Source organism: Embleya hyalina, from assembly GCF_003967355.1.
Lineage (GTDB): Bacteria > Actinomycetota > Actinomycetes > Streptomycetales > Streptomycetaceae > Embleya > Embleya hyalina.
In genome coordinates this window covers 1-57,671 of the sequence record NZ_BIFH01000056.1, presented here as the reverse complement: position 1 = coordinate 57,671, position 57,671 = coordinate 1, and the positions used below count along the sequence as shown (strand labels likewise).

The following is a 57,671-nucleotide window of genomic DNA, read 5'->3' as shown; positions in this document are numbered from 1 at the left end:
ACCCGACCGACCCCACCGACCCGACCCCACCGACCGACCCGACCGACCGACCCGACCGGCACCACCCACCCAGCCCACCCGCAACGCAAGAGGCGCCGACCGAATCGGCCGACGCCCCCAGCACACCTCAGCGACTGCTGCTACTGCTACTGCTTGCCGCCGCTCTTGCCACCGCTCTTGTCCTTGTCACCCGACCCGCCCGCAGGCATGGTCTCGTAGATCTCCTTGCACATCGGGCAGACCGGGTACTTCTTCGGGTCGCGACCCGGTACCCAGACCTTCCCGCAAAGGGCGATGACCGGGCTCCCGGACATCGCGCTTTCCATGATCTTGTCGCGCTGGACGTAGTGCGCGAAGCGTTCGTGGTCACCGTCGCCGTGGGAGAGCTTCGGCGTCTCCTCGATCAGCGTGCCGGTGCCCGTCCCGTGCTCCGGCTCCGGGAAGCTCTGGGGAGTGGTCATACCCACCAGGATAGCCAGACGCCGGCCGCATCGATCGGCGCGTGCGCACGAGCGCCGGGCGCACCCGCGACCCGCCGTCGGCCGCACCCGCGACCACCCCGCCGAGCGCCCCCGCGACGACCCCCGGCGACCGCGCTAATTCAGCGTCGGGTCCTCCGGGTACGTGGCGACCATGGCCAACTCGCCCACCTGCCGCCGCAGTACCGCCCGCCACAACCGATCCGGCGTCGGCGTGAAGGCGTCGCCCGGCTCGGAGTCGACCACGTACCACGCGCCCGACCGCAGCTCGGTCTCCAACTGCCCGGGACCCCAGCCCGCGTAGCCCGCGAAGACCCGCATCGACCCGAAGTCGGCCGCCACCAGTTCGGGCGGCACGTCCAGGTCCACCAGCCCGAGACCGCCGTGCACCCGACGCCACCCCAGCGGCTCCGCGCCGCCCGGTACCGAGGCGATGGCCAGCGCCGAGTCCATCGCGACCGGCCCGCCCTGGAACACCACGGACGGCTCGCTGACGATCTTGGACCAGGGCACGAGCACGTCGTCGACGTCCACCGGACTGGGCCGGTTGATCACCACGCCGAGGGTGCCGTCCTCGTCGTGCTCCAGGAGGAAGACCACACACCGGTCGAAGTTCGGATCGGCCAGCGCGGGCGTGGCCACGAGCAGGCGTCCGGTGAGCGATACCTCGGTCATAGGGCTCATGATCCCGCAACCGCCGCGTCAGGGTGTGCCGCCCGGCGAGGAAGTCGGCCGGCGAGGGCGAGCCCGGCGCCGATCCCGCACACGTCCGCGAGCACGTCCCACGGATCACCGCTGCGGTGCGGCAGCAGGAAGTGCTGGACCAGCTCGCTCTCCACCGCGTGCCCCACGAGGAGCGCGCCGAGCGGCAGCGGACCGAATCCGACACGCCGACCCGTCCAGGCAATGGCGGCGAACGAGAGAAAATGCACGATCTTGTCACGATGTGGAACGAACGGCGCCGGGTCACCCGGACTGCCGGGATTGAACAGGAGGTAGAGATTCACCAGCACCGCCACCGCGAACGCGCAGTACGCGAGCCTGCCGCCCCTCGTTCCCCCGGCCATCCCCACTCCTCGTCCGCGGGCCGAACCCCGCTTTTCCCCGGGTTCCCCGGGCCTCATCGGCACCACGACCCGACACGGGAGCGGTACGGATCCGACTACCGTGTAGCGCTGTCGGCCCATCTTCCCTGTCGGTTCCGGCACCAACAGAAGTGCGAGGATTCATGCAAGACGACGTGCTCTTGGTTCACGGCGGTTCCCCGCTGGAAGGCGAGGTTCGGGTCAAGGGCGCCAAGAACCTGGTGCCCAAGGCGATGGTGGCCGCGCTCCTGGGCGAGGCGCCGAGCCGACTGCGCAACGTCCCGGAGATCAGCGACGTGCGCATCGTCAAGGGCCTGCTGCAACTGCACGGCGTGGCGGTGCGCGACGGCGACGAGCCCGGCGAACTGCTGATGGACCCCACCCAGGTGGAACAGGCCAACGTCGCGGACATCGACGCGCACGCCGGCTCCAGCCGGATCCCGATCCTGCTCTGCGGCCCGCTGCTGCACCGCCTCGGCCGCGCGTTCATCCCGGACCTGGGCGGCTGCATGATCGGCGACCGGCCGATCGACTTCCACCTGAGCGTGCTGCGCGAGTTCGGCGCGGTGATCACCAAGCGCCCCGAGGGGCTCTACATCGAGGCGCCCAACGGCCTCGAGGGCGCGAAGGTGCGGCTGCCGTTCCCCAGCGTGGGCGCCACCGAGCAGGTACTGCTCGCGGCGGTGCGCGCCGAGGGCACCACCGAGCTGTCCAACGCGGCGGTGGAGCCGGAGATCATAGATCTGATCTGCGTGCTCCAAAAAATGGGCGCGATCATCTCGGTCACCACCGACCGGGTGATCCGGATCACGGGCGTCGCCAAGCTCGGCGGCTACGACCACCGCGCGCTGCCGGACCGGCTGGAGGCCGCGTCCTGGGCCTGTGCGGCACTGGCCACGCACGGTGACATCTACGTCCGCGGCGCGCGCCAGCTGGACATGATGACGTTCCTGAACGTCTTCCGGCAGGTCGGCGGCGCGTTCTCGATCGACGACGAGGGCATCCGCTTCTGGCATCCGGGCGGGCCGCTGAACGCGATCGCCCTGGAGACCGACGTGCACCCCGGCTTCCAGACCGACTGGCAGCAGCCGCTGGTGGTCGCGCTGACCCAGGCCACGGGGCTGTCCATCGTGCACGAGACGGTGTACGAGCGGCGGCTCGGCTTCACCTCGGCGCTGAACCAGATGGGCGCCACGATCCAGCTGTACAGCGAGTGCCTGGGCGGTACGCCCTGCCGGTTCGGCCAGCGCAACTTCCAGCACTCCGCGGTCATCTCCGGTCCGGCCAAGCTGCACGCCACCGACCTGGACATCCCGGACCTGCGGGCCGGCTTCTCGTACCTGATCGCCGCGCTCGCCGCGGAGGGCACCTCGCGGGTCACCGGCATCGATCTGATCGAGCGCGGCTACGAGGACTTCCAGGCCAAGCTGGAGGCCCTGGGCGCCCGCGTGGAGCTGCCGATGCGGGTCGCCGAGAGCGTCGCCTAGCCGTTCGTCGGCCGTTTACCGCGACCCCTCGGGTCACGATGGCCCCTTCCCGGGGCCTCAGGGGCCCGAGGAGGGCCGCGCAGGGCCGGTCGGGCCCCACACGCCGGAAGGGCGGCTTCCCTCACTGGGGAAGCCGCCCTTCCGGTTTCCACCGGGGCTGCTACGGACTTACTTGCCCGAGGCCGCGGCCTTGAGCTTCGAGCCCGCCGAAACCTTGACGCCGTAGCCGGCGGGGATGTCGATCGGGTCGCCGGTCTGCGGGTTCCGCGCGGTGCGGGCGGCACGGTGGGTGCGCTCGAAGGTGAGGAAGCCCGGGATCGAGACCTTCTCGTCGCCCTTGGCGACGATCTCGCCGACCACGTCGGCGAGCGCGCTCAGTACGGCGTCCGCGTCCTTGCGGGTCACGTCGGCGCGCTCCGCGAGGGCGGCCACCAGCTCACTGCGGTTCATGTGTCACTCCCGTGTCTTGCTGACCTCCGCCGACGACCACGGAACGTGGTCGCAAACGTGGTTCAGTCCAACTCGCTGTTCTTGCCCCGGGGACGAATCCTGCACTCATCCATGCCCGGAAGCTAATCAAGGACACGCCAAATCACTGGGAAAGCCCCGTGATTTCGCGGTTCCGGCAGATTACGGGGCCGTTCGGGGGGCCCCGCAACCGGGATACGGACCGACAGTACGACGATCATCCCGCAGGGTTCTGACGCTCCGCCAACACCGCGTCCCGCACCGCCGCGGCGACCACCGAGGAGACCTCCGGGTGGAAAACGCTCGGGATGATGTAGTTCGGGTTCACTTCGTCGTCGGAGACCACCGACGCCAGCGCCCGCGCGGCCGCGAGCAGCATGTCGTCGCTGATGTGCCGGCTCTGCGCGTCCACCAGACCGCGGAAGACGCCCGGGAAGACCAACACGTTGTTGATCTGGTTCGGGAAGTCGCTGCGCCCGGTGGCGACCACCGCGGCGTGCTCCAGGGCCGCCGCCGGGTCCACCTCGGGATCCGGGTTGGCCAGCGCGAACACGATCGAGTCGGTGGCCATCGCGGCGATGTCGGAGCCGTCGAGTACGTTCGGCGCCGACACGCCCACGAAGACGTCCGCGCCGACCACGGCCTCCTTGAGCGTGCCGGTCAGGCCCTGCTCGTTGGTGTGCTCGGCGATCCAGCGCAGGTCCGTACCCAGGTCGTCGCGCCCGGTGTGCACCACGCCGCGCACGTCCGCGACCACCACGTGGCCCGCGCCCGCGGAGAGGAGCAGCTTGAGGATGGCGGTGCCGGCCGCGCCCGCGCCCGACATGACGATGCGCACGTCCCGGATCTTCTTGCCGACCACCCGCAGCGCGTTGGTGAGCGCCGCGAGCACCACGATCGCGGTGCCGTGCTGGTCGTCGTGGAAGACCGGGATGTCCAGCGTCTCGCGCAGCCGACGCTCGATCTCGAAGCAGCGCGGCGCGGAGATGTCCTCCAGGTTGATCCCGGCGAAGCCCGGCGCCATCACCTGCACGGCCCGGACGATCTCGTCCGGGTCCTGGGTGTCCAGGCAGATCGGCCACGCGTCGATTCCCGCGAAGCGCTTGAACAGGGCCGCCTTGCCCTCCATGACCGGCAGCGCGGCCTTGGGGCCGATGTTGCCCAGGCCGAGCACCGCGGAGCCGTCGGTGACCACCGCGACGGTGTTGCGCTTGATGGTCAGTCGGCGCGCGTCGTCCGGGTTCTCCGCGATGGCCAGGCACACCCGCGCCACGCCCGGGGTGTAGACCATCGAGAGGTCGTCGCGGTTGCGGATCGGGTGCTTGGACTGCATCTCGATCTTGCCGCCGAGGTGCATCAGGAAGGTGCGGTCCGAGACCTTGCCGAGGGTGACGCCCTCGATCTCGCGGATCGCCTCCACGAGCCGGTCGGCGTGATCGGTCGAGGTCGCGGCGATCGTGACGTCGATCCGCAGGCGCTCGTGGCCGGACGCGGTGACGTCGAGCGCGGTGATCGACCCCCCGGCGGATTCCACCGTGTTGGTGAGCCGACTGACCGAGGGACCCCCTGCGGGGACCTCCAGTCGAGCCGTGATCGAGTACGAGGCGCTGGGCGCTGCGGGCATGAACTCTTTCTCCTCCGATCGCTGCGACGCCCGTCTCCCACGACGTCGCATCGCTCCCGATGGTCTCACTTCGTGGACATCGGCGTGGCGGCCGGGGCCCGCCCTTACCCGGACCCCCCGACCACGCAAACTGTGATCCTCGTCCTTCGCCGATCCCCCGGGCTCGGCGGGACGGTCGGTTACGCTGGTCGACGACACCGGCTCGATCCAAGCCCCCGGGCCCAACCATTAGTCCCTACGAGGGACCACTTGCCGAGAGGCGAGCATTGGCGGGTCGGTGTCCTCGACGAAACGAGACGGCGGTCCTTCGGGGCCGCCGTTTCGGCGTGCGGAGCCCCGTGCGGGCGGACCCGGCCCGCGCCCGCGCGGGTCACGGGCACCCGCCCGGGCACGCGAAAAGCCCGGTGTGCGGGCACACCGGGCTTTCGTTTCAGCGGTTTCAACAGGGGTGGAGGTGGCGGGAATTGAACCCGCGTCCTACGGTGCGGAACCAGAGCTTCTCCGAGCGCAGTCCACAACGATTTTCTCGGCCCCGGTGTTCACGTGGACAAGACACCGACGGGCCCAGTTACTGTTTTTTGTCCCGAACGACCCCGTAACCGGGTCGGGCGGTGGAGTCCCCTAGATTATGCCAGGATCCGGGGCGGGGACGCACCCGGTCTGACACCTTCGGATACTCGCTTAGGCAGCGAGGGCGAAGGAATCGCGCTTGGTATCGGCGATTATTTGTTTGCGACATATGGTTAACGAGATCATTGTCGCTTCCTCGGCTCGCTTCCTCTGCTTCGACAGCCGCAGTCGAAACCGATCACCCCCTATTGAATTTTCAAGCAACCACCCGAGGGTGTCCTGCTCGACGGCCCGACTCGCCACACGTGCTCGAGCCGAACCAGGCACATCGTACGGTCCAACGTCGGACCGGTCCACTTCATTCCCCGCCGGTCACCCTCGCCGCCGGTTCACTGCCGACGGCCGCGCACGTACTTCGACATCACGCGCTCCGTCTCCCTCTTGTCCTGCTGTTCGCGCAGGGTCTGTCGTTTGTCGTAGTTCTTCTTGCCCTTGGCCAGCGCCAGTTCGAGCTTCGCCCGGCCGTCCTTGAAGTACAGGCTCAGCGGCACCAGCGTGTGGCCGGTCTCCTGGGTCGACTGGACCAGCTTGTCGATCTCGTGCCGGTGCAGCAGCAACTTTCGCTTGCGTCGCGCCGTGTGGTTGGTCCACGTGCCCTGGGAGTATTCCGAGATGTGCACGTTGTGCAGCCACACCTCGCCACCGTCGATGCTCGCGAAGCCGTCCACCAGGGACGCCTTGCCGGCCCGCAACGACTTGACCTCGGTGCCGGTCAGCACGAGCCCGACCTCGAGGGTGTCCTCGATGAGGTAGTCGTGCCGCGCCTTCTTGTTCTGGGCGATGAGTTTGCGCCCGATCTCTTTCGCCATGATCCCTGCATTCTCGCGCATGGCCGCAAGCCCATTACCCCGGAGCCGGCCCGGCCGTCACAACCACAGTGCCGGGTCGACGAAGTCGCCGTCCACCAGCACCTCGAAGTGCAGGTGCGCGCCGGTGGACCAGCCGGTGTTGCCGGAGCGGCCGACCTGGTCGCCCCGGGCCACCCGCTGCCCCTCGCGCACGGTGATCCGGGACAGGTGGTTGTACGTCGTGGTCAGCGCGACACCGCCGACCCGCCCGTGCGAGAGCACCACGCGGTAGCCGTACGCGGCGTTGTAGCCGGTCTGCACCACCGTGCCCTCGCGGGCGGCGGCCACCGCCGTGCCCTCGGGGATCGCGAAGTCGGTGCCGGTGTGCAGCTTCGTGTACTCCAGGATCGGGTGGTAGCGCATCCCGAAGCCCGAACTGACCGAGCCGCGGACCGGGTAGGACAGCGCGCCGCCCTTGGCCGAGGAGGACGTCCGCGGCCCGGCCCCGCGGGCAGGCGCGTTGCTGCGGTCGACCAGCTCGGTCAGCCGCTTCTGCTCGGTGCGGATCGCTTCGTAGCGCTGCTGGTCGGCCGCCTTCTCCTCGCGCGCGACGGCCAGCGCGCCCTCGCGCCGCGCGCCGAGCGCGGTCACCCTGGCCGCCGCCTCGGTCGCGGTCTTCTCCAGCGCGACCACCTCGGCCAGGTTCCGCCCGGCCTCGGCGTGCCTGCGCCGGGCCTCCTCGCGGCGGCGCTCCAGCTCGGCCCGGCGGGCGTCCACCGCGTCCCGGGTGCGCTCCAGACGCGCGATCGTCTCGTGGTCCGTCTGCACCATGCGCCGATAGCCCTGGAGGCTGCTCAGCAGCTCCGCGGGGGTCTGCGCGCGCAGGATCATCGACAACTGCGCCATCTGCCCGCTGCGGTACGCCCGCCCCACCAGCTGCGCCACGTCGTCGCGCACCGCCTGGGTCGAGGCGGCCACGTCGCGCAACTCGGCCTCCGCGGTGGTCACCGCGGCCTCCGCCAGCTCCACGCCGTGGCTCAGATCGGCGGTACGGGCCCGCGCCTCGGCCACCTTCGCCCGGGCCGCGTCGGCCGCGGCCCGGGCCCCCGGCGCGGCCGCCTCGGCCTCTTCGTACGCCTTCTCCGCCGCGGTCAGCCGGACCAGCGACGCGTCCAGGTCGGCCCGCATGTCCCGGGCCGCCGCGTCGGCGCGCTGCTTCCGGGCCCGCACGTCATCGTCGTCGCCGTCGGCGTACGCGGGCACGAAACCCACCGCGGCGGCCGTGATCACCACGAGCACCGACAATCCGAGTCGCCTGGTCCGAATTCTGCGCATGATCACAAGAAACGCGGAATGCACATGAATCGCCACTGAACACACCGGTATGGAAGTAATACGAACCCACACGGAACCCATCCGGCCGCATACACACGTTCGAGAGCCCCGCCGCGCCGTGGCGCCGCGGGGCTCTCGGGCCGCTCCGGGTACCCGGTATGCGGCCGGTGCTCAGACCTTGAGGTATTTCAGCAGGGTGAAGAACGACGCGATCGCCGACATCACCGCACCGAACACGATCAGCCACGGCAGGGTCATCAACACCGGACCCCAGCCGATCAGGTCGAACGCGCTGAACTGCTGACCGAGCCCCTGTTTCACCCCGAAGTAGAACCCGGCGCTCAACAACCCGGTCGCCATCAGGCCGCCCAGCAACCCGGCGATCGCGGATTCCATGATGAACGGCAATTGGATGTACAGGTTCGACGCGCCGACCAGGCGCATGATCCCGGTTTCCCGACGGCGGCTGAACGCGGACACCCGGGCGGTATTGACGATCAGCAGGATCGCCACCAGGAGCATGAAGACCATCACCCCGAGCGCCGCCCATTGCGCGTTCTTCAGCAGTTTGAAGAACGGCTCCAGGATCTTGCGCTGGTCCTGGACGGACTGCACGCCCGGACGCCCCTGGAACGCGCTGGCCACCACCTGGTACTTGGTCGGGTCCTTCAATTTGACCCGGAAGGATTCCGGCAGCTGATCGGCGGTCACGCTGCCGGAGATCGGCGATTCCTTGTTCTGCTCCTTGAAGTGCTGGAACGCTTCCTGCTTGGTCTCGTAGTAGGTCTTCTCCACGAGGGGCATCCGGCTGAGTTCCGCGCGGAACCCCTCACGCTGTTCGTTCGAGACCTCGCCGCCCTCACAACCGGGCCCGTGGTCGCTCTTGCCGCACAGGAAGATCGAGACCTCGACCCGGTCGTACCAGAAGTCCTTCATCTCGTTCACCTGAACCCGCAGCAGCAGACCCGCTCCGGCCAGCGTGAGGGACAGCGCGACACTGACGATCACCGCGATCGTCATGGTCAGGTTCCGGCGGAGACCGACTCCGATCTCCGAGAGGACGAACTGGGCGCGCATGATGTCCTAGTCGCTAGGGGCGCGGCCGGACTGCCGCGCCGGGTGGTCCGGTGGATCAGTGCTGGTAGCCGTACACGCCGCGAGACTGGTCGCGGACGAGTCGGCCCTGCTCCAGCTCGATGACGCGCTTGCGCATCTGGTCCACGATCGCCTGGTCGTGCGTGGCCATCAGGATCGTGGTGCCCGTCCGGTTGATCCGGTCGAGCAGCTTCATGATGCCGACGCTGTTCTGCGGGTCGAGGTTGCCGGTGGGTTCGTCGGCGATCAGGATCATCGGCCGGTTCACGAAGGCCCGGGCGATCGCCACCCGCTGCTGCTCACCACCGGACAGCTCGCCGGGCATGCGCTCCTCCTTGCCGCCCAGCCCCACCAGGTCCAGAACCTCCGGTACCACCTTGCGGATCGTGCCCCGAGGCTTGCCGATCACCTCGAGCGCGAACGCGACGTTCTGGTACACCGTCTTGTTGGGCAGCAGGCGGAAGTCCTGGAAGACCGTGCCCACCTGGCGGCGCAGCGCGGGCACCTTCCAGTTGGACAGTCGGCCGAGGTCCTTGCCCGCCACGAAGATGTTGCCCAGGGACGGCCGCTCCTCCTTGAGGACCAACCGCAGGAAGGTGGACTTACCCGAGCCCGAGGACCCGACGAGGAAGACGAACTCACCCTTCTCCACTTCGAGGGAGACGTCGTGCAACGCGGGGCGCGGCTGCTTCGGGTAGGTCTTGCTGACGTTGTCGAATCGGATCACGGTTGCATCACGGTGCGCCAGTGTAGGGGGCAGGACATGCAGCTGGGGGCACAGAGGAGACCAAGGGACCACGCTGTCGGGAGCCGGGCGCCCAGGCTCGAACAGAGTGGTCGTCGGGCATGGCCATTCCGTGAGTGTAAGCGGCACAGTGGAGGGGGACGGGAACTTCCCGCCGCGTCGTGAGCGTTATGTGTATCGATGCGTGATAACGGAGCAATCGAGGCGGAGGAGTCGAGATGACCTTGGACCGCCTGGTGTGTGCGAACTGCGCCGGACTGGTCGCGGAGGGTCGCTGCCCGACGTGCCGAGCCAGTCGCGAACGCCTCAGGGGCTCCGGCGGGATCAACCCCGCGATGGTGGCGGCACTCGCCCTGCTCGTTCTGGCGTGTGCGCTCCTGCTGGCCCGCGTGGGCGGCTGAGCCGCCCGGAGCGCGCCGAAGGCCGGGAGACCCCGGCAAAAGCCGAGACCGGACACGACGAAGGCCCTGGGTGCCCCCAGGGCCTTCGCGCTGTGCAGCGGCGTCCCGCGGCTTCCGGAACCCGGACCCGCCCTCGCCGGCAGCTGTCCGGCGCGGACCGATCCGAGCGGGCGCCCCGTTCTCGGGTCGGGCACAGGGCCCGACCGCGTACCGCGGGTACCGCCCACCGCCCCCGGTTCCGGGCCGACCGTTTCACAGACGCACTCGCGATGACCGCGGTGCGCCCGGCTCGGAACGCCGGGACGGCGGATTCAGTGCCCCGGCACCGCCGCGCCGGGGCACAAGTCTTCGACTAGGCCGCGGGGGCCTGCTGCCGGCGCCGAAGCCGCGCGGGGAGCACGGTGAAGGTGAAGCCACCGGCCGCCATCGCGGCACCGCCGACGATCAGGAACGCCATGTTGGCGCCGGAACCGGTCTCGGCCAGTTCCTTCTTCGCGGCCTGCTGCGCCGGCGCGGTGTCGCCGCCGCCGAAGTCGCGGACGGGCGCGTTCTGCTGGTCGTTGCCGCTGCTCGTCCGGGTGTTCCCATCGCCGCCGCAGTTCAGGTCCAGCCCGCCGGAGGCGTGCGTGGCGTCACAGGTGTTGCCGCCGGTGCTGCCGCCCGAGTTGCCCTTGGTGGTGTCGCCCGAACCGCCCGAGTTGCCCTTGGTGGTGTCACCCGAGCCGCCCGAGTTGCCCTTGGTGCTCCCGGCCGAGGTGCCCGACGACGTGCCCGTCGAGGTCCCGGTCGAGGTGCCGGTCGAGGTGCCGGTGGACGTACCGGTCGAAGTACCGGTCGAGGTACCCGTGGACGTACCGGTCGACGTGCCCGTCGAAGTACCCGTCGAGGTACCGGTGGACGTTCCCGTCGAGGTACCGGTCGAGGTGCCCGTCGACGTACCGGTCGAAGTACCCGTCGACGTACCGGTGGAGGTCCCCGTCGAGGTCCCGGTCGAGGTGCCCGTGGACGTACCGGTCGAGGTACCCGTCGAGGTGCCCGTGGACGTTCCCGTCGAGGTACCGGTCGAGGTACCCGTCGACGTACCGGTGGAGGTCCCCGTCGAGGTTCCGGTCGAGGTGCCGGTGGACGTGCCCGTCGAAGTACCGGTGGAGGTACCCGTGGACGTACCGGTCGAGGTGCCGGTGGAGGTGCCCGTGGACGTACCGGTCGACGTACCCGTCGAGGTACCGCCCGGACCACCGGGGCATGTGTGCGTCTGCTCGCACCCGTCGTCCGGACCGCCGTCCGTCGCGCTCGCCACACCGGCGACCGCGAAGGACGCGCCCGCCGCGAACAGCGCAGCGGCGGCCATCCTGGCCGTCCGGACGCGCATTTTGGTTGACATCAATTAACCCCCAGTTGGATGAGATCCCCGTATCCGCGCCGGCGCGGGTGGGGTCCCAAACGCCGTTGGGCATCACCCGACGCGCGTCCGTGCCATCTGTCGATGCGCTTCGGACTCCCCTGATCGGATGCGTCACGGCAATGCCGCTGTTCAGACTGGTAACCGGGCGGATGCCGCGTCAAGGGCGTTCGGAGAGGGTTGCGGGGGTTAATTCCGATTCGCCGCGAAAATCGGCACGAAAGCGCAACGCCACACGGCCCGGGCCCCCACCGAATCGTGGGGGTCCCGGGCCGTGAAATCGACTTGTTCACCGGAATTCCCGGCGGCCGGCCTCGGCTACGCGGCGGCGGTCTGCTGGGTTTTGCGCCAGCGGATACCGGCCTCGATGAAGCCGTCGATCTCGCCGTCGAGCACCGACTGCGGATTGCCGACCTCGAATTCGGTGCGCAGGTCCTTGACCATCTGGTACGGGTGCAGGACGTAGGAACGCATCTGGTTGCCCCAGGACGAGCCCTCGCCCTTGAGCGCGTTCATCCGGGCCTGCTCCTCCTGGCGCTGGCGCTCCAGCAGCTTCGCGGAGAGCACCGCCATCGCGGAGGCGCGGTTCTGGATCTGCGAGCGCTCGTTCTGGCAGGACACCACGATGCCGGTCGGGATGTGCGTGATCCGCACCGCCGAGTCGGTGGTGTTGACGCCCTGGCCGCCCGGACCGGACGAACGGTAGACGTCGACGCGCAGTTCGGACTCGTCGATGTCGACCCGGTCGCTCTGCTCGACCACCGGCAACACCTCGACGCCCGCGAACGAGGTCTGTCGCCGGCCCTGGTTGTCGAACGGGGAGATGCGCACCAGGCGGTGCGTGCCCTGCTCGACGGACAGCGTGCCGTAGGCGTAGGGCACCTTGACCGCGAAGGTGGCCGACTTGATGCCGGCCTCCTCGGCGTAGGAGGTGTCGTAGACCTCGGTCGGGTAGCCGTGCCGCTCGGCCCAGCGGGTGTACATCCGCAGCAACATCTCGGCGAAGTCGGCGGCGTCCACGCCACCGGCCTCGGAGCGGATGGTGACCAGCGCCTCGCGCGCGTCGTATTCGCCGGACAGCAGGGTGCGGACCTCGAGTTCGCCGACCGCCTTGTGCACCGCCGCCAACTCGCTCTCGGCCTCGGCGCGGGTGTCCGCGTCGTCCTCGGCCTCGGCCAGCTCGAACAGGACGTTCACGTCGTCGATCCGCCGGCGCAGGTCCTCGACCCGGCGCAGTTCGCCCTGGAGGAACGACAGCCGGCTGGTCACCTTCTGTGCGGCCTCGGGGTCGTCCCACAGATCCGGCGCCGCCGCCTTCTCGTTGAGAGCGGCCACGTCGGCCCGCATCTTGTCGAGGTCGAGGACGGCCTCGATCGACCCCATGGTCGACTCGACGGACTTGAGCTCTTCGGAAGGATCAACGGCAGCCACGCACCCATCCTAAGTGGACGGCGGCCCGACTCGGGACTCAGCCCGCGTCGGGGGTCGACGCGGCGGCCTGCAGGCGACCGTTGTCGGCGCGGACGTACACGTCGACCCGGTCGGCGCCGACGGCCGCCGCGGCGGGGGCGTCGGCGCTGGCGGTGTTCGGGTCGACCGGCCGCCAGCCGCCTTCGCCGGGCACCGCGCCGAGCAGTCGCCCGTTGCCGTCCCGGGCCAGCACGACCAGGCCCCGGGCCTGGCTCCAGGCGGCGGCCGGGCGCGCCGACGCGGCGAGGTTGACCCGCTCCGGCTCGCGCCAGGTGCCGTCGACGCTGGTGATGTGCAGCACCGCGTGGTCGCCCGCGCGCACCACGAAGGCGTCCAGCGTGCCGCCGCCGCTCGCGGTCAGCGCGGGCGCCGCCTCGATCCGGCCCGCGCTGGGCACCGTGGTGAAGCCGCTCCAGCCGCCGCCGGTGAGCGCCCCGGCGGCCAGGCCGTCGCTCGCGGTGCGGGCCACGATGTCGATCCGGTCGCCGGTGGCCACCGCCGCGGGCGCGCCGGTGAGCTTGGTCTTGCCGTCCGTCCTGGTCCACTCGCCGAAGCGGCCGTCGGCGAACGTGGCGCGATACAGCAGCTTGTCGCTCGCGCCGACGGCGAACACGTCCATCCGCCCGGGGCCGGTGGCCACCGCCGCCGGGTCGTCGGTGGTGCGGAAGGTGGGCAGCCTGCGCCATTCGCCCCAGCGCGTGCCGTCGCCGGAGACGTACCAGAGCCCGCCGTCGCCGTCGCGCTGCACGAGGTAGCTGCGGTCCGCGTCGACCCGGGCCGCGGCGGGGCCGCCCTGGAGCAGCACGGGCGCGGCCGGCAGCGGTGCGAACGCGGCCCACGCGTAGCTGCCGGGGGCCCGCTGCGGGGCCGGCCCGTCGGAGCCGCGGGCCGGTCCGGGCGCGATGTTGGTGGGCGAGCCGGCGCTTTGTCCGGCGGGGCGGGCCGGGTTGTCGTCGTCCCTGCCCAACCACATCGCGCCCGCGCCGACCACGACCACGGCCAGCACGCCGCCGAGCACCGCGACCCACCGGCGCCGGCCGCCGCGCGCCGGTTTGCCGCGCCGGTGCGACTGCACCGGGACCGCCTCCTCGAACACCGGGCGGGTCAGGTTGGTGTGCGTGTCCCGGCTGCCGTCGGCGGCCTCGGAGATGCCGGAGACCAGCGGGACCACGCCGGACGGGCGCGGCACGGGGGTGTCCTGGCGGCCCGCGGTGCCGTTGGGGTCGGGGACGTCGAACGCGGGCAGGCCGATCAGCGCGGGCAGGGCCGAGCGCAGCCGCTCGCCGAACTCGCGGGCGGTCAGCCGCGCGGCGGGCGCCTTGGACAGGCAGGACGCGAGCACCGCGGCGAGCGGGTCGGGCAGGCCGGGGATGCCGGGCACCGGTTCGGTGACGTGGCGGCGCAGCACCGCGCCGGGGTGTCCGCCGCCGAACGGGGTCCAGCCGGTGAGCAGTTCGTACAGGACGGTGGCCAGCGCGTACACGTCCACCGCGGCCGTCGGTTGCAGGCCCTCGATGATCTCGGGGGCCAGGTAGTCGGGCGTGCCGATGATCCGGGTGGCCCGGGTGCGGCGCGGCGCGTCGACCAGGCGGGCGATGCCGAAGTCGGTGAGTCGGGCCCGGGAGACCCCGCCCGAGGTGTCGATCAGGATGTTCTCGGGTTTGACGTCGCGGTGGATCACCCCTTCCGCGTGTGCGGCGGAGAGGCCGTCGGCGACGTCGGCGACGATCGCGGCGGCCAGGCGCGGGGTGAGCACCCGTTCGCGCTCCAGCCGGGCCCGCAGGTCGGGGCCGATCACCAGGTCCATCACCAGGGCGAGGTCGGCACCGTCGACGACCAGGTCGTGCACGCCCACGATGTTGGGGTGGTCGAGGCTGGTCAGCGCGGTGCGCTCCTGCACGAAGCGGGCGACCAACACCTGGTCGGACGCGAGGTCTTCGCGCAGCAGCTTGATCGCGACGGGTCCCTCGGGGCCCTCGCCCTGCCAGACGGTCCCGCTGGCGCCGCGCCCGAGCACCTTCAGGGCGACGTATCGGCTACCGATCTTGCGTGCCAAAGCAGCTCCGTGGACCCAGCGAGCGTGGTGCTCACAGCGGACTTCCCCGACCGCACCCTACGCGGCCGACCCCCGAATGCGGGGACCGTCGGGCAGGACGGCGTGTACGAGGTCGACCTCGACGCGGGCGACCGGGGGATGACTTCGCGTCAGTTCTCGCCGCCACCGCCGCTGCCGTCGCCCTTGTCGCCGCCGTCGTTGCCGGTGACGAAGTCCTTGACGTCGTCGTACCAGCCTCGAACGGTATCGAAGGTGTCGATGGCGGAGTTCACCCAGTCGTGCAGCGGGCTGAACCAGTAGACGGCGAACAGGACCGCGGCGATGATCACCAGCCGCAGCAGGCAGCCGATGGTGCAGCCCACGCCGGGAATGCTGCCGAGCCGGAACCCTCGCCGGCGCGGCTCGCGTTCGCGGCGTTCGCGCGGCTCGCGCTCCCTGGGCTCCGCCGGCTCGCGCACGGCGCGCGGTCGGCGCCGGGGCTCGCGTTCGGCCGCCTCGTCGCGGCGGTAGCGCGACGGGGGCGGTGGGGGCGGTGGGCCCGGGTCGGCCTGCGCGGGCGGGCCGGGCGGGCCCTGTCGCATCGGCTCGGCGTAGGCGGGCGGCGGGTGGTGCGGGGCCTGTCGCACCGGTGGTTGTTGCGGCTGCGGGTAGCCGGGCGGCTGTGTGCTCATCACCCGGGTCGCGTTCGGCGACGCGGGCGGTGCGGGCGGCGTCGGCGGGGTGGTCGGCGCGCTCGGGTAGCCGGCCCGGGTCTGCGGGAGCGCGCGGGTGGCGTCGGCGGCCCCGGCGGCGCCCGCCCCGGCGCCGAACGCGCTCGCGGCCAGCACCTGCGCGATCGAGCCGTCGTCGGGTCGCGCGCCGGAGACCACGTCGGCGGCCATCCGCAACGCGCGGCCCAGACCCGCCGCGTCGGGCCGTGCCTCGGGTTGCTTGGCCAGACAGCGTTCGGTGATCAGCCAGTAGGCGTCGGGCATGCCCGCCGGCCGCGTCGGCAGCTCGGTCAGGTGGTGGTGCAGCAGCGCGATCGGGTTGGTGTCGCGGAACGGCGGGTGTCCGGCGACCAGTTCGTAGAGCACCACGCCCGCCGCGTAGACGTCCACGGCGGGGGTGAGCGGGCGGCCCTCGGCGGTCTCCGGGGCCACGTAGCTGGGGGTGCCGACGAGTTCGTGGGTGCGGGTGAGCGCGGGCGAGTCGGCGAGCCGGGCGATGCCGAAGTCGGTCAGCATCGGGTAGAGCGAGTCGCCGTTGCGGGCCAGCATGATGTTGGCCGGTTTCAGGTCGCGGTGTATCACGCCGTCGGCGTGTGTCACGCTCAACGCGTCGCAGATCTGAGCCATCGTCAGCGCCGCGGCGGCGGGCGGGAGCGGGCCGTTGTCGCGCAGGTAGGTGCGCAGGTCGGGACCGTCGATCAGGTCCATCACCAGGGCGAGCGTCTCGCCCTCGACGACGAGGTCGCGCACGTGTACGAGGTTGGGGTGGCGCAGGTTGAGCAGCAGTGAGCGCTCGCGCAGGAAGCGGGTGACCACGTCCGGGTCGGTACCCAACTCCTCGCGCAGCACCTTGACCGCGACCACCTCGCCGGAGTCGCGCACGCTCGCGCGCCAGACGGTGCCACTGGCTCCGCGCCCCAGGGTCTCCTGGAGCAGATATTTGCTGCCGACCGGCCGGTCCACGCCGCTCCCCACTGTCCTGTCCGCCACCTGGGCGGTGGTGCCGGGTGCCTCCCACCCTAGGTGGTACTCAGGTACGGACGCATCGACCGCAGGTACGGTTCGGCCGCCCGGGTCGAACCTTGTCCGATCGGGTTCTCGGCGGATACTCGACACGGGGTCGACGTCGTGGGGTCGGCGCGGTGGGGGTCGGAGTAGCTCCCGTGTTCGGGCGATTCGCCGGCGACCCGGTCGTTTGCGGTCGAAATTCGGACAAGAACCTTCGTCCGTCCGGCCGTGGGCGACATGACGGTCGTGGGTGCGAGGATGCCTCTTGTTTTCTGCTCGGAGGAGGGAGGGCGCGCATGCAGATCCGGCTCACCGTGCACGGACCGCAGCGGACCGGACCGGGCGCCGACGTGCTCGTCACCGCGCCGTCCGGGACGACCTTCGCGGGGATCGCGGGCGCGCTGCGGACCGCCTCCGGCACCGACGGCCAACGTTTTTGGGTGGGCGACGTGCGACTGCGCGACGACACCCCCGTGGGCCGGCCGCCGCTGGTGGACGGCGCGCTGATCACCGTCGACGCGCTCGGCTCCCCCTCCCCCTCCGCCGGGTCCGCGCAGCTGCGGGTGGTCGGCGGGCCGGACGCGGGCGGCGTACACCTGCTGCACCAGGGCGGGGTACGGATCGGCCGCGCGCCCGAGGCCGAGGTGCGTCTGGGCGATCCCGACCTGTCCCGGCTGCACGCCGAACTGTGGATAGAGCCCGGTCGCATCCGGGTCGCCGACCTCGACTCGACCAACGGCACCACCGTGGACGGCATGCCGGTCGGGCGCGAGCCGGTCGACCTGCCGCCGGGGTCGCTGCTCCGGGTCGGCGAGTCCACCCTGCAGACGTTCCCGCCCCAGCCCTACGGCTCGCCCGACGACGCCGCCGGCACCCCGGCGCGGGCCGACGGCACCGGCCACATCGAGGTCCGCCGGGTTGCCCGCGCGCAGTTGCCGGTGCCCGCCCCGGCCCGCTTCGAACTGCCCGAGGAGGCACCGGGCCGGCGCCGCCCGTTCGCGCTGCGCCGCCGGGCCGGCGGGACCGAGCGGGAGACGATCGAGGCGGCGGCCCGCTCGGCGCTGCTCGACGAGGTGCGCTGGCGCCGCGACCGGTCGCCCGACCCGGCCACGCTGCTGCTCGACGCGCTGGCCACCGGCGAGCCGGGTCCGTCCGGCCGGCTCTGGGAGCGCGCGGCCGGCCATCCGGAGGCGCTGAGCGTGCGCCTGGGGGTCGGCGACCTGCCGTCGCGGGTGACCCTGGTGGAACCGCCGACCTCGGCCGGCGACGGCGCGGAGCGCAGGCTGACCGCGTTCTCCGTACCGGTCACCGTCTCGCTCAAGGACACCGTCCTCGGCCTGGCCGGACCACGTCTTCGGCTGCTCGGCCTGGCCCGCTCGGTGGTCGCCCAACTCGCCGGGCTGCACGGACCGCAGGACGTCGAACTGGTCGTGCTCTGCGCCGACGCCGCCACCGCCGGCGACTGGGCCTGGGCCCGCTGGTTGCCGCATCTGCGGCCGGGCGAGGGCCAGGACTGCCGGCTCCTGGTCGGTCTGGGCCCGGATCAGGTGCTGGCCCGCGCCGGCGAACTGCTCGACCGCATCGACACCGCCGAGCGGGTGCCGGTCCGGCGCACCGTGGTCGTGCTCGACGGCGCCGGCCGACTGGCCGCCCGGCCGGAGATCGTCCGGCTCCTGGTCGAGGGCCCCGCGGCGGGCGTACACGCGCTGTGCCTGGACGAGCGGGCCGAGGACCTGCCCGCGCAGTGCTCGGCGGTGGCCCACGTCACCGGCGAGGTGGGCACCCGGATCGACCTGCTCGGACCGGGCACCCGCCGATCGACCGACGTGGTCGCCGACGCGGTGTCCTCCGCGTGGGCGGACCGCTTCGCCCGCGCGCTGGCCCCGTTGCGCGAGGCCACCCGCCGGGTCACCTCGCCACTGCCCGAGTCGGTCCGCCTGCTCGACCTGCTCAACCTGGACCTGCTCACCCCCGCCAAGCTGCTCGCGGGCTGGCGCGAGGCGGGCCACTCGCCGCGCGCGGTGCTCGGCTCGGACGCGCGCGGGGCGATCACCGTCGACCTGTCCGCCGAGGGCCCGCACGTGGTGATCGGCGGGGCCGCCCGCTCGGGCCGCTCCGAGTTGCTGGCCTCCGTGTTGTGCTCGCTCGCGGTGGCGAACCGGCCCGACGAGTTGGCCATCGCGCTGGTCCGGGGCCCCGAGGGGCTGTCCGACCTGCCGCACGTGGTGGGCTCGCCGGCCGACGCCGACGTCTCGGCGACGGGTGACGCGATCGCCGCCGTGCGCGACGAGTTGGACCGCCGCGAGGGGCTGCTGCGCGGCACCTCGTTCGAGACGTACCGGGCGGGTCCGGACGGGGCGCTGCCCCGGCTGGTGGTGGCGGTGGACGACATAGACCTGCTGGCCGAGACCTACCCGGGGTGCGTCAAGGGCCTCGCCGACGTGGCCCATCGCGGCGGCGCGCACGGCGTACACCTGCTGGTGACCACGGGTCGGCCCGCCCGGAGCCTGGAGATCGAGGCCGCGGCGGGCGCCGAACTGCGGATCGCCCTGCGTGTGGACGATCCGCAGTCCTCCCGTGTGCTGATCGACGTCGAGGACGCGGCGGGCGTGGACGAGGACTACCCGGGCCGGGGTTTCGTGCGCGGTCGCGACGGCGCGGTGATCCCCTTCCAGGGCGGCCGGGTGACCGGCCGGATGCCGCGCACGGCCACCCTGCGCCCCACCGTCGTCCGCCAGGAGTGGCAGGAGATGGGCAACCGCCTGGCCCGCCGCCCCACCCCGGTCGGCGGCGGCAACGGCCCCACCGACCTGGCCCTGCTCACCGGCGCGGTCCGCCGCGCCGCCGAACAACTGGGCACCCCCCTGCAATCCCGCCTATGGCCCAGAGCCCCCCTGCACCTGACCCAAAAAGCCCGGTAGCCACAAAGCCCAACAGGCCGGATCGGCGCCCCGAACGCCGTAAACCCGCAGCCCGACGACCAAACGCAACGGATGGAGCGGGCGGGCGAACCAACCCGAGCCGACCGACTACACGGCCAACCCGGGCGCCGGAAACCGCGCCAAAAACTCCCGCACCTCGACGCGCACGCGAGCCTCCTCGGCCTCCGACCCCCCGACCACCCGATCGATCCAGCCCGCGACCGACGCCATGTCCTCCACCCCCACGCCGCGCGACGTGAGCGCCGGCGTCCCCAACCGAATCCCCGAAGGATCGAACGGCGACCGGGTGTCGAACGGCACCGTGTTGTAGTTGACCACGATCCCCGCCCGGTCGAGCGCCCGCGCCGCGACCTTGCCCGGCACCCCGCGCCGGGTCAGGTCCACCAAAAGCAGGTGCGTGTCCGTCCCGCCGGAAACCAACTCGAAGCCGCGCGCGGCCAGTTCCTCGCCCAGCCGTTTCGCGTTCGCCACCACCTGCCGCGCGTAGGCCCGGAAGTCCTCCGTCGCCGCCTCGCGCAGCGCGACCGCGATCGCCGCCGTGGTGTGGTTGTGCGGCCCCCCTTGCAGGCCCGGGAAGACCGCCTTGTCGATCGCCTTGGCGTGCTCGGCACGGCACATCAGCATCGCGCCGCGCGGGCCGCGCAGCGTCTTGTGCGTGGTGGTGGACACCACGTCCACGTGCGGGACCGGCGAGGGGTGCACCTCGGCCGCGATCAGCCCGGCGATGTGCGCGACGTCCGCGACCAGGATCGCGTCCACCTCGCGGGCGATCTCCGCGAACGCGGCGAAGTCCACCGTGCGCGGCACGGCCGTGCCGCCGCAGAAGATCAGCCTCGGCCGCTCCCGCAGGGCCACGTCGCGCACCTCGTCGAGGTCGGTGCGCCCGGTGTCCGCGCGCACCCCGTAGCGCACGCCCCGGAACCACGTCCCGGTCGCGGACACGCCCCAGCCGTGGGTGAGGTGTCCGCCGCTCGGCAGCGCCATGCCCAGCACCGTGTCACCGGGCCGGGCGAAGGCGAGGTAGACCGCGAGGTTGGCCGGCGAGCCCGAGTAGGGCTGCACGTTGGCGTGGTCCACACCGAACAGCGACTTCGCCCGCTCGCGCGCGATGTTCTCGATCGGGTCGACGTTCTGCTGGCCCTCGTAGTAGCGCCGGCCGGGATACCCCTCGGAATACTTGTTGGTGAGCACCGTCCCGGTCGCCTCCAATACGGCGGCGGAGACGTAGTTCTCACTCGGGATCAGCCGCAGCGTGTCCTGCTGCAACTCCTCCTCGGCCCGCACGAGCGACGCGATCTCCGGGTCGGTACGGCCGAGTTCGACATGACGGTCCATCATTCCTCCGGCTCGGTTCACAACGGATGTGAGCCGGGTGCCCAGGCGGACGACACCTCGTCGGCGGAACCGCCGCTCCCCCGTGGTCATTCCACGTGTACGCCAGTCGCGGCACGGCCAGCATACGGAGCGCGACCGGCATCCGTCCCCCCATTACGCACTGATGATCGAAAGTCACGAATAAGGCTCGTTGCGCGGGGCAGGGCTTGTGGCGAACGCCACACCAGGCGTACGACAGGACATCGGAAGGCGACATCTGTCCACCCTCGGGGGAAATTCGTGGCGGAAGTGGTTCTGGATGGGGTCGGAAAGGTTTACACCGATGGCACGAGAGCGGTCACCTCGCTCGATCTGACTGTTGCGGACGGGGAGTTCCTGGTATTGGTCGGTCCGTCCGGATGTGGCAAGACCACCGCGTTACGCATGGTGGCCGGCCTGGAGGAGATCAGCGAGGGCACGGTCAGCATCGGGGATCGGGTGGTCAACCGGGTCCCCTCGCGGGATCGGGACGTGGCGATGGTGTTCCAGAGCTACGCCCTGTATCCGCATCTGAACGTGCGGGACAACATCGGATTCGGGCTCCGATTGCGGAAATTGCCCAAGACGGAGATTCGCGAGCGGGTCGATCGGGCGGCGCGGACACTGGGACTGGCCGAGCACCTCGGCCGCAAACCGCGCCAACTCTCCGGCGGACAGCGACAACGGGTGGCGATGGGCCGGGCGATCGTCCGTGAGCCCCAGGCGTTCCTGATGGACGAACCGCTGTCCAATCTCGACGCGAAGCTACGCGTGCAGATGCGTGCCCAGATCGCCCGGCTGACCCGCGAACTCGGCGTCACCACGCTGTATGTGACGCACGATCAGACCGAGGCGATGACGCTCGGCGATCGGGTCGCGGTGATGAAGAAGGGGGTGCTCCAGCAGGTCGCGCCACCCCAGGAGTTGTACGACCACCCGGTCAACCTGTTCGTGGCGGGCTTCATCGGCTCGCCCGCGATGAACCTGCTCACCGGCGCGCTGACCCGCGACGAGGCGGGCGACTTCGCGGTGGACGTGGGCAGTCAGCGGTTGTCCGTGCCCGCCGAGGTGCTCGCCGCCCGGCCGGCCCTGGCCGGATACGCCGGGCGGTCGCTGATCGTCGGCATCCGGCCGGAGGACCTGCACGACGCCGCCCTGGAGGGCGCCGAGCCCGCGCCGGGCGCGGTGTTGCGGGCCGAGGCCGATCTGGTCGAGGCGATGGGTTCCGAGGTGCTGGTCCACGTGAGCGTGGACGCGCCGCCGGCGGTGACCGAGGACGTCCAGGAACTGGCGCGCGACGTCGGCGCGGAGGAACAGGTGCCCGACCCGGACGCGGCGCACTCCGAACTCGTGGCCCGCTTCGGCCCGCGCACCCGCGCCCGCGAGGGCGCCGGCGTGGTGATGCGGGTGGCGACCGACCGGCTGCACTTCTTCGACCCGGAGACGGGTCTGTCCATTACGGAGGATGCGTGAAGCGGCTTGTGGGCGCCTTGGCGGTCGCCTCGATGCTCGCCATGGGTCTCGCGGCCTGCAGCGACGACGGCGACGGCAAGGACAAGAAGAGCGACTCGACGCCGAGCGGCGGCGGTGCGCCGGTACCCAGGCTCGACGGCACCACGGTGAGCGTCGCGGCGGTGTGGACCGGTGACGAACAGGCCGCGTTCAAGAAGGTGCTCGCCGACTTCGAGAAGCGTACGGGGGCCAAGACCGAGTTCATCCCCACCGGCGACAGCGCCTCCACGTTCCTGGGCCAGCGGGTCGAGGGCAACGCGCCGCCGGACGTGGCGTTCCTGGCCCAGCCGGGCGTACTCCAGCAGTTCGCGCAGAAGGGCTGGATCAAGCCGCTCGCGCCGGACGTCCAGCAGGCCGTGCAGGCCAACTTCTCCGGCCAGTGGCAAAAGCTCGGCTCCTACCAGGACAAGCTCTACGGCGTGTACTACAAGGGCGCCAACAAGTCGCTGATCTGGTACAACGCCAAGGTCTACGAGAACGCCGGCGCGACCGAGGCGAAGACCTGGGACGACCTGCTCAAGAACGCCGGCCTGATCTCCGACTCGGGCACACCGCCGTTCGCGATCGGCGGCGCCGACGGCTGGGTGCTCACCGACTGGTTCGAGAACATCTACCTGAGCCAGGCGGGCCCGGAGAAGTACGACCAACTGGCCAAGCACAAGATCCCGTGGACCGACCCCTCGGTGAAGGCCGCGCTGGAGACGCTGGCCCAGGTCTTCGGCAAGGGCGACTGGTTCCCCGGCGGATCCGGCGGCGTGCTCCAGACCGAGTTCCCCGCGTCCGTACCGCAGGCGTTCGGCGATCCGCCGAAGGCGGGCATGATCGCGGGCGGCGACTTCATCGGCACCAACATCATCAAGGACACCAAGGCCAAGATCGGCACCGACGCGAAGTTCTTCGGCTTCCCCGCGGTCGGCACCGGCAAGGCGCCGGTGGTCACCGGCGGCGACGTGGCGGTGGCGATGAAGGACTCCCCCGGCGCCCAGGCGCTGCTGAAGTATCTGGCCTCGCCGGACGCGGCCAAGGTATGGGCGCAGCAGGGCGGTTACCTCTCGCCGAACAAGAACCTGGACTTCGCGGCCTACCGCGACGACACCACGCGCGGGATCGCGAAGAACCTGATCGCGGCGGGCGACGACTTCCGCTTCGACCTCTCCGACCAGACGCCGGCGGCGTTCGGCGGCACCAAGGGCGAGGGCGAGTGGCGCGACCTCCAGGACTTCCTGCGCAATCCCTCCGATGTCGCGGGGGCGCAGGCCAAGCTGGAGGCGGACGCCGCCAAGGCGTTCTCGGCCGGGTGATCGACGGCCATGAGTGACAAGGCACCCGCACAGGTCGCGGTGCCCGAGAAGACAAAGCCGACGCCCGCGCGCGAGACGCGCGGGCTCGGTTCGGGCACCCTGCTCGGCTGGCTGTTCCTGCTGCCGGCCATCGTCATGCTCGCCGTCCTGGTCGCCTATCCGATCGTGTGGTCGCTGATTCGCAGCCTGTTCGGCGCGGACGGCTGGTCGGACTTCGTGGGGATCGACAACTACAAGGAACTGTTCACCGACGACAACACGTTCACCGCGCTGAAGAACAACCTGATCTGGGTCCTGGTGGTGCCCGCCGCGGTCACCGCGCTCGGCCTGGTCTTCGCGGTGCTCACCGAACGCGTGCGGTTCGCCACCGCGTTCAAGCTGATCGTGTTCATGCCGATGGCGGTGTCCATGCTGGCCGCCGGCATCACCTTCCGGCTGGTGTACGACCGCGACCCGGACCAGGGCGTGGCCAACGCGGTGATGACCAGCGTGCACGACGTGTTCAGCGAGGGCGCGCCGTATCCCGGCGCCCGCCCGCGCAACGACGCCGTACTCACCCCCCAGGGCGGCGGCTTCCTCACCAGGGCCGGCACCGCGGCCGACGGCACCGCGTTGCTGCCGCTGGTCGCGCTGCCCGCGAACAAGATCCCCGGCGACGCGCGGAACGCCCGGCCCGGCGTGCCGGCCGCCGGCGGCCTGGGCGGCGTGGTCTGGATCGACTTCAGCAAGGGCAACGCCGGCAAACCCGGCGTGGTCGACCCCGGCGAGAAGGGGTTGCCGGGCGTGAAGGTGGAGGCGGTCCGGGGCGGACACACCGTCGCGAGCACGACCACCGGCAAGGACGGCTCGTTCACCCTGCCCGCGTCCGCCGCCGAGGGCGGCCCGGTGCAACTGCGCCTGGCCGCGTCCAACTTCGCCAAGTCCTTCGCCGGCTACGACTGGCTCGGGCCGAACCTGATCACCGCCGCGATCATCGGCGCCTACATCTGGATGTGGGCCGGCTTCGCGATGGTGCTGATCGCCGCGGGCCTGGCCGCGATCCCCCGGGACGCGCTGGAGGCGGCCCGGGTGGACGGCGCGACCGAGTGGCAGGTCTTCCGCCGGGTCACCATCCCGCTGCTCGCTCCCGTGCTCGTGGTGGTGATGGTCACCCTGGTGATCAACGTGCTGAAGATCTTCGACCTGGTGTACATCATCTCGCTGGGCTCGTCGCAGAAGGAGGCCAACGTCCTGGCCCTGCAGATGTACATCGCCTCCTTCGGCGGCGGCAACAACCAGGGCCTGGGCAGTGCCATCGGCATCCTGCTGTTCCTGCTGGTGCTGCCGGCGATGTTGTTCAACATCCGTCGCTTCCGAAGGGAGAACCGGTGAGCGCGCCCGCGGCCTCCGACCCGACGAAGCCCTCCCCGCCGCCACGACCGGAGATGGGGATCAGGCGCGGCCTCGCCTCGCGGATCGTCGGCCGCACCGGCGGCGGCCTGGCGGCGGTCCTGCTGGCGCTGATCGCGCTGTTCTGGCTGATGCCCACGTTCGGCCTGCTGGTGTCCTCGCTGCGCGATCCGCAGGAGATGAGCAAGTCCGGCTGGTGGAAGGTGCTCGGCAAGCCGAGCGACCTGACCTTCTCGAACTACGACAAGCTGCTCGACAACAAGGACATGACCCGGGCGTTCTTCAACACGATCTGGATCACCGTGCCCAGCACGCTCCTGGTGATCCTGATCGGCTCGCTGGCCGCCTACGCCTTCGCCTGGCTGGAATTCCCCGGTCGGGACTGGCTGTTCCTGGTCGTGGTCGGGCTGCTCGTGGTGCCGGTGCAGGTGGCGCTGATCCCGATCTCGAAGTTGTACGGGGACACCGGGCTGTTCGGCACGATCACGGGCGTGGTGCTCTTCCACGTCGCGTTCGGCCTGCCGTTCGCGGTGTTCCTGCTCCGCAACTACTTCGCGGGCATCCCGCGCGATCTGCTCGAGGCCGCGCGGATGGACGGCGGCACGGATCTGACCATCTTCTTCCGGGTCATCCTGCCGCTGGGGCTGCCCGCGATCGCCTCGCTCGGCATCTTCCAGTTCCTGTGGGTGTGGAACGACATGCTGATCGCGCTGATCTACGCGGACACCGAATCGGCGCCGCTGACGGTGGCCCTGCAGTCGCAGTCCCGGGCGTTCGGCGCCAACATCGACGTGCTGGCCCCCGGCGCGTTCCTGTCGCTGATCGTCCCGGTGCTCGTGTTCTTCGGCTTCCAGCGCTACTTCGTGCAGGGCGTGATGGCGGGCGCCGTGAAGTAGTCGACAGGTGGACGACGGCCGCGGGGCGGTCCGGTGACTTCCGGGCAACCGCCTCGCGGCCTCGACGTTTCGTGCCGGACTCGTTACGGATACCGCCGTCGGGAACACGATTCCGTGTGGCATCGTCCGAAGGCGTAGGGTGCCACCCCTGTTGCGGAACCGGTTCGGGGGCGCATCAAACGGGGGGCAAAACGTCATTTCGGGGGAACAATGAGGGGAAGTCGTCGGATCGGTTTTCTCCGCACGCTGCTGATCGCGTTGGCCGTGGAGACACTGCTGATGAGCGTGGGCGCGGGCACCCTGGCGGTGATGTCGTTCGCGGTGCGCGACGACCGCAAGAGCCTGGAGGGGCTCGGCGATCTGCTGCTGATCGCGTCGGTGTTGTGCGCGGGCATCGCCGTGATGTGCGGTTTCGGTGTGGTCGGGGTGCGCGACGCGCTGCGGCGCGGCACCGGCGCGCTGGGGCGTGCGGCCGCGGTGGGCCTGATCCACGTGTTCGTCGCGCTGGTGGCGATACTGATGGCCTGCCCGACGTGGTCGATCCTGGTGGCCGGTGTGCCGGCGGTGGTCTACCTGCCGTGCTGGTGGGCCGTGCGCGAGCGCAGCCGGCACGAACTGCTCATGCTCGAACCGTAGAAGGCTCGCGGAACACACGAACCACCGGCCGCCGGCCCGGAACCCCGAGCGGGGTTCCGGGCCGGCGGTCGTTCGTGTCGGTCAGCTCTTGGCGCCCGTCCGCAGCAGCGTACGGATCACCCGCATGGCGACCGACAGCGTCGCCAGGTCGTAGTTCTCCGCCTCCTGCAACTCCTCCAGCGTGGACCGCGCCCGCACCAGCACCGGCGCGTTCTTGTGCTCCCACGCCTTGAACCGCAGCTCCGGGGTGTCCTCCGGCTCGCCGGAGGCGAGCACGTCGGCGGTGAGCCCGGCCTGCGCCGCGTACAGGTCCTCGCGCAGCGAGGCCCGCGCCATCGACTTCCACCGGTCGCTGCGCGGCAGTTCGATGATCCGGTCGAGCAGGTGCGCGATCGGCAGCCGGTCGGCGATGTCGAAGTACACCTGGGCGACGTCGACCACGCCGCGATCGGATTCGGTCGCCACCTCGACGATGTCCAGGGCCGCGTACGCCGAGGACATCCCGGCCACCGCGGTGGCCAGTTCGGTGGGCACGCCCGCCGCGGTGAACTGCTCGTACAGCCCGTCCATCCAGGCCAGGTCCGAGCCGCGCAGCACCTTGGGCAGGTGTGCGATCACCTCGGCCACGCCGTCGCGGAACAACTCCACCTGCGCGGCGATGTCGATCTCGCGCCGACTGCCCAGGAACCAGCGGGTGGCCCGCTCGATCAGCCGCCGGCTGTGCAGCCGCAGGGTGGTCTGCATCTCGGCCGGGACCTTGTTGTCCAGGGCCGCGATGGCGCCCATGATCCGGTCCGCGCCGAAGATCTCCCGTGCGGTGATGTGCGCCCGGGCGACCTCCTCCGCCGACGCGCCGGTCTCCTCGCGCATGCGGAACATGAACGTGATGCCCGCGAGGTTGACCACCTCGTTCACCACGACGGTGGTGATGATGTCCCGGCGCAGCGGGTGCCGGTCCATCTGCTCGACGAACCTCGCCCGCAGCGCGCTCGGGAAGTAGCGGTACGACTCCCGGGCCAGGAACGGATCGTCGGGCAGGTCGGAGGCGATCAGGTCCTGGGCCATCACGATCTTCGTGTAGGCCAGGAGCACGGCCAGTTCGGGCTGGGTCATCGCCTGCCCGTTCTGCTGCCGCTCGCGGAGCTGACGGTCCGTCGGCAGGAACTCGATCTCCCGGTCGAGGTGCCCGTCGCGGACCATCCGGCGCATGTACCGCATGTGCACGTGCAGCAGGCTGGCCGCCTGCGCCACGGCGTTGGCCAGCGCCCAGTTCTGGCCGTAGTTGGCGGCCAGGACCAGGTGGCCGACCTCGTCGGTCATCTGCGCGAGCAGCTCGTTGCGCTGCTTGCCGGTCATGTCGCCGGAGGCGGTGACCTGGTTGAGCAGGATCTTGATGTTCACCTCGTGGTCCGAGGTGTCCACGCCCGCCGAGTTGTCGATCGCGTCGGTGTTGATCCGGCCGCCCGCGAGCGCGAACTCGACCCGGCCCAGCTGGGTGCAGCCCAGGTTGCCGCCCTCGCCGACGACCTTGACCCGCAGGTCGGCGCCGTTGACCCGGATGGCGTCGTTGGCCTTGTCGCCGACGTCGGCGTGCGACTCGCCGCTCGACTTGATGTAGGTGCCGATGCCGCCGTTCCAGAACAGGTCCGCGGGGGCCTGCAGGATCGCCTTCATCAGCTCCGCCGGGGTGAGCCGGACGAGCCCGGCGCGCAGCCCGAGGGCCTCGCGCACCTGCGCGCTGATCGGCACCGACTTCGCGGTGCGCGGGTACACACCGCCGCCGGCCGAGATCAGGCTCGTGTCGTAGTCCGCCCACGAGCTGCGCGGCAGGTCGAACAACCGGCGGCGCTCGGCGAAGGAGACCGCCGCCTCCGGGTTCGGGTCCAGGAAGATGTGCCGGTGGTCGAACGCGGCGATCAGCCGGATGTGCTCGGAGAGCAGCATGCCGTTGCCGAACACGTCGCCGGACATGTCGCCGATGCCGACGACGGTGAAGTCCTCGGTCTGGGTGTCGTGGCCCAGCTCGCGGAAGTGCCGCTTGACCGACTCCCACGCGCCGCGGGCGGTGATGCCCATGCCCTTGTGGTCGTAGCCGGCCGAGCCGCCGGAGGCGAACGCGTCGCCGAGCCAGAACCCGTACGACTCGGCCACCGCGTTGGCGATGTCGGAGAACGTCGCGGTGCCCTTGTCGGCGGCCACCACCAGGTAGGTGTCGTCCGCGTCGTGGCGCACCACGTCGGCCGGCGGCACGACCTCGCCGTCGACGAGGTTGTCGGTGATGTCGAGCAGGGCGCCGATGAAGGTGCGGTAGCAGGCGACGCCCTCGGCCAGCCAGGCCTCGCGGTCGCTCGGGTCGGGCAGTTGTTTGCAGACGAATCCGCCCTTGGCGCCGACCGGCACGATCACCGTGTTCTTGACCATCTGCGCCTTGACCAGGCCCAGGATCTCGGTGCGGAAGTCCTCGCGCCGGTCGGACCAGCGCAGCCCGCCGCGCGCGACCGCGCCGAAGCGCAGGTGTACGCCCTCGACCCGGGGCGAGTAGACGAAGATCTCGAACCGGGGCCGCGGCGCCGGCAGGTCCGGGATCTCGTGCGGGTCGAACTTCAGCGAGAGGTAGTCGTGCGCCTCGCCGTCCTCGCGGTGCTGGAAGAAGTTGGTCCGCAGGGTGGCCTTGATCATCGCCAGGAAGGAGCGCAGGATGCGGTCCTCGTCCAGGCTGGCGACCTGGTCGAGCGCGCCCTCGATGGCCTCCACGATGCCGTCCACCAACTCGGTGCCGGCCTGCTGGTGGCCGGGCGAGAAGCGGGCCTCGAACAGGTTCACCAGGAGTCGGGTGGTGTGCGGGTTGGAGACGAGGACGCCCTCGATGTAGTCCTGCCCGAACGTGACCCCGGCCTGGCGCTGGTACTTGGCGTAGGCGCGCAGCACCATCGCCTGGCGCCAGGTCAGCCCGGCCCGGAAGACCAGCGCGTTGAATCCGTCGTTCTCCGCGCGCCCGGTCCAGGTCGCCGAGAACGCGTCCTGGAACAACTCCTTGACGTCCTCGGGCTGCCCGTACATCGCCGAGGCGTCGTAGCGCAGACCGAAGTCGTACACCCATGCCACGGTGCCGTCGGCGCGGTGCAGCTCGTAGGGCCGCTCGTCGACGACCTCCAGACCCATCCGCTGCAGGATCGGCAACACCTCGGACAGCGAGACGTAGTCGCCGATGCGGTAGATCTTGAAGCGCCGCTCGCCCGGCAGTGCTCCTATCGGCTCGTACAGGTGGAGCGTGAAGTCCGCCTCGGGGGTCAGTTCCTCGACCCGCTTGAGGTCGGCGACCGCGGTCCGGGGCGGGAAGTCCGACTTGTACCCCTCGCTGAACGCGTGCGCGTAGCGGCGGGACAGTTCGGACGCGCTCTCCTCGCCGCATTCGGCGACGAGGGCCTCGCCGAAGTCGTCGATCCAGGAGCGGGTGGCCTCGGAGAGCAGGCGCTCGATGTAGTCCACGTCCGGGTCGCCGAGTTCGGCGCCGGTGGGCACGCGCACGGTGAAGTGCAGGCGGGCGAGCACGGACTCGGTGTTGCGCGCGGTGTAGTCGACGACGGAACCGGCCAGCTCGGCGAGCAGGATGTCCTGCATCTTGAGCCGGATCTCGGTGGTGTAGCGATCACGCGGCAGGTAGACCAGGGCCGAGTAGAACCGGCCGTACTCGTCCTTGCGCAGGAACAGCCGCAACCGGCGCCGCTCCTGGAGGTAGAGCACGCTGATCACGATGTCGTGCAGTTCGTCGACGGCGATCTGGAAGAGGTCGTCGCGCGGGTACGTCTCCAGGATCTGCAGCAGGTCCCGGCCGTCGTGGCTGACCGGCGGGAAGCCGGCCTTGTCCAGCACCGCGTGCACCTTGCGGCGCACCACGGGGATGCGCTGCACGCTGTCGGTGTAGGCGGCGGAGCTGAACAGCCCCAGGAAGCGCCGCTCACCGATCACGTTGCCGGCCGCGTCGAACTTCTTCACGCCGATGTAGTCGAGGTAGGCCGAGCGGTGCACGGTGGCCCGCGAGTTGGCCTTGGTGAGGATCAGCAACTGTTTCTCCCGGGCCTTGGCCCGGGCCTGGGTGGACAGTCGGCTGAAGGCCGCCGACAGGTCCTGGTCGGCGCGCAGGATGCCGAGCCCGGTGCCGGGCACCGCGCGCAGCACGTCCTCGTCGTTCTCGCAGACCAGGTCGTATTCGCGGTATCCCAGGAAGGTGAAGTGGTCCTCGGAGAGCCAGCGCAGCAGCTCCCACGCCTCGCCGATCTCCTCCTCCGGCAGCGTCGCCGGCGGGTCGTTGGCGAGTTCGTCGGCCAGGCGCAGCGATGTGTCGCGCATCTTGGCCCAGTCCTCGACCACCTCGCGCACGTCGCTGATGATCCGCTGCAACCCGCTCTCCACCGCGCGCAGGTCCTCGCGGTCGGTTTCCCGGTCGATCTCGATGTGCATCCAGGACTCGACGATCGCGTCCTCGGGCACCCCGTGTGCGTCGGTGGTGTCCACGATCTCCAGCAGTTCGCCGGCGATGGTGCGCCTGACGATCAGCTGCGGGTGGATCACCACGTGGATACTGCGTTCCTGGCGGGAGAGTTCGTTGGTGACCGAGTCCACCAGGAAGGGCATGTCGTCGGTGACCACCTCGACCACGGTGTGCCCCGACGCCCAGCCGTTCTCCTCCACCGTGGGCGTGTACGCCCGGACCCGCGCGGTGCCCTGGGGGCGCCCCGCCGCGAGTCGACAGTGCGAGATCGCCGCACCGTATACGTCGACCGGATCGCGGTCGATCAGGTCGTCGGGTGCGGTGTGCCGGTAATAGCGGGACAGGAGGACATCGAGGTCCACCCGGTTCGGGCCCTCGGGCCCGCCGCCTCCGTGCTGTGACGATGCCGCCCGTGCCGCGTCCGCCGCTCGGGCGAGAAGCTCCGCCTTCGCCTCGTCCAGCTTGCTCTGCATGATGCTGCCGCTCCTGTCGCGCGCCGTTGCGTGACCATTGCCGTCCCCGGGCGTGCCCGGCCGTGTACTGCCGGTACCCGCTTTGTCGCGAGTACCTGTTTCAGGCGACGTCGGCGCGTCGGTGATGGTTCCGGGACTCCGTCGTCCCGGCACGCGACCCGCACGGCGTCGCCGCATCGTCAGGCTACTCGCGTGGTCCTCGGCCGCCGAGAGGGGATCTCGGATCACCCTGTAAGTAATTTTCGGTTATGCCCGGACACCCCGTACCACTGTCGCCCTGAGCCCGCGGGTTCCGAGGCGCCGGCGATTGCCCATTGCCCCCGGACGCACGCTCGGGGCACCTTTGGTGCGGGAGCAACGACGCGACGCGGGCGGACGAACTCGGTGGGGAGACGATCGTCATGGCCAAGAAGGTGCTGTTGATCACGGGCGACGCGGCGGAATCGCTCGAGGTGCTCTACCCGTACCAGCGGCTGCGCGAGGAGGGCTACGACGTGCACGTGGCCGGGCCCTCGCGCAAGAAGCTCAACTTCGTCGTGCACGACTTCGTCGACGGATACGACACGTTCACCGAAAAGCCCGGCTACACGTGGCCGGCCGACTTCGCCTTCGTGGAGGTGCGGCCGGAGAACTACGTGGCCCTGGTGCTGCCGGGCGGCCGGGCGCCGGAGTACCTGCGCAACAACCCGGTGGTGCAGCGCATCGTGCGGCACTTCTTCGCGGCCGAGAAGCCGGTCGCGCAGATCTGCCACGGGCCGCTGGTCAGCGCCGCCGCGGGGGTGCTCAACGGGCGCCGTACCGCCGCCTACCCGGCGATCGCGCCGGACGTACGGGCGGCGGGCGCCACCTGGGTGGACGGCGAGGCGGTGGTCGACGGCACCCTGGTCTCCGCCCGCGGCTGGGTCGACCACCCGGCCTGGATGCGCGAGTTCGTCCAGGTCCTGCGCGCCAAGGCACCGGCCTGAGCCCGCCCGCCCGGCCGCTCAGCCCATGTGCGGATAGCGGTAGTCGGTCGGCGGGTCGAACGTCTCCTTGATCGTGCGGGTGCTGGTCCAGCGCATCAGGTTCTGCATCGCGCCGGCCTTGTCGTTGGTGCCGGACGCCCGCGCGCCGCCGAACGGCTGCTGCCCCACCACCGCGCCGGTGGGCTTGTCGTTGAGGTAGAAGTTGCCCGCCGCGAAGCGCAGGAAGTCGGTGCCGTGCGCCAGCGCGCGCCGATCGCGGGCGATCACCGAACCGGTGAGCGCGTACGGCGCGGCCGACTCCATCTGCCGGAGCATCGTGTCCCAGTCGCGGTCCTCGTACACGTGCACGCCCAGGAACGGCCCGAAGTACTCGGTGGTGAACACCTCGTCCCACGGATCCTCGGCGAGCACCACGGTGGGCCGCACGAACCAGCCCACCGCGTCGTCGTAGGTCCCGCCCGCGAGTACCCGCAGGCCGTCGGCGGCGTGCGCCCGGTCGATCGCCGCCTTCAGCTTGGCGAACGCGCGCTCGTCGATCACCGCGCCCATGAAGTGGCTCAGGTCGGTCACGTCGCCCATCGACAACCCGTCCACCTCGGCCAGGAAGGCGTCCCGGAACTCGCTCTCCCAGATCGAGCGCGGGATGTAGGCGCGCGAGGCGGCCGAACACTTCTGGCCCTGGTACTCGAACGCGCCGCGCACCAGCGCGGTGCGCAACACGTCGTGGTCGGCGCTGGGATGCGCGACCACGAAGTCCTTGCCGCCGGTCTCGCCGACGATCCTGGGGTAGCCGTGGTAGGCGTCGAGGTTGTCGGCGATGCCCCGCCACAGGTGCTTGAAGGTCGCGGTGGACCCGGTGAAGTGCAGCCCCGCGAAGTCCGGGTCGGCCAGCGCCACGTCGGAGACCGCCACGCCGTCGCCGTGCAGCAGGTTGATCACCCCCGGCGGCAGACCGGCCGCCTCCAACAGCCGCATCAGGTGGTGCGCGGCGAGCGCCTGGGTGGGCGAGGGCTTCCACAACACCACGTTGCCCATCAGCGCGGGCGCGGTCGGCAGGTTGCCGGCGATGGCGGTGAAGTTGAACGGGGTGACCGCGTACACGAAGCCTTCCAGCGGCCGGTGGTCCAGCCGGTTCCACACCCCGGGGGAACTGATCGGCTGCTCGGCCAGGATCCGCCGGGCGAAGTCGACGTTGAACCGCCAGAAGTCGATCAGCTCGCACGGCGCGTCGATCTCCGCCTGCTGCACCGTCTTGCCCTGACCGAGCATGGTCGCGGCGGCGACGGTCTCGCGCCACGGCCCGGCGAGCAGGTCGGCCGCCTTGAGGATGATCGCCGCCCGATCGTCGAAGTCGAGCGCGCGCCACTCGGGCGCGGCCTCCTTCGCCGCGGTCAGCGCGGCCCGCGCGTCGTCGTGGGTCGCGTTGGCGAGGGTGCCCAGCTCGCCCGCGCGCCGATGCGGCTGGACGAGTTGCACCCGCTTGCCCGCGCCCATCCGTCGTTCGCCGCCGATGGTGTGCGGCAGGTCCACGGGTACGGCGGACAACTCGGCGAGCCGCTCCTGCAGGCGGGCCCGCTCGGGGCTGCCCGGCGCGTAGCCGTGGACGGGTTCGTTGCTCGGCCGGGGTACCCGGGTCACAGCATCCATGGATGCGCAGTGCCCACGAACCGGACAATCGATGCGCGAGGGGCCTCAGCGCACGTAGGTACGCGCGAGCTCGACCGCCTCGGCGAGCGAATCCACCACGGGCACACCGACCCCCTCCAGGCCGGCCCGCGCGTGCGAGCCGCCCGCGTACAGCACCACCCGCGCGCCCACGTGCAGCGCCGCCGCCGCGTCGTCGGCGGCGTCGCCGATCAGCACCACGTCGGCCGGGTCCCGCTCAAGCGCGGCCAGGTGCCGCACCAGGTGCTCGGCCTTGCCGCCGCCCGGCGGACCCACCCGCCCGTCCACCCGGACGAACCGCTCCTCGATCCCGAACCGGCGCACGAACGGCATCAGCGCCTCGTGCGCGGTCAGCGACAACAACGACTGGGTACCGCCCTCGCGCTGCCAGGCGTGCAGCAGCTCGTCCGCGCCGACGGCGAGTTCGCAGCGCGCGCTGTGCACGGTGTAGACCTCCTGGAAGGCCGCGTCGAGTCGGATCCACTCGGCCGCGTCCGGGACCCGGCCGACGACCTTCTCGTAGAACTTCGGCACCGGCACGCAGTAGAGCTCCCGATAACGCTCCAGCGTCATCGGCGGTTGTCCGATCAGCGCGAACGAGGCGTTGGTGGCCTCGATGATCGCGTCCAGGTCGTGGAACAGGGTGCTGTTCCAGTCCCATACCAGGTGCGGATTCCGATTCGTCATGGACCTTGATTGTGCCCTGCCGGTCGTCACAGCAGGTCGGCCAGCTCCTGTGTCGCGAACCACAGCAGCTCGTGCTCCTCGGTGGCCTCGATCAGCTCGTCGGTGAGCCCGCCCGCCAGCGCCGCGGCGACCGCCTCCTCCGCGTCGGCGGTGTCCATGTGCACCGCCGCGATCCGCTTGCGCGGCACGCGCGCGTCGACCAGGACCGCGCCCGGCCCCTCCTGGGACCGCTCGGTCACCAGCGTGTCCGGCACGTCCGCCGCGAGTACGGCCCGACGCACCGCGCCCGGTTCGCCCGCGAGCAGCCGGAGCGAGCCCTCGGCGGCGCGAGTCAGCGCGCCGTACTCCAACTCCTCCTCGTCGTCGCTCCCGTACCACGCGCGAAACGCCTCGGTGACCGTGTACGCCGGCAGCGGCGCCGACTCGATCCCGCCGGCGGCGTGCACCGCGGCCAGGCCGGCGGGCGTCGTAGGGATGAACACGCGCATCGGGCGACTCCAATCGAGTGAAATCCGGACACTCCTTCGGGGACGAAGGGCGCCGAAACGACGGCCGACCCGGCGCCACCACGCGTGAGTCGACGCGCGTCAGCGTAATCGCAGCGGTGACCAGACGAATGGTTGACCGGGCGGCGCCGGCCGGCTAGGAAGTGCCTGCACACGTCCCGGTCGGGGGAACGAGCGGGACGACGTGCGCCAAGACCGTCACGTCCGTTTCACGGGGAGGACCCATGGTCCACACGAACACCGGTTCGCCACCACGCCTGTACGTGGTCCGAGCCCCCGCCGGCGAAACCCCCTTCGACACCGCGGCGGTCGCCGAGGTGATCCCCCTGCGCCCGTCGGGAAGCCGCACCGCCCTCGTCCACGGCAACCTGGCCCACGCCCCGCACCCGCTGCCTCATCCGCTGCCCCATCCCGAGCAGGGATCCGACTCCCGGCCGGGTTCCCGCCTCGCGCCGCGACGCGACCCGCGACCCGCCCTGCGCCTGGTCCCCGCCCTGGCCGAACCGGACCCGGCCGAGGCCCGGCTGCGCTCGCGACGGCTGGCCCACGCGCTGGCCGAGATCGCCTCGGGCCGGCGTGCGATCGCCCAGCTGCGCCCGTACGCCTCCGCCCCCGTCTACGGCACCACACAACACCTGATCCGCCGCCTCGCCGCCCGCCACGTGGGACACCTGCGGGTGGAGTCCTGCGGCGGCCACGCCCCGGCCGACGGCATCGCCGAGGGCTACGCCCGCCTACGCGCCCCGTCCTGGGTCCTCACCCTGGCCTTCCGCCTGGAACGCGACGCCCCCACCCGCCACCCCACCAACACCTGGCTCTGCACAGCCCTGGAACACGACGAACTCACCTGAAAACCCAGAGGGCCCGAACCCCCCGGGTCCGGGCCCTCGCCCCCACCATCACCAACCCGAACCAAACATCAGCCCGTCAACCCATCCAGCACCAAACCCGACCCTGTCAGCCGGTCCGACACCAAACCCGAGCCCGTCAGCCCATCCAGCACCAAACCCGACCCTGTCAGCCGGTCCGACACCAAACCCGAGCCCGTCAACCCATCCGGCACCAAACCCGAGCCCGTCAGCCCATCCGGCACCAAACCTCAGCCCGTCAGCCCATCCGGCACCAAAACCCAGCCCGTCCGGCGCTTGAGGACAGCGGGCCGCAGGCCGGCAAACCCCGACCGGGGCCACCACCCACGACCCCCACCAACCGACATCCCCTCAGCCCGTCCGACGCCTGAGGACCCGCGCGAAGGATCCCTACTTCTTCTTCCGCTTCGCCCGCTGCGCCCGCCGCCGCTCCGCACGCGTGGCGCCCTCCTCGACCTCGTCCTCGTCCTCGTCGAAGTTCTCCTCGGAGGTGACCACACCACCCTCGCCGTCGATCGTGGGCGCGCTGTACTGCAGGTGCGCCGGCCGCTGGGGCGCGTCCAGGCCCTTCGCGTGGATCTCCGGCAGCGGCGCGGCCTTGTCGATCGAGATGCTCGGCGCCTCCGGCACCTGCTCGATCTCGACCTCGACGTTGAAGAGGTAGCCGACCGACTCCTCCTTGATGCCCTCCATCATGGCGTTGAACATGTCGAAGCCCTCGCGCTGGTACTCCACCAGCGGGTCGCGCTGCGCCATCGCCCGCAGGCCGATGCCCTCCTGGAGGTAGTCCATCTCGTACAGGTGCTCGCGCCACCGGCGGTCCAGCACCGAGAGGATGACCCGGCGCTCCAGTTCGCGCATGACCTCCTCGCCCAGCTTCTCCTCACGCAGCGCGTAGGCGGCCTGGGCGTCGGCCCGGAGCAGTTCGATCAGTTGGTCGGTGTCCAGCTCCGAGCGGTCGCCGAACTCCTCCTCGACCTCCTCGATCGTGATGCTGACCGGGTACAGCCGCTTGAGGTTGGCCCACAACTTCTCGAGGTCCCACTCCTCCGCGAAGCCCTCGGTCGCACCGTGCACGTACGCCTCGACGGTGTCGTCGATGAAGTGCCCGATCTGCTCCTGCAGGTTCTCCCCCGCGAGCACCCGACGGCGCTCGCCGTAGATCACCTCGCGCTGCCGGTTCAGCACCTCGTCGTACTTGAGCACGTTCTTGCGGATCTCGAAGTTCTGCTGCTCGACCTGGGTCTGCGCCGACTTGATCGCGTTCGAGACCATCTTCGACTCGATCGGCTGGTCCTCGGGCACGTTCGCCAGGGTCAGCACCCGCTCGACGATGTTGGCCTTGAACAGGCGCATCAGGTCGTCGCCCAGGGACAGATAGAACCGCGACTCGCCCGGGTCGCCCTGCCGGCCGGAACGACCGCGCAGCTGGTTGTCGATCCGGCGGGACTCGTGCCGCTCGGTGCCGAGCACGTACAGCCCGCCGAGGTCGGAGACCTCCTCGTGCTCCGCCTTGACCGCCTTCTTGGCCTTCTCCAGCGCCTCCGGCCAGGCCGCCTCGTACTCCTCCGGCGTCTCGCCCGGGGTCAGCCCGCGCTGCGCGAGTTCGGCCGCGGCGAGGTGGTCCGGGTTGCCGCCGAGCATGATGTCGGTGCCTCGGCCGGCCATGTTGGTGGCCACCGTGACCGCGCCCTTGCGGCCGGCCTGCGCGACGATCTGCGCCTCGCGCTCGTGGTGCTTGGCGTTCAACACCTCGTGCGGCACACCGCGCTTGCGCAGTTGGGCGGACAGGTACTCGGACTTCTCCACGCTGGTGGTGCCGACCAGGACCGGCTGGCCCTTCTCGTGCTTTTGCGTGATGTCCTCGACCACCGCGTTGAACTTGGCCTCCTCGGTCTTGTACACGAGGTCGGACTGGTCCACGCGCTGCACCGAACGGTGGGTGGGGATGGGCACCACGCCGAGCTTGTAGATCTGGTGGAACTCGGCGGCCTCGGTCATCGCGGTACCGGTCATGCCGCCGAGCTTCTTGTACAGGCGGAAGAAGTTCTGGAGGGTGACGGTGGCCAGGGTCTGGTTCTCGTCCTTGATGTCCACCCCCTCCTTGGCCTCGATCGCCTGGTGCATGCCCTCGTTGTAGCGGCGACCGGCGAGGATGCGGCCGGTGTGCTCGTCGACGATCAGCACCTCGCCGTCCACGACGACGTACTCCTTGTCCCGCTTGTACAGCTCCTTCGCCTTGATGGCGTTGTTCAGGTAGCCGACCAGCGGGGTGTTGACCGCCTCGTAGAGGTTGTCGATGCCCAGGTAGTCCTCGACCCGGCCGACGCCGGACTCGTGGATGGCGACGGTGCGCTTCTTCTCGTCGACGTCGTAGTCGCCGGTCTCCTCGATGCCCTTGAGCGGGTTCGCGGCCTCGCCGCGCTTGAGCCGCTTGACCATGGTCGCGAAGTCGGCGTACCACTTCGTGGCCTGGTCGGCCGGGCCGGAGATGATCAGCGGGGTGCGGGCCTCGTCGACGAGGATCGAGTCGACCTCGTCGACCACGGCGAAGAAGTGGCCGCGCTGCACCAGCTCGTCGGCCGACCACGCCATGTTGTCGCGCAGATAGTCGAAGCCGAACTCGTTGTTGGTGCCGTACGTGATGTCGTAGCCGTACGCCTTGCGGCGCTCGTGCGGCGGCATGTTGGCCAGGATGCAGCCCACGGTCAGACCGAGGAAGCGGTGCACGCGGCCCATCCACTCCGAGTCGCGCTCGGCGAGGTAGTCGTTGACCGTGACCACGTGCACACCCTCGCCGGCGATGGCGTTGAGGTAGGCGGGCAGGGTGGAGACGAGGGTCTTGCCCTCGCCGGTGCGCATCTCGGCGATGTTGCCCAGGTGCAGCGCGGCACCGCCCATCAGCTGCACCTTGTAGTGCCGCTGACCGAGCGTGCGGCGCGCGGCCTCGCGCACCGTGGCGAAGGCTTCCGGAAGCAGGTCGTCGAGGGATTCCCCGTCGGCGTAGCGCTGCTTGTACTCGTCCGTGAGCGCACGCAGCTCGGCGTCGGAGAGGTCCTTGAAGTCGTCTTCGATCGACTCGATCTGATCTGCGATGCGGTTGAGCTTGCGCAGGATTTTGCCCTCGCCGGCGCGCAGGACCTTGTCGAAGATAGACACGCTGGATGAGCTCCTTGCCCGACGGCGCCCGCCCGCCTTTCGGACGTGACGGCACGGCGGGGCCCGTCCCGCCGATACGGCCATCGTATGCGAGGAGGCAAGCCGGGATCGAGCCTCGCGGGCCGGCACAGTGACCGGCATGGAACCTGTGGAGATCGCGGCGGGACGCTTTCAGCTCCGGCCCTGGAACGAACACGACGTCGACGTGGTGGCCGGCGCGCTCGCCGACGGCGAGATCGTGCACCGGCCCCCCGAGCCCGAGGACGAGGATCCGCGCGCGTGGTTGGCCGAGCGCGAGCGGCGGTGGGCGACCGGCGAGGGGCCCTCGTTCGCGGTGATGGACGCGGTGACCGGCGAGGTCCACGGCCATGTGGCGCTGTGGAAGGTGGTGCCGAAGTGGCGCTCGGCCGAGGTCGGCTACTGGACGCTGAAGTCGGCGCGCGGTCGAGGGGTGGCCCGGCACGGGGTCGGCGCGCTCACCCGCTGGGCGTTCGGCGCGCTGGATCTGCATCGCCTCGAACTGCGCCACACGGTGGCCAACACCGCCTCGTGCGCGGTCGCGAACGCGTCGGGATATGCACTCGAAGGAGTACTCCGGGGCTGCCTCACCGGCTTCGGCGAGGAGTTCGCCGACGTACATCTGCACGCCCGGCTCGCCACGGACGTCTGATGCGAACATACGTTCTAAGGTGGCGGCCATGACCTCACAGCCGACCTTCACGCCGGACGCCGAGCTGACCGCCGACGAGGCCCGCCGCATCGTGCTGGCCGCGCAGGGCCTGCTGGGCGCCCCCGATCGCCGGGCGGGCGTGCTCGGCGTGCTGCGCTCGCTGGGCGCGGTACAACTCGACACGATCTCCACGCTGGCCCGCTCGCACGAGCTGGTGCCCTACTCCCGGCTCGGCCCGGTCGGCCGCCCCACCGTCGAGAGCGCCTACTGGTCCGGCGAGACCGCGTTCGAGTACTGGTCGCACGCGGCCTGTGTGCTGCCGATGTCGACCTGGCCGGACTTCGCCTTCCGCCGCCGGCACTACCGAGACCGCGGCCGGCTGTGGGGCCACCAGGTGACGCAGGAGTCGTTCGACACCGTCCTGGCGCGCCTGCGCGCCGAGGGCCCGCTCACCGCGACCGCGCTGGGCGGCGCCAAGAACAAGGGCGAGTGGTGGGACTGGAGCGAGACCAAGATCGCCGTCGAGCGCGCGCTGGCCTTCGGCGACGTGGTCTGCGTGCGCCGCGACGGCTGGAAGCGGGTCTACGACCTGCCCGAACGTGTGGTCCCGGCGACCCTGCTCGCCGAGGAGCCCGACGACGCGGAGTGCCTGCGCCGCCTGGTGCGCCTCGCGGGCCGACAGCTCGGGGTGGCCACCCGGGCCGACCTGATGGACCAGTACCGGCTGACCCGGGCCCAGGTCGACGCCGCCCTGCCCGGCAGCGGCCTGGTCCCGGTCGCGGTCGCGGGCTGGGGCGAACGGGCCGCCCGCGAGGGTGCGTGGGCCGACCCCGACGCGCTCGCCTCGCCCCCGCGTGGGCGTCATCGCGCCACGCTGTTGTCGCCGTTCGACTCGCTGGTGTGGGATCGCCCGCGCACCGCCCGGGTGTTCGGCGGCTTCGAGCACCGCCTGGAGGCGTACGTGCCCGCCGCGAAGCGGGTGCACGGCTACTTCGTGATGCCGATCCTGGCGGGCGGGCGGCTGGTCGGCCGGGTGGACCCGGCCCGGGAGGGACGCACCCTGGTGGCCCGGCGCATGTCCTTCGAGGCCGGCGCCGCGGTCGGCGAGCGGGTGCTGGCCGGCGCGGCCGACGCGCTGCGCGCGGCCGCCGGGTGGGTGGGGTGCGACGACGTACGGATCGAGGCGCTGGACCACGAGAGCACCCGCGCGCGGCTGACCGCGCTGCTCGCGGGCTGACCCTCCGGGATCGGCCGGGCGTCCGCGTCCGGCCGACCCCGGAGGGCCCGGGCGGCGCCCCGATTCAGTCGCCGATCTCCAGGATCTTCTCCCGCATCGCGTAGACCACGGCCTCCATGCGCGAATGCAGCTGCAATTTCTCGAGGATGTTGCGCACGTGGTTCTTCACGGTGTTCTCGCTGATGAACAACTGCTTGGCGATGTCGCGGTTGTTGCGCCCGGTGGCGACCAGGCGCAGCACCTCGATCTCGCGGTCGGTCAGCCGCGGCGCCGGCACCAGTCGGCGCTCGTCGTCGCGCCGGCTCATCGACTTGAACTCGGTCAGCAGCTTGACCGCCATCGACGGGCTGATCTGCGACTGCCCGTCGGCCACCGCGCGGATCGCCGAGGCCACCTCGCCGTGCGAGATCTCCTTGAGCAGATATCCGGTGGCGCCGGCCTTGATCGCGTCGTAGAGGTCGGCCTCTTCCTCACTCATCGTCAACATGATGATCTGCGTGCTGGGCGCGACCTCCTTGATCGCGGTGCAGGCCTCGATGCCACCGCGTCTGGGCATGCGCACGTCCATCAGGACGATGTCGGGCAGCAGGTCCTGCGCGGCCTCCAGCGCCTCGGCGCCGTCCCCGGCCTCGCCGACCACGGTGATATCGGGCTCCGGCGCGAGCACGATGTCCAGACCCCGGCGAAACAGATCGTGATCGTCGACCACCAGCACGCGAATCGGTTCGCCCGCTGAGCCGTGCTCCACGCGGGCCGGAACAGACTGTTCACCCACCGTGTTTCCCCCCTGGGTCGGCACGATCCGTGTCCAGGACATGATCCCACGTGATCGCCACGACGCCAGGCCCTGATGGGCGTTATGTGCGGAACGTACTTGCGAAGCGGAACATTCGCCAGGGAACGCCAGGGTCGGGGACGCAACCGACGCCGAAACCCCGAAGGGTTTCGGCGTCGAATCACGACCAGAGGGCGCGCGGGGGCGGCCCGACCGCGACTACTGCGGTCCACCGTCCTCGCGGTCCTCGGGCTTGAGGTGGATCACACCGTAGTCGTAGCCGTGCCGGCGGTACACCACACTCGGCCACCTGGTGCTCGAATCGATGAACAGATAGAAGTCGTGGCCCACCAACTCCATCTCGTACAGCGCCTGGTCGAGCGCCATCGGACGCCCGGCGTGTACCTTCTCGCGAACCACGAGGGGGCCTTCGCCATCCACCTCGATCGGGCCCGCCATGTGCGGCTGGGGCCTCAATTCGCCGTTCTTCACAGCCTCGATGTCTTCCGCGGACGCCACCACGGCCCCATTGAGCCGATCGGCGTGATTGATCTCCGCAGTGGCCGCGCCCACCGAGACGGGGGAGCGGTGACCATGGTGCACGCGCCGCCGGTCGGCGGCCTTGCGCAACTGTGCCTCGAGTCTCGCGCACGCCAGGTCGAGTGCGGCGTAGGGGTCGGACGCGGCGGCTTCGCCCCGGATGACGGGGCCACGCGTGTTCAGCGTGATCTCCACCCGGTCCGAGCGCTCCGCCAGCCGCGGGTTCCGCTCCTTGGACACCTCCACGTCAACGCTGATCACCTTGTCGTCGAGCTTGCGGATCTTCTCCAGCTTCTCGACACAGTGCTTGCGAAAACGCTCGGGTACCTCGGTCTTGCGGCCCTTGACGACAATGTCCACGCAGAACTCCATCCATTGCGCCATGCCGGAGGGGTGGGCACCCATCCGACCGACCAGGTCGCCGACGGCCCTGCTCCGTCCCGCGCCGCCGGGCGGTCGCGGCCACCACGGCCGCCGCCTCGACTCGCCCTCCCACGGCTCGGACCGCACGGGTCGCCTCCGCGAGAGTTGCGCCGGTGGTGCAAACATCATCGACGACGATCACCACACTAATGCCCGTAAACAAGGGCGCCAACCTGTCCGAAACGATCATTGATCGGCGCACGTTCATCCTCCGTTCATGTGCAGAAAGGCCCGCCTGGTCCAGGATTCGACGGGTATGTCGGAGTGCCGGCAGCACCCGCGCGGGTACCCCGGCCGCGCGCAATCGGCCGGCCGCGCGCAGCGCCAGCTCCCCGGTGGCGTCCCGACCGCGCCGACGCACCGCGGCGCGTGTCGAGGGCACCGGGACCAGCAGGCACGGCCCGGCCGGATCGGCGAGACCGGCCGCCACCGCCCGGGCCAGCGCGTCCCCCAGGGGGCGGGCCAGGCGGCGCGCGCCGTGCTCCTTGTACGCGGCGAGCACCGAGCGCACCGGCTCCCGATAGGCGGTGACCGCGTGTACCGGCGGCAGCCCCTCGGGCGCGGGCACCGGGTCGGCCGGCCGCGGCGCCGGGACGAACACCGCCCGACAGGCGGCGCACAACTGCGCGCCGGGCGCGGCGCAGCCCGCGCAGCACACGGGCAACACCAGGTCGGCCCATGTCGCGAGCACCCGACGCCGTTCCATGCCCCCAAGCTCGCACGCCCGGCCCCGAAACGGACCGGTCGCACGCGCAACCACCCGATCCGGTCATGGCGCGCCGTGGCGGACGGGCTTCGGGCCTGGGCGGCCCCGGGCGCGGGCGCTACCCCGGATAGACCGGGTACGTGCCGCTGTGCACCTTGGTCCAGTTGTTGCCCTGGGACAGCTGGTAGATGTTCTGCTCGCCGGAGTCGGCGAGCAGCGGCTGGTCGGCGCCGTCCGGCGCGGCGATGTGCAGCATGCCGTTGACCGAGGCGACCGAGATCGAGATGCCGCCGTCGATGTCGACGATCTGCGGCTGCAGCGCGCCCTGGCCCTCCTTGCCGAGCACCACCAGCCGGTCCGGGCCGTTCCACGAGATCGCCTTGACCTCGACCAGCGAGGGGAGCACGGAACGCGGCGCGGCGATGGTGATGGCCGGCACCCCGTTGCTCACGCGCCGCTCGACCCGGCCGACCAGCACCTGCCCGGTGTTCAGCACCAGCGCCGCACGCACGCCGTCCGAGGACAACCGCAGGTCGGTGATCCGGGCCGCGGGAATGCCCTCCACGTCGACCGCGACCTTGGTGACCTGGCGCCGCTCGTCCTCGTACAGCGCCAACACCTGCTCGGCGTTCCTGGTGCGATCCAGCGCCCACAACACGCCGCGGCCGTCCCAGGTCGGGCTCGACAGCGACCCGGGCGTGGTGTTCAGCCACTCCTGGGCCTCGCCGTGACCGTCCACGTCGCCGACCCACAACTTGCGCCCGCCGGTGTCGATGCCCGCGATCCGCCGCCGGAACTGGTCCCGCGAGACGGCGATCTGGTCCACCTTGAAGGTGCCGTCGCCGAAGGGTCCCGGCAGCGCCGGCGGGTTGCCGTTCGCGCCGGGCACCACGTTGACCATGCCGCCCTTGGCGATGAAGTAGCCGGTGGCCCCGGGCGTCTTGGCCGCCCGCGCGGGGTCGTAGCGTGCGGCGTCCTCGTCGGAGAGCAGGCACATCGGCGCGCCGCCGCCGGTGATCGAGACCGAGTCCACCCCCGAGACCTGGCGCAGCGTGAACAGCAGTTGGGCGGCCATGCGCTCGCAGCCCTTGCCCTGCGCGAGTCTGGCCTGGCGGTTGAGCTGGACCCGGGCGGTCCGGTTGTCCTCGATCGAGACCACCCGGTCGGCGGGCTCGGTGCCGGCCGGGAAGGCGCTCTCCACCACCGGCCGCAGCCAGTCGGTGGGGCCGTTCATCAGTTGCCGCACCAGCGCCGAGGTCAGTCCCACCCGGCTGCGCAGGTAGACCGGATCGGGCACCAGGACGTCCTGGCCCAGCGGCATCGAGGTGGCGAACCAGTAGGTGTTGACCGACCGGTAGATCCGGTGGAACTCGGCGTTGGACAGGATCAACCCGTCGGGCAGGTCGGCGATCCGCCACTGGTTGTCGGTGCCCAGGCGCAGTTGCAGGGTGGCCAGGTAGGGCGCGCCCGCCTGCTGTTCGGGCTGGTAGGCGTTGCGGCTGTCCACGGTGCCGACCCGGGTGCCGGAGACCTCGGCCCGATAGGTCCGCTCGTCGGCGCCGGCCACGAGTTCGATCTTCGCGATCGTGTTGAGCACCACGATCTCGCGCGTGGGCACCCACTTGGCCCGGGCCTCCGGGGTCAGGTAGGCGCGCGCGGTGGTGTAGTCGGGCTCGTCGCTGGTGACCGCCTCCAGGAAGCCGGCCACCATGCCGTGCGGCTGCTCGCCGGGCTTGGGCGGCACGGCGAACACCCGCACCTGCTGCTCCGGGCCCTGGTCCTTGGTGCCGCCCTTGGCCGCCTCGCGCACGCTGCCGCTGTGCGGCATCGACGCACACCCGCCGAGCGCGCACAGCACGCACACCAGGGCCAGGAACGGGGTGATCCGCCTCATCGACTGCCTCCCGCGGAACCGGCCGTACGTACGCCGCGCCGATACGGCGAGCCCGCCGGCCCCAGGCCCCGATTGGCCCGCGAGTCCTCGGGCTCCAACGGCAGCGGGGACCGCACCAGCTCGCCGCCCGCGGTCTTGGGCAGGCTCAGCCGGAACTGCGAGCCGCCGCCCGGCTCGCCCCAGGCCTGGAGCCAGCCGCCGTGCAGATGCGCGTCCTCGAGCGCGATGGACAGGCCCAGGCCGGTGCCGCCGGTGGTCCGCGCCCTGGCCGGGTCGGCCCGCCAGAACCGGGCGAACACCAGCGAGGACTCGCCGGGCTTGAGGCCCACGCCGTAGTCGCGCACGGCCACCGCGACCGAGTCCTCGCCGGCGGCGACGGTGACCACCACGTCGTGCCCCTCGCCGTGCTCGATCGCGTTGACCACCAGGTTGCGCAGCACCCGGTCGATCCGCCGGGGATCGACCTCGGCCACGCACGGCTTGTCCGGCGCGCGCACCACGAGCCGGCTGCCGCGCCGCTCGGCCAGCGGCTCGGCGCCCTCGACCACCCGACGCACCAGGTCGCGCAGGTCCACCGGCTCGGCATCGAGCACCGCCGCGCCCGCGTCGAACCGGCTGATCTCCAACAGGTCCGACAGCAGCGCCTCGAACCGGTCCAGCTGGTTCTGCAGCAGCTCGGCCGAGCGCCGGGTGGCCGGGTCGAAGTCCTCGCGCGCCTCGAACAGCACGTCGGCGGCCATCCGCACGGTGGTCAGCGGGGTGCGCAGTTCGTGCGAGACGTCGGAGACGAACCGGCGCTGCACCCGGGACAACTCCTCCAGCTGTCTGATCTGGTTCTGCAGGTTGGACGCCATCTTGTTGAACGACGAGCCCAGCCGGGCCAGGTCGTCCGCGCCGACCACCCGCATCCGCTCCTCCAGCCGACCCGCCGCCAACCGCTCGGCGATCCGGGCCGCCATCCGCACCGGGGTGACCACCCACCGGGTCACCAGCGCCGCGATCGCCACCAGGAGCAGCACGAGGAAGACCCCGGCGGTGGCCAGCGTGCTGCGCACCAGGCCCAGGGTCTTCTCCTCGGGACCGAAGGAGAAGAAGTAGTACAGCTGGTACGACCCCCCGTCGGGGTCCTCCAACTGGGCGCCGACCACCAGGCCGGCCTCGCGGGTGGTCTCCGCCGGGCCCTCGCCGTGCTGGCCCTCGCGCACGATCTGGGTGTACTGGAGCAGCGCCACCCCGTGTTTGAGGCCGACCTCGCGGCGCAGTTCGGCCGGCACGCTGTCGTCGGGGACCACGTCGCCGGACGCGCGGGGGCTGCGGCCGGACCCGGGTGGGCTGTCCACCGTGTCCTGACTGGTCGCAGCCACGTCGTACACCCCCTGGCCGCCGCTGGAGAGCTGCTTGACCAGCGCGTTGAGCCAGTCGCCGGTGTTCACCCGGTTGCCGGTGGCCGGCGTGCCGGCGGGCATGCCGGTGGGCACCTGGACGTGCCGGCCCGGGCTGGTGGCGATCTCGTCGGCCTGCGCGCGGGCATCGGCGAAGCCGCCCTGGGCCTGGGACCGGGCGGAGGCCACCTTCGCGTCGAGCAGGCCGTTGCGGACCTGACCGACCACCACCACGCCGAGCAGCACCGTGACGGCGACGGACAGCACGAGGGTGGTGGCCACGACGCGGAACTGGATCGATCTGTTCCACAGCGCCATGACCCGGCCCACGCCGCCGCGCACACGACGCAGGGCGAGGGACCAGGCCGACGGGGAGGGCGACCGCTGCGCGGTGCTCACCGGGACGATCTCAAGGTCAGGCCGGTCCCGCCTTGTAGCCGACCCCGCGCACCGTGACCACCGTCTCCGGACGCTCGGGGTCACGCTCGATCTTCGAGCGCAGCCGCTGGACGTGGACGTTCACCAGGCGGGTGTCGGCCGCGTGTCGGTATCCCCAGACCTGTTCGAGCAGTACCTCGCGGGTGAACACCTGCCAGGGCTTGCGGGCGAGTGCGACAAGGAGGTCGAACTCCAGCGGGGTCAGTGCGATGTTCTGCCCGTCCCGCTTCACGGCATGGCCGGCCACGTCGATCACCAGATCGCCGATCACCAGTTGCTCCGGGGTGGGTTCCTCGGCTCTGCGCAGGCGGGCCCGCACACGAGCGACAAGCTCCTTGGGCTTGAACGGTTTGATCACATAGTCGTCTGCTCCGGACTCCAGGCCGACCACGACGTCGACCGTGTCGCTCTTGGCGGTGAGCATCACGATCGGCACGCCGGACTCGGCACGGATCTGGCGGCAGACGTCGATGCCGTCGCGGCCGGGCAGCATCAGGTCCAGCAGCACCAGGTCCGGTTTGACGTCCCGGAATGCCTGGAGTGCCTTGTCGCCGTCCGCCACGAACGACGGCTCGAACCCTTCGCCACGCAGCACGATGCCGAGCATCTCGGACAGTGCGGTGTCGTCGTCAACGATGAGGACGCGTCCCTTCATGTGCCTCATCGTCGCATTACCGGATTGTGACCTGCACTCATCCGACCGATTCCGGCCGCGTCCTCGGGTGACAAAACGTACTTTTCTCTGACTATTGGCATGCCCAGGGAGTGCGGAGTCACCCCGGATGCCGGAAGGTACGCCGCCCCGACCGGGCACGCAACGGACGTTTCGGGCCATCGACGCGACCCTCGCGGCCGGCGCCGGGCGGCGTCCGGAACGTGCGACCGGGCGCCCGTCGTTGTCCACCCGACCGGCCCGCCCGGCCCGACGTCCGGATCCGCCGGCCGCCCGTTCACCAAGGGGCCACACGGGCATGCCACGATGAGTCACCACCCATCAGGACGAGGAGCGCAATCGAGATGACGGACTCGCCCGGCCGGCCCACCCCGGACGCCCCGGGGCCGGACGCAGCACGCCCGGCGGACGACGCCACGTCACCCGACCGATCCGCGCCCGAGCCCGAGCACGCGGCGCCGCCCGCGTCCGAGCCGGCGTCGGCCGCGCCGTCCTCGTCCCCGGCCGATCCGGCGGCCGCCGAGCGCGGGACGGCCGCGACCGCGGAGGTGCGCTCGGACGATCCGGCGGGCACGGACGGGGCGGCGGCCTCGGATGGGCCGAGCGTCCCGGAGCGGACCTCCCCCGAGCCGACCGCCGCCGACGGGGCGCCCGCCCCCGAGCGGACCTCCTCGGGCGAGGCCGCGTCCTCGGACGGGCCGGTCACGGCGGACGCTCCCGCCGCGTCGGACCGGTCGCCGGTCGCGGACGATCGCTCCGCCCCGGGCGAGCCGACCGCTCCGGGCGGACCGGCCGCCCCGAGCGGACCCACCTCGCTCGACAAGCCCGCCCGCCCGGAGTCCGACCGGCCCGCGCCGCAGGCCCCCGCACCGGGCTGGGCGCCGGTCCAGCCCCCCGCCGCCGGTTGGGGGCCGCCGCACCAGGGCCCGGCCGCCGGCTGGGGACCCCCGCACCAGGGCGCCGATCACCCCGGCGCCGCACCCGACCCGCGCTGGGGCGGCACCCAGCCCCTCTGGGGCGCGCCCCCCGGCTGGAACGGCCCCTACGTCCAGGCCGCCAAGCCCGGCGTGATCCCGCTGCGCCCGCTGAGCGTCGGCGAGATCCTGGACGGCGCGTTCGCCGCGATGCGTACGCACTGGAAGGTCATGATCGGCATCGCCGTCGTGATCGCCCTGCTCACCCAGTGCCTCGAGGTGCCGGCCACCTGGCTGCTCAACCGCGAGTTCTCCCCGGGCGACCTCTCCGACGAACCCACCGGGGAGGAGTTGTGGCGCTACCTGCGCGACACCTCCGCCGTACTGATCGTGCCGATCGTGGTCTCCACCCTCGGCCAGATCGCCGCCACCGGGATGCTCACCGTCGTGGTCAGCCGTGCGGTGATCGCCAAGTCCATGTCGGCGGCCCAGGCCTGGAAGGCGGTCCGCCCGCTGCTGCCGCGCCTGCTCGGGGTCACCTTCGCGACCTGGCTGGTCCCGGTCGGCACACTGCTCGTGGCGATTCTGCCGGGTCTGGCCCTGCTCGCCGTCGGCGCCGACGGGCTCGGCGCCCTGCTGCTGCTCCCCGGCCTGATCGGCGGCGTGGTCGCGGCGATCTACCTGTACGTCTGCCTGACCCTCGCCGGCCCCGTCCTGATGCTGGAGAAGCAGACGGTCCGCAAGGCCCTGGAGCGCTCGCGCAAGCTCGTCACCGGCTCGTGGTGGCGCGTGTGCGGCATCCTGCTGCTGATCTGGCTGATCATGGCCATCGTCGGCGGCATCATCCAGATGCCGTTCCTGCTCGTCTCCGACGGCTTCACGACGCTCACCGCCTCCAAGGCGTCCGACATCCCCGACCCCACGTTCGTCGACCTGCTGATCACCGGCGTCGGCGCGGTGATCGCCGCCGCGCTGCTGTACCCGTTCGCGGCCGGCGCGACCGCGCTGCTCTACATCGACCAGCGCATCCGCCGCGAGGCGCTCGACCTCGAACTCGCCCGCGCGGCCGGCGTCCTGGACGAGGAGACCGGCACCGGGTCGGCCGCGGGACCCACGCCCGCGTGACCCGACTCGCGTTCGCGCTCCCGCTCCTGCCCCGGGACTGGGAACCGGTGGACATCCCGCGCGACGACGCGCGGGATGCCGCCCGGGACGAGCTGTCCCGGGTCGAATACCACCGCGACGACCCCAATCCGGTCCGCCGGATCCTGGACTGGCTCTTCGACCGCCTCGGCGACCTGGTCTCCCGGGCGGGCGACAACACCCCCGGCGGCTACACCGGCCTCGCGGTGATCGTGCTCCTGCTGGTCGCCGCGCTCGTCCTGCTGCGGCTGCGGCTCGGGCCCCTGGGCGCGGCCCGGCGCGCCGAGTCGCCGCTGTACGGCGAGCAGGGCCCGATGCCGGCCGCCCGACACCGCGCGGCGGCCGACGCGCACGCCGCGGCCGGCCGCTGGGACGAGGCGGTCCGGGAACGTTTCCGCGCGATCGTGCGGGACCTGGAGGAACGCGCCGTGCTGGACGTACGCCCGGGCCGCACCGCCGACGAGGCCGCCGTCGAGGGCGGCCGGGGGCTGCCCGAGGTCGCCGCGGACCTGCGCGCCGCCGCCGCGATCTTCGACGACGTGCACTACGGCGGCCGGACCGCCGACCGGGCCCTGGACGACCGACTGCGCGACCTCGACGCCCGCTGCGCCGCCGCCCGCCCGCGCGCCGCCGAACGGATCCCCGGATGAGCGCCGACCCGGCGGGCCCCGCCGCACCCGACTCCCCCGCCCCGGGCGTCTCGGGCACGGCCGCGTTCGGCCCCACCCTGCCCGCTCCCACCCCCCTCGGCCGCACCGCCGAGCAGACCTGGCGCCGCCTGCGCGTTCCGCTGGCGCTGGTCGCCCTCGTGGTGATCGTCGTCTCCGCCCTCGTGCTGATCCGGGGCGACCGCCACGAGGGCAGCCTGGACCCGCGCTCGACCGGGAAGGCGGGGAGCAAGGCGGTGGCCCAACTGCTGCGCGCCCGAGGCGTCGAGGTGGAACCGGTCCGCTCCGCCGACGCGGCGGAGCGCGCGATCCGCCCCGACACCACGCTCGTGGTGGCCTACCCCGACCTGGTCACCGACGCGCACCTGGCCCGCCTCGCCGCCGCCGCGCCGGCCCGCACCGTGCTGATCCGCCCCGACGAGGCCGCGCTCACCGCCCTGGCCCCCGGCGTACGCGCAGCCCGCGACACCTCCGGCCGCGAGCTCGATCCGGACTGCCGGCTCCCGGCGGCGCAACGCGCGGGCAGCGCCGACGTCGGCGGCGGGCGCTTCGACATCGGCCCGTTCCCGACCGCCACCGGCTGCTACCCCTACGCGGGGCTGCCCACCCTGGTGCTCGCCCCGGCCGGCCCCGGTCGGGACACGGTCGTACTCGGCTCCGGCAGCATGCTCACCAACGACCGCCTGGACGCGCACGGCAACGCCGCGCTGGCCCTGAACCTGCTCGGCGCCCATCCGCACCTGGTCTGGTACCTGCCCGGCAGCGGCGAACTCCCGCCCGCCGACGACTCGTTGTGGGACCTGCTCCCCGCCGGCTGGCGCTGGGGCGCGGCCCAACTGGCCGTCGCCGCCGTCCTGCTCGCGCTGTGGCGGGCCCGCCGGCTGGGCCCGGTCGTGGCCGAACCGCTGCCGGTCGTGGTCCGCGCCGCGGAGACCGTCGAGGGCCGCGCCCGGCTGTACCGCCGCGGCCGGGCCCGGGACACCGCCGCCGAACTGCTCCGCGCCGCCGCCCGCGAACGCCTCGCGCGCCTGCTCGGCGGCGACACCGGCGAGGCCGCCCTGATCGCCGCCGTCACCGCCCGCACCGACCACACGTCCGCACACGTGCACGCCCTGTTGTACGGTGCGATCCCGGAGAGCGACGAGGCCCTCGTCACCCTGTCCGCCGACCTCGACGCGCTGATAAGGCAGGTACGCACGACGTGAGCGCACCCGAGCAGACCCGCGGGGCGCGCGACGCCCTCGAAGCCCTGCGCGGCGAGATCGGCAAGGCCGTGGTCGGCCAGGACGCCGCCGTCACCGGCCTGGTGATCGCCCTGCTGTGCCGGGGCCACGTGCTCCTGGAGGGCGTGCCCGGCACGGCCAAGACGCTGATGGTGCGCGCCCTCGCCCGCAGCCTCGAACTGACCACCACCCGCGTGCAGTTCACCCCGGACCTGATGCCGGGCGACGTCACCGGCTCGATGGTCTACGACGCGCGCACCGCCGCGTTCTCGTTCCGCGAGGGCCCGGTGTTCACCAACCTGCTGCTCGCCGACGAGATCAACCGCACCCCGCCCAAGACCCAGGCCGCGCTCCTGGAGGCGATGGAGGAGCGGCAGGTCTCGGTCGACGGCACCACGCGCCCGCTGCCCGACCCGTTCCTGGTCGCCGCGACGCAGAACCCGATCGAGTACGAGGGCACCTACCCGCTGCCCGAGGCCCAGTTGGACCGATTCCTGCTCAAGCTCACCCTCCCGCTGCCCGAACGCGACGACGAGATCACCGTGTTGCGCCGACACGCGGAGGGCTTCGACCCGCGCGACCTCGCCGGCGCGGGGGTGCGACCGGTGGCGGGCGCCGACGATCTGGCCGCGGGCCGCCGGGCGGTCGCCGAGCTGCGCGTCGAGCCGGACGTGCTGGCGTACGTCGTCGACGTCTGCCGGGCCACCCGCACCTCCCCGTCGCTGGCCATGGGCGTCTCCCCGCGCGGCGCCACCGCCCTGCTCGCCGCCGCCCGCGCGTGGGCCTGGCTCGCCGGCCGGGACTACGTCACCCCCGACGACGTCAAGGCGCTGGCCCGGCCGGCGCTGCGACACCGGGTGCGGCTGCGCGCCGAGGCCGAGATGGAGGGCGTGACCCCCGACGTGGTGATCGACTCCGTACTGGCCCACACCCCGGTCCCGCGTTAACCGCCGATGGCCCTGACCGGACGCGCCGTACTGGCCGCGGCAATCGGCGTATTGGTGGTCGGCCTGCTGCTGCCCTCGCTGCTCGGCCTCGCCGTGGTCGAGGGCCTGCTCCTGCTCGGCGTACTCACCGACCTGCTGCTCGCCGCCGGCGTTCGCGACCTGACCTTCACCCGCGCCGGCGACACCGCGGTCCGGCTCGGCGAATCCGCCGAGGTGACACTGACCGTGACCAACCCCGGTGGTCGGGCGCTGCGCGGCCGACTGCGCGACGCCTGGCCGCCGAGCACCGGCACCACCACGCAGCGGCACGACCTGGCCGTACCCGCCGGCGAACGCCGCCGAGTCACCACCACGATGACCCCGACCCGCCGGGGCGACCGGCACGCCCACCGGGTCACCGTGCGCTCCGTCGGCCCCCTCGGCCTGGCCGCCCGGCAGGGCTCGCATCTGGTGCCGTGGCGCCTGCGCGTCCTGCCCGGTTTCCCCAGCCGCCGCCTGCTCCCCTCCAAGCTGGAACGCCTGCGCGAACTCGACGGCCGTTCGGCCCTGCTCACCCGGGGCGCCGGCACCGAATTCGACACGCTCCGCGAGTACGTGCCCGGCGACGACGCGAAGTCGATCGACTGGCGCGCCTCCGCCCGCAACCAGGGCGTCGTGGTGCGCACGTGGCGCCCCGAACGCGACCGGCACATCCTGGTCGTCCTGGACACCGGCCGCACCTCCGCGGGCCGGATCGGCGACATCCCGCGCCTGGACGCCGCGATGGACGCGACCCTGCTGTTGACGGCGGTGGCGAACCACGCGGGCGACCGGGTCGACCTGCTCGCCTACGACCGCCGGGTCCGCGCCGAGGTCCGCCGCGCGCCCCGAAACGGGATACTCCCCGCCTTCGTCCAGGCGATGTCCACGCTGGAACCGGAGTTGGTCGAACCCGACGCCCGCGGCCTGGCCGCGGAAATCCTCCGCCGCTCCCCGCGCCGCTCACTGATCGTGCTGATGACCGGCCTGGAACGGGAGGCCGTCCAGGAAGGCATCCTGCCGGTACTCCCGCAACTGGCCGCCCGACACGAGGTGATCGTGGCCGCGGTCGCCGACCCGGCGATCACCCGCATGGCCGCGCACCGAGGCGACGCGACCGCCGTCTACGAAGCCGCCGCCGCGGAAAAGGAGTTGGCCGAACGCCGCACCACGGCGGCCGACCTCCGCCGCCGAAACGTCACGGTGGTGGACGCGCCGCCGGGCGAACTGGCTTCGGCGGTCACGGACATGTACCTGGCACTGAAGCTGGCGGGGCGGTTGTAGCGGTACGGAGCCGGGGCGGCACCGTCACCGCTGCCCACCCGGAGCGACATGGCCGTTCGCCCACGCCCACGCGGCGATGCCGACCCGGTTGCGCACACCCAACTTGGCCTGGATGTTCGCCACATGCGTCTTGGCGGTACCGGCGGAGATGAAGAGATCGGCACCGATCTCGGCGTTGGTGTGCCCCCGGGCGATCAGCCGCACGATCTCGTGCTCCCGCGCGGTGAGCGGGTCGTGGGCCGGGCCGAAACCGCCGCCGGGACCGGTATCGGCCGGTCGCGTCGCCCCGGCGGCCGCACCCGCACCCGCGCCCGACGACAGATGATCCAGCAGCCGCACGGTGACCTGCGGACCGATCAACGTATCCCCCGCCATCGCCGCCCGGACCGCCTCGATCAACAACGCCGGCCCGGACCGCTTGAGCAGGAACCCACAGGCCCCGTTGCGCAGCGCGGTGTGTACGTACTCGTCGATCTCGAACGTCGTCACCACGATCACCCGCGTGGGCGCGGCGACATCGGGGCCGGCCAGCCGGCGGGTCAGTTCGAGCCCGTCGAGCCGAGGCATGCGGATGTCCGCGAGCACGACGTCCGGCCGCAACCGCGCGGCGGCCTCGACGGCCGCGACACCGTCGGCCGCCTCCCCGACCACGACCATGTCCGGTTGCGAGTCCAGCACGAGCCGGAATCCGCTGCGGATGTCGTCCTGGTCGTCCGCGATCAGAATGCGCGTGGTCAACCGATCCTCGCTTCGTGGGGTGTGCCGGGTATGGGTGACGGCATCGCCGGATGGACCGAGGGCTGGGCCGGCAGCACCGCGTGGACCCGCCAACCCCCGGGCCCGTCGTCGCCGTGCGGCCCGGCATCGAGTTCACCACCCGCCTCACGCACCCGCGCACGCAGCCCCACGAGACCGCGCCCACCACCCCCGCCGGCGCGCCCGGGCGCATCGACGCGACGCCCCGAATCGCCATGCGGGGCACGGTGGTTCACCACGAGCACGGCCACGGCCGGTCGGCCGAGGCGGGTCGTCGTGGTCACCGCGACCTCGACGCCACCGGCACTCGGCGCATGCCGGCGCACGTTGGTCAGCGCCTCGACGACGACGCGGTACACCGTCGCCGACGCCTCCCGGGACACCGGCACCACCGACGAGTCGTCGCAGGACGCCAGGTCGGGGGCGATGGTCAGGATCGCACCGGTGCCGCCGGGAGTGGTGAAGTCCGCGACCAGCTCCGGGAGTCGGTCGATCCCGGGCAACGCCTCCCGGGAGGCGGCCCGCCCCGGATCGCCGACGTGCAGCGTGGCGACCATACGATCCATCGACGCCAACGCCGCCAGGCCCGCCCGCTCGATCCGTTCCAGGGCGACCAGCGCCTGCCCCGGATCGACGGCACCGACGAACCGGGCGGCCTGGGCCTGCGCGACGATGCCACTCACGTCGTGCGCCACGTAGTCGTGCAAATCCCGAGCGATGTCGAGCTGTTGCTCCCGCCGGGCAGCCGCGACCGCGTCCACCCGCCGCCGCTCGACCACCCGCGGATAGCCGCCCACCACCACCGCGACCCCCACCGGCAGGCACCAGAACACCACCGCCCCGAACGCCTCGAACGGCCCACCCCGCCACTCCACCAGGGGCACCGACCACAACGCGACGGCCGCCCCGAGCAGCACGACGGCCACCACGCACGCCCGCCCGACCTCCCCACGCGCACAAACCCCCACCAGCACGAGCAACACCGCAACCCGGCCGAGCCCCCAAACCCCGGCCTCATCGGGCGCCGACCACATCTGCCCCACCAAACCCACCAAACACAGCCCGCCAACCCCGCCCGCGGCAAGCACCACCGACCGCCCGGCAACCCTCCCCCACCCACAGATCACCCACACCAACACGGCGAACGCGACAACGGTGGGCACCACGGCAGCGACACTCTGCCCAAAACCAACCCCGACCCCGACCCCGGCGACACCAACAACGCCGGCCACCATCGAGGCCCCACGCACACTCCCCATCGCCCGCGCTCCCCCGCTTCGTCACCCGTGTACGTGTACGCCGTCCGTCCACCCGAGCCTAGACACACCCCGCTTCCACCCACCTCTGCCGATCGGCAGACCCGAACGACCGCGCGCCCGACGGATCCGCTCATCGGCCGATGGCCGGCCCAATCACCCACCCAACAAGCTGACCGAGCCGGAACAACCACCGAACCAACCACCGAAAGGAATCACCATGCTCGACAGCACCACGGCCACCCGAGACCACCGGGACCACCGTCCGCTCGACGTGCGCCCCCAGGCCGCCCCTTCCCGCCTCGCCGTCCGGGCCGCGCACGTGGCGGTGCTCAGCACGGTCCCCTCGGGGCTCTGGCGCATCGCGGGGGCGGCCGGCATCCCGCTCGGCTTCGGCCAGGACGATCTCCTGCACGAGAGCAACTTCCCAAGCCGCTACTCGTTCTACCTGGTCGGCCTGAGCATCCTGGCCGAACTGGTCGCCCTGCTCACCCTCGGCCTGGTCCGACGATGGGGCGAGGTCGTCCCACGATGGATCCCATATCTGGGCGGCCGCCCGATCAACCGCTGGGCCGCCACGATCCCGGCCCTACTGGGCGCGGCAGTACTGTGCACCGTCGGCGTCATAGGCACCCTCACCTGGAACAGCCCGGAAAACATGGGCGCCCCCGACTCCCCCAGCGGCGCCGCGTACTGGGTGATGACCCTCGCCTACGCCCCACTGCTCCTGTGGGGCCCGGCCCTGACCATCACCGCAGTCGCCTACTTCCGCCGCCACTCCCCCCACACCCCCAACCAACCAAACCACGGCTGACCTCTTTCCAGCGGACGTCACACTCGTGGTGGTGGGTGGCCGGTGCGGGCTGGCCCGGATCGTGGGGTGGGCCGCCGGCGGCGTGCGGAGCTCCGGGACGGGGGCTTGCGGCGAGGCGGGTGTGTTGCTCACCGGAAAGCGGCCTGCAGCGGCAGGGTGGGCGGTCGGGTTGGGTTCCGCCGGTCGTGCGTTTTCGGGTGGGTCGGGTTCTGTTTCGGCGTGCGTTGCGCCTGTGGTTGCGGGGGCCGGTGCGGGGCCGGTCGAAGTCGGTGGTGGGCCGCC

45 protein-coding genes, 1 other RNA gene and 1 riboswitch are annotated in these 57,671 nt (G+C 71.6%); of the genes, 19 read left to right on the top strand and 27 right to left on the bottom strand.

Features of this window, described 5'->3' with window-relative positions; translation table 11 throughout:
- Positions 1–146: 146 nt before the first annotated feature.
- From EMA17_RS48385 to EMA17_RS48375, 3 genes are all read right to left on the bottom strand, one after another.
- On the bottom strand, positions 147–461 hold the full coding sequence (locus tag EMA17_RS48385; RefSeq protein WP_126643614.1) for a DUF3039 domain-containing protein: 315 nt from the start codon (positions 459–461) through the stop codon (positions 147–149).
- 135 nt (positions 462–596) lie between these two features.
- A complete protein-coding gene (locus EMA17_RS48380) occupies positions 597–1,154 on the bottom strand; it encodes a YqgE/AlgH family protein (RefSeq protein ID WP_078977041.1) in 558 nt (185 codons plus the stop codon).
- Between the two features lie 5 nt (positions 1,155–1,159).
- On the bottom strand, positions 1,160–1,546 hold the full coding sequence (locus EMA17_RS48375; RefSeq protein ID WP_174861539.1) for a VanZ family protein: 387 nt from the start codon (positions 1,544–1,546) through the stop codon (positions 1,160–1,162).
- A 161-nt stretch (positions 1,547–1,707) separates the two neighbouring features.
- Here EMA17_RS48375 and murA point away from each other — a divergent pair, with 161 nt between their 5' ends.
- Positions 1,708–3,051, top strand: a complete 1,344-nt coding sequence (gene murA / locus EMA17_RS48370) for a UDP-N-acetylglucosamine 1-carboxyvinyltransferase (protein ID WP_126643613.1) — start codon at positions 1,708–1,710, stop codon at positions 3,049–3,051.
- A 168-nt stretch (positions 3,052–3,219) separates the two neighbouring features.
- Here murA and EMA17_RS48365 read toward each other — a convergent pair whose 3' ends face one another.
- From EMA17_RS48365 to ftsE, 7 genes are all read right to left on the bottom strand, one after another.
- On the bottom strand, positions 3,220–3,501 hold the full coding sequence (locus tag EMA17_RS48365) for an HU family DNA-binding protein (RefSeq protein WP_020553331.1): 282 nt from the start codon (positions 3,499–3,501) through the stop codon (positions 3,220–3,222).
- 235 nt (positions 3,502–3,736) lie between these two features.
- Positions 3,737–5,143, bottom strand: coding sequence for an NAD-dependent malic enzyme (locus EMA17_RS48360; protein WP_126643612.1), 1,407 nt, complete (start codon positions 5,141–5,143; stop codon positions 3,737–3,739).
- 446 nt (positions 5,144–5,589) lie between these two features.
- Positions 5,590–5,959: a transfer-messenger RNA gene (gene ssrA, locus EMA17_RS48355) on the bottom strand.
- Between the two features lie 143 nt (positions 5,960–6,102).
- Positions 6,103–6,582: an SsrA-binding protein SmpB gene (gene smpB, locus EMA17_RS48350; RefSeq protein WP_126643611.1), complete on the bottom strand. Its 480-nt coding sequence runs from the start codon at positions 6,580–6,582 to the stop codon at positions 6,103–6,105.
- A 57-nt stretch (positions 6,583–6,639) separates the two neighbouring features.
- Positions 6,640–7,896, bottom strand: coding sequence for a M23 family metallopeptidase (locus tag EMA17_RS48345; protein WP_126643610.1), 1,257 nt, complete (start codon positions 7,894–7,896; stop codon positions 6,640–6,642).
- 171 nt (positions 7,897–8,067) lie between these two features.
- The gene (gene ftsX / locus EMA17_RS48340) at positions 8,068–8,973 is read right to left on the bottom strand and encodes a permease-like cell division protein FtsX (RefSeq protein ID WP_078977037.1); all 906 of its coding nucleotides are present in this window, start codon (positions 8,971–8,973) and stop codon (positions 8,068–8,070) included.
- A 55-nt stretch (positions 8,974–9,028) separates the two neighbouring features.
- Entirely contained in the window at positions 9,029–9,718 is a 690-nt protein-coding gene (ftsE, locus tag EMA17_RS48335; RefSeq protein ID WP_078977036.1) for a cell division ATP-binding protein FtsE, read from the bottom strand.
- Positions 9,719–9,954: 236 nt separating this feature from the next.
- Between ftsE and EMA17_RS48330 the strand changes: the two genes are divergently transcribed.
- Together EMA17_RS48330 and EMA17_RS55025 are read left to right on the top strand one after the other, a co-directional pair.
- Positions 9,955–10,137 carry a hypothetical protein gene (locus tag EMA17_RS48330; protein ID WP_126643609.1) on the top strand — a complete coding sequence of 61 codons (183 nt, stop codon included), beginning with the start codon at positions 9,955–9,957 and terminating at the stop codon, positions 10,135–10,137.
- A gap of 455 nt (positions 10,138–10,592) precedes the next feature.
- Positions 10,593–11,528 carry a hypothetical protein gene (locus tag EMA17_RS55025; RefSeq protein WP_246127383.1) on the top strand — a complete coding sequence of 312 codons (936 nt, stop codon included), beginning with the start codon at positions 10,593–10,595 and terminating at the stop codon, positions 11,526–11,528.
- Positions 11,529–11,857: 329 nt separating this feature from the next.
- On the opposite strand, the gene prfB is transcribed toward EMA17_RS55025, so the two are convergent.
- From prfB to EMA17_RS48310, 3 genes are all read right to left on the bottom strand, one after another.
- A complete protein-coding gene (gene prfB / locus EMA17_RS48320) occupies positions 11,858–12,970 on the bottom strand; it encodes a peptide chain release factor 2 (protein ID WP_126643607.1) in 1,113 nt (370 codons plus the stop codon).
- Between the two features lie 37 nt (positions 12,971–13,007).
- Positions 13,008–15,065, bottom strand: a complete 2,058-nt coding sequence (locus EMA17_RS55875) for a protein kinase domain-containing protein (protein WP_126643606.1) — start codon at positions 15,063–15,065, stop codon at positions 13,008–13,010.
- 149 nt (positions 15,066–15,214) lie between these two features.
- A complete protein-coding gene (locus EMA17_RS48310; RefSeq protein WP_246127382.1) occupies positions 15,215–16,765 on the bottom strand; it encodes a serine/threonine-protein kinase in 1,551 nt (516 codons plus the stop codon).
- 314 nt (positions 16,766–17,079) lie between these two features.
- On the opposite strand from EMA17_RS48310, the gene EMA17_RS48305 reads away from it, so the two are divergent.
- Entirely contained in the window at positions 17,080–19,704 is a 2,625-nt protein-coding gene (locus tag EMA17_RS48305; RefSeq protein ID WP_126643605.1) for an FHA domain-containing protein, read from the top strand.
- A 108-nt stretch (positions 19,705–19,812) separates the two neighbouring features.
- Here the strand turns inward: EMA17_RS48305 and glyA are convergent, their stop codons facing one another.
- Positions 19,813–21,063 carry a serine hydroxymethyltransferase gene (glyA, locus tag EMA17_RS48300; protein ID WP_126643604.1) on the bottom strand — a complete coding sequence of 417 codons (1,251 nt, stop codon included), beginning with the start codon at positions 21,061–21,063 and terminating at the stop codon, positions 19,813–19,815.
- A gap of 29 nt (positions 21,064–21,092) precedes the next feature.
- Positions 21,093–21,180: riboswitch (ZMP/ZTP riboswitch) on the bottom strand.
- A 159-nt stretch (positions 21,181–21,339) separates the two neighbouring features.
- Here glyA and EMA17_RS48295 point away from each other — a divergent pair.
- From EMA17_RS48295 to EMA17_RS48275, 5 genes are all read left to right on the top strand, one after another.
- Positions 21,340–22,551 (top strand): ABC transporter ATP-binding protein, encoded by a 1,212-nt coding sequence (locus EMA17_RS48295; RefSeq protein WP_126643603.1) that lies wholly within the window; start codon positions 21,340–21,342, stop codon positions 22,549–22,551.
- Entirely contained in the window at positions 22,548–23,891 is a 1,344-nt protein-coding gene (locus EMA17_RS48290) for an ABC transporter substrate-binding protein (RefSeq protein WP_126643602.1), read from the top strand. The genes EMA17_RS48295 and EMA17_RS48290 overlap by 4 nt, the downstream gene beginning before the upstream one ends.
- A gap of 9 nt (positions 23,892–23,900) precedes the next feature.
- Positions 23,901–25,262 (top strand): ABC transporter permease, encoded by a 1,362-nt coding sequence (locus EMA17_RS48285; protein WP_126643601.1) that lies wholly within the window; start codon positions 23,901–23,903, stop codon positions 25,260–25,262.
- A gap of 53 nt (positions 25,263–25,315) precedes the next feature.
- Positions 25,316–26,176, top strand: a complete 861-nt coding sequence (locus EMA17_RS48280) for a carbohydrate ABC transporter permease (protein WP_126643632.1) — start codon at positions 25,316–25,318, stop codon at positions 26,174–26,176.
- 210 nt (positions 26,177–26,386) lie between these two features.
- The gene (locus EMA17_RS48275) at positions 26,387–26,812 is read left to right on the top strand and encodes a hypothetical protein (protein WP_126643600.1); all 426 of its coding nucleotides are present in this window, start codon (positions 26,387–26,389) and stop codon (positions 26,810–26,812) included.
- 81 nt (positions 26,813–26,893) lie between these two features.
- On the opposite strand, the gene EMA17_RS48270 is transcribed toward EMA17_RS48275, so the two are convergent.
- Positions 26,894–31,777, bottom strand: a complete 4,884-nt coding sequence (locus tag EMA17_RS48270) for an NAD-glutamate dehydrogenase (RefSeq protein WP_126643599.1) — start codon at positions 31,775–31,777, stop codon at positions 26,894–26,896.
- Positions 31,778–32,178: 401 nt separating this feature from the next.
- Between EMA17_RS48270 and EMA17_RS48265 the strand changes: the two genes are divergently transcribed.
- Positions 32,179–32,742: a DJ-1/PfpI family protein gene (locus EMA17_RS48265; protein ID WP_126643598.1), complete on the top strand. Its 564-nt coding sequence runs from the start codon at positions 32,179–32,181 to the stop codon at positions 32,740–32,742.
- 18 nt (positions 32,743–32,760) lie between these two features.
- Here the strand turns inward: EMA17_RS48265 and pruA are convergent, their stop codons facing one another.
- From pruA to EMA17_RS48250, 3 genes are read right to left on the bottom strand one after another with little or no spacing between them, the layout of a single operon-like run.
- Positions 32,761–34,389 (bottom strand): L-glutamate gamma-semialdehyde dehydrogenase, encoded by a 1,629-nt coding sequence (gene pruA / locus EMA17_RS48260; RefSeq protein WP_126643597.1) that lies wholly within the window; start codon positions 34,387–34,389, stop codon positions 32,761–32,763.
- Positions 34,390–34,434: 45 nt separating this feature from the next.
- Positions 34,435–35,094 (bottom strand): HAD family hydrolase, encoded by a 660-nt coding sequence (locus EMA17_RS48255; RefSeq protein WP_126643596.1) that lies wholly within the window; start codon positions 35,092–35,094, stop codon positions 34,435–34,437.
- A gap of 26 nt (positions 35,095–35,120) precedes the next feature.
- Positions 35,121–35,582 (bottom strand): DUF6912 family protein, encoded by a 462-nt coding sequence (locus EMA17_RS48250; RefSeq protein ID WP_126643595.1) that lies wholly within the window; start codon positions 35,580–35,582, stop codon positions 35,121–35,123.
- Between the two features lie 242 nt (positions 35,583–35,824).
- On the opposite strand from EMA17_RS48250, the gene EMA17_RS48245 reads away from it, so the two are divergent.
- Positions 35,825–36,451 (top strand): Rv3235 family protein, encoded by a 627-nt coding sequence (locus EMA17_RS48245; protein WP_126643594.1) that lies wholly within the window; start codon positions 35,825–35,827, stop codon positions 36,449–36,451.
- Positions 36,452–36,859: 408 nt separating this feature from the next.
- Here the strand turns inward: EMA17_RS48245 and secA are convergent, their stop codons facing one another.
- Positions 36,860–39,628 carry a preprotein translocase subunit SecA gene (gene secA / locus EMA17_RS48235; protein ID WP_126643593.1) on the bottom strand — a complete coding sequence of 923 codons (2,769 nt, stop codon included), beginning with the start codon at positions 39,626–39,628 and terminating at the stop codon, positions 36,860–36,862.
- Between the two features lie 139 nt (positions 39,629–39,767).
- On the opposite strand from secA, the gene EMA17_RS48230 reads away from it, so the two are divergent.
- On the top strand, positions 39,768–40,298 hold the full coding sequence (locus EMA17_RS48230) for a GNAT family N-acetyltransferase (protein WP_126643592.1): 531 nt from the start codon (positions 39,768–39,770) through the stop codon (positions 40,296–40,298).
- Positions 40,299–40,326: 28 nt separating this feature from the next.
- Positions 40,327–41,535: a winged helix-turn-helix domain-containing protein gene (locus EMA17_RS48225; RefSeq protein WP_126643591.1), complete on the top strand. Its 1,209-nt coding sequence runs from the start codon at positions 40,327–40,329 to the stop codon at positions 41,533–41,535.
- Positions 41,536–41,599: 64 nt separating this feature from the next.
- Here EMA17_RS48225 and EMA17_RS48220 read toward each other — a convergent pair whose 3' ends face one another.
- The 6 genes from EMA17_RS48220 to mtrA form a co-directional block, all read right to left on the bottom strand.
- Positions 41,600–42,310, bottom strand: coding sequence for a response regulator (locus tag EMA17_RS48220; protein WP_246127381.1), 711 nt, complete (start codon positions 42,308–42,310; stop codon positions 41,600–41,602).
- A gap of 219 nt (positions 42,311–42,529) precedes the next feature.
- Positions 42,530–43,210 (bottom strand): ribosome hibernation-promoting factor, HPF/YfiA family, encoded by a 681-nt coding sequence (gene hpf, locus EMA17_RS48215; RefSeq protein ID WP_126643590.1) that lies wholly within the window; start codon positions 43,208–43,210, stop codon positions 42,530–42,532.
- A complete protein-coding gene (locus EMA17_RS55015) occupies positions 43,098–43,463 on the bottom strand; it encodes a phosphoribosyltransferase family protein (protein WP_246127385.1) in 366 nt (121 codons plus the stop codon). Before EMA17_RS55015 ends, hpf begins: the two co-directional genes overlap by 113 nt.
- A gap of 634 nt (positions 43,464–44,097) precedes the next feature.
- Positions 44,098–45,873 (bottom strand): LpqB family beta-propeller domain-containing protein, encoded by a 1,776-nt coding sequence (locus tag EMA17_RS48205; protein WP_126643588.1) that lies wholly within the window; start codon positions 45,871–45,873, stop codon positions 44,098–44,100.
- The gene (gene mtrB / locus EMA17_RS48200) at positions 45,870–47,654 is read right to left on the bottom strand and encodes an MtrAB system histidine kinase MtrB (RefSeq protein ID WP_371863241.1); all 1,785 of its coding nucleotides are present in this window, start codon (positions 47,652–47,654) and stop codon (positions 45,870–45,872) included. The genes EMA17_RS48205 and mtrB overlap by 4 nt, the downstream gene beginning before the upstream one ends.
- Before the next feature lie 16 nt (positions 47,655–47,670).
- Positions 47,671–48,348: an MtrAB system response regulator MtrA gene (gene mtrA / locus EMA17_RS48195; protein WP_026219725.1), complete on the bottom strand. Its 678-nt coding sequence runs from the start codon at positions 48,346–48,348 to the stop codon at positions 47,671–47,673.
- A gap of 362 nt (positions 48,349–48,710) precedes the next feature.
- Between mtrA and EMA17_RS48190 the strand changes: the two genes are divergently transcribed.
- The 5 genes from EMA17_RS48190 to EMA17_RS48170 are packed head-to-tail and all read left to right on the top strand — an operon-like array spanning position 48,711 to position 54,563.
- The gene (locus EMA17_RS48190) at positions 48,711–50,405 is read left to right on the top strand and encodes a hypothetical protein (protein WP_126643587.1); all 1,695 of its coding nucleotides are present in this window, start codon (positions 48,711–48,713) and stop codon (positions 50,403–50,405) included.
- The gene (locus tag EMA17_RS48185; protein WP_126643586.1) at positions 50,402–51,073 is read left to right on the top strand and encodes a DUF4129 domain-containing protein; all 672 of its coding nucleotides are present in this window, start codon (positions 50,402–50,404) and stop codon (positions 51,071–51,073) included. Before EMA17_RS48190 ends, EMA17_RS48185 begins: the two co-directional genes overlap by 4 nt.
- Positions 51,070–52,296 carry a DUF4350 domain-containing protein gene (locus tag EMA17_RS48180; protein WP_126643585.1) on the top strand — a complete coding sequence of 409 codons (1,227 nt, stop codon included), beginning with the start codon at positions 51,070–51,072 and terminating at the stop codon, positions 52,294–52,296. The genes EMA17_RS48185 and EMA17_RS48180 overlap by 4 nt, the downstream gene beginning before the upstream one ends.
- Complete coding sequence (locus EMA17_RS48175; RefSeq protein WP_126643584.1) at positions 52,293–53,261, top strand: AAA family ATPase; 969 nt, start codon at positions 52,293–52,295, stop codon at positions 53,259–53,261. Before EMA17_RS48180 ends, EMA17_RS48175 begins: the two co-directional genes overlap by 4 nt.
- A 6-nt stretch (positions 53,262–53,267) precedes the next feature.
- The gene (locus EMA17_RS48170; RefSeq protein WP_126643583.1) at positions 53,268–54,563 is read left to right on the top strand and encodes a DUF58 domain-containing protein; all 1,296 of its coding nucleotides are present in this window, start codon (positions 53,268–53,270) and stop codon (positions 54,561–54,563) included.
- Positions 54,564–54,587: 24 nt separating this feature from the next.
- Here EMA17_RS48170 and EMA17_RS48165 read toward each other — a convergent pair whose 3' ends face one another.
- Both EMA17_RS48165 and EMA17_RS48160 read right to left on the bottom strand, forming a co-directional pair.
- Complete coding sequence (locus tag EMA17_RS48165) at positions 54,588–55,301, bottom strand: response regulator (protein WP_126643582.1); 714 nt, start codon at positions 55,299–55,301, stop codon at positions 54,588–54,590.
- Positions 55,298–56,302 carry a sensor histidine kinase gene (locus EMA17_RS48160; protein WP_371863240.1) on the bottom strand — a complete coding sequence of 335 codons (1,005 nt, stop codon included), beginning with the start codon at positions 56,300–56,302 and terminating at the stop codon, positions 55,298–55,300. Before EMA17_RS48160 ends, EMA17_RS48165 begins: the two co-directional genes overlap by 4 nt.
- A gap of 493 nt (positions 56,303–56,795) precedes the next feature.
- Here EMA17_RS48160 and EMA17_RS48155 point away from each other — a divergent pair, with 493 nt between their 5' ends.
- The gene (locus EMA17_RS48155; protein WP_126643580.1) at positions 56,796–57,389 is read left to right on the top strand and encodes a hypothetical protein; all 594 of its coding nucleotides are present in this window, start codon (positions 56,796–56,798) and stop codon (positions 57,387–57,389) included.
- The last annotated feature ends 282 nt before the right edge of the window (positions 57,390–57,671 follow it).

Bases quoted from the DNA above. Each gene is read 5' to 3' on its own strand.
- mtrA (WP_026219725.1), bottom strand. From the start codon at position 48,348: ATGAAGGGACGCGTCCTCATCGTTGACGACGACACCGCACTGTCCGAG.
- EMA17_RS48385 (WP_126643614.1), bottom strand. From the start codon at position 461: ATGACCACTCCCCAGAGCTTCCCGGAGCCGGAGCACGGGACGGGCACC.
- EMA17_RS48375 (WP_174861539.1), bottom strand. From the start codon at position 1,546: ATGGCCGGGGGAACGAGGGGCGGCAGGCTCGCGTACTGCGCGTTCGCG.
- EMA17_RS48360 (WP_126643612.1), bottom strand. From the start codon at position 5,143: ATGCCCGCAGCGCCCAGCGCCTCGTACTCGATCACGGCTCGACTGGAG.
- smpB (WP_126643611.1), bottom strand. From the start codon at position 6,582: ATGGCGAAAGAGATCGGGCGCAAACTCATCGCCCAGAACAAGAAGGCG.
- EMA17_RS48190 (WP_126643587.1), top strand. From the start codon at position 48,711: ATGACGGACTCGCCCGGCCGGCCCACCCCGGACGCCCCGGGGCCGGAC.
- ftsX (WP_078977037.1), bottom strand. From the start codon at position 8,973: ATGCGCGCCCAGTTCGTCCTCTCGGAGATCGGAGTCGGTCTCCGCCGG.
- EMA17_RS48285 (WP_126643601.1), top strand. From the start codon at position 23,901: ATGAGTGACAAGGCACCCGCACAGGTCGCGGTGCCCGAGAAGACAAAG.
- EMA17_RS48365 (WP_020553331.1), bottom strand. From the start codon at position 3,501: ATGAACCGCAGTGAGCTGGTGGCCGCCCTCGCGGAGCGCGCCGACGTG.
- murA (WP_126643613.1), top strand. From the start codon at position 1,708: ATGCAAGACGACGTGCTCTTGGTTCACGGCGGTTCCCCGCTGGAAGGC.
- EMA17_RS48205 (WP_126643588.1), bottom strand. From the start codon at position 45,873: ATGAGGCGGATCACCCCGTTCCTGGCCCTGGTGTGCGTGCTGTGCGCG.
- EMA17_RS48280 (WP_126643632.1), top strand. From the start codon at position 25,316: ATGGGGATCAGGCGCGGCCTCGCCTCGCGGATCGTCGGCCGCACCGGC.
- glyA (WP_126643604.1), bottom strand. From the start codon at position 21,063: ATGATGGACCGTCATGTCGAACTCGGCCGTACCGACCCGGAGATCGCG.
- EMA17_RS48380 (WP_078977041.1), bottom strand. From the start codon at position 1,154: ATGACCGAGGTATCGCTCACCGGACGCCTGCTCGTGGCCACGCCCGCG.
- EMA17_RS48155 (WP_126643580.1), top strand. From the start codon at position 56,796: ATGCTCGACAGCACCACGGCCACCCGAGACCACCGGGACCACCGTCCG.
- EMA17_RS48225 (WP_126643591.1), top strand. From the start codon at position 40,327: ATGACCTCACAGCCGACCTTCACGCCGGACGCCGAGCTGACCGCCGAC.
- EMA17_RS48265 (WP_126643598.1), top strand. From the start codon at position 32,179: ATGGCCAAGAAGGTGCTGTTGATCACGGGCGACGCGGCGGAATCGCTC.
- EMA17_RS48180 (WP_126643585.1), top strand. From the start codon at position 51,070: ATGAGCGCCGACCCGGCGGGCCCCGCCGCACCCGACTCCCCCGCCCCG.
- EMA17_RS48270 (WP_126643599.1), bottom strand. From the start codon at position 31,777: ATGCAGAGCAAGCTGGACGAGGCGAAGGCGGAGCTTCTCGCCCGAGCG.
- EMA17_RS48255 (WP_126643596.1), bottom strand. From the start codon at position 35,094: ATGACGAATCGGAATCCGCACCTGGTATGGGACTGGAACAGCACCCTG.
- EMA17_RS48250 (WP_126643595.1), bottom strand. From the start codon at position 35,582: ATGCGCGTGTTCATCCCTACGACGCCCGCCGGCCTGGCCGCGGTGCAC.
- EMA17_RS55015 (WP_246127385.1), bottom strand. From the start codon at position 43,463: ATGATCGTTTCGGACAGGTTGGCGCCCTTGTTTACGGGCATTAGTGTG.
- EMA17_RS48245 (WP_126643594.1), top strand. From the start codon at position 35,825: ATGGTCCACACGAACACCGGTTCGCCACCACGCCTGTACGTGGTCCGA.
- pruA (WP_126643597.1), bottom strand. From the start codon at position 34,389: ATGGATGCTGTGACCCGGGTACCCCGGCCGAGCAACGAACCCGTCCAC.
- EMA17_RS48330 (WP_126643609.1), top strand. From the start codon at position 9,955: ATGACCTTGGACCGCCTGGTGTGTGCGAACTGCGCCGGACTGGTCGCG.
- EMA17_RS48345 (WP_126643610.1), bottom strand. From the start codon at position 7,896: ATGCGCAGAATTCGGACCAGGCGACTCGGATTGTCGGTGCTCGTGGTG.
- EMA17_RS48305 (WP_126643605.1), top strand. From the start codon at position 17,080: ATGCAGATCCGGCTCACCGTGCACGGACCGCAGCGGACCGGACCGGGC.
- EMA17_RS48170 (WP_126643583.1), top strand. From the start codon at position 53,268: ATGGCCCTGACCGGACGCGCCGTACTGGCCGCGGCAATCGGCGTATTG.
- EMA17_RS55025 (WP_246127383.1), top strand. From the start codon at position 10,593: ATGTTGGCGCCGGAACCGGTCTCGGCCAGTTCCTTCTTCGCGGCCTGC.
- EMA17_RS48275 (WP_126643600.1), top strand. From the start codon at position 26,387: ATGAGGGGAAGTCGTCGGATCGGTTTTCTCCGCACGCTGCTGATCGCG.
- EMA17_RS48230 (WP_126643592.1), top strand. From the start codon at position 39,768: ATGGAACCTGTGGAGATCGCGGCGGGACGCTTTCAGCTCCGGCCCTGG.